51 protein-coding genes and 1 riboswitch (2 of these 52 running past the window's edge) are annotated in these 57,671 nt (G+C 44.4%); of the genes, 38 read left to right on the top strand and 13 right to left on the bottom strand.

Translation table 11 applies throughout. The features are described from left to right. The 4 genes from ABDB98_RS18960 to ABDB98_RS18945 form a co-directional block, all read left to right on the top strand. Nucleotides 1–56 carry the 3' portion of an MBL fold metallo-hydrolase gene (locus tag ABDB98_RS18960; protein ID WP_016937374.1) on the top strand. Its footprint begins 739 nt before the window's first position, so only the last 56 of its 795 coding nucleotides appear in the window; its start codon lies off the left edge, out of view; it ends in the stop codon at nucleotides 54–56. A gap of 86 nt (nucleotides 57–142) precedes the next feature. Continuing rightward, nucleotides 143–1,339, top strand: coding sequence for a S1C family serine protease (locus tag ABDB98_RS18955; RefSeq protein WP_438420999.1), 1,197 nt, complete (start codon nucleotides 143–145; stop codon nucleotides 1,337–1,339). 450 nt (nucleotides 1,340–1,789) lie between these two features. Then, nucleotides 1,790–1,972 carry a hypothetical protein gene (locus tag ABDB98_RS18950; RefSeq protein ID WP_438420998.1) on the top strand — a complete coding sequence of 61 codons (183 nt, stop codon included), beginning with the start codon at nucleotides 1,790–1,792 and terminating at the stop codon, nucleotides 1,970–1,972. After that, nucleotides 1,969–3,393: a sensor histidine kinase gene (locus ABDB98_RS18945; protein ID WP_438420997.1), complete on the top strand. Its 1,425-nt coding sequence runs from the start codon at nucleotides 1,969–1,971 to the stop codon at nucleotides 3,391–3,393. The genes ABDB98_RS18950 and ABDB98_RS18945 overlap by 4 nt, the downstream gene beginning before the upstream one ends. A gap of 159 nt (nucleotides 3,394–3,552) precedes the next feature. On the opposite strand, the gene ABDB98_RS18940 is transcribed toward ABDB98_RS18945, so the two are convergent. Beyond that, complete coding sequence (locus ABDB98_RS18940) at nucleotides 3,553–4,968, bottom strand: sigma-54 interaction domain-containing protein (RefSeq protein WP_438420996.1); 1,416 nt, start codon at nucleotides 4,966–4,968, stop codon at nucleotides 3,553–3,555. Nucleotides 4,969–5,143: 175 nt separating this feature from the next. On the opposite strand from ABDB98_RS18940, the gene ABDB98_RS18935 reads away from it, so the two are divergent. From ABDB98_RS18935 to ABDB98_RS18865, 15 genes are all read left to right on the top strand, one after another. Next, entirely contained in the window at nucleotides 5,144–5,431 is a 288-nt protein-coding gene (locus tag ABDB98_RS18935; protein ID WP_047477365.1) for an autorepressor SdpR family transcription factor, read from the top strand. Continuing rightward, the gene (locus ABDB98_RS18930; protein ID WP_438420995.1) at nucleotides 5,428–6,063 is read left to right on the top strand and encodes an SdpI family protein; all 636 of its coding nucleotides are present in this window, start codon (nucleotides 5,428–5,430) and stop codon (nucleotides 6,061–6,063) included. The genes ABDB98_RS18935 and ABDB98_RS18930 overlap by 4 nt, the downstream gene beginning before the upstream one ends. A 229-nt stretch (nucleotides 6,064–6,292) precedes the next feature. Beyond that, nucleotides 6,293–7,498, top strand: a complete 1,206-nt coding sequence (locus ABDB98_RS18925) for an ornithine--oxo-acid transaminase (RefSeq protein ID WP_438420994.1) — start codon at nucleotides 6,293–6,295, stop codon at nucleotides 7,496–7,498. Nucleotides 7,499–7,721: 223 nt separating this feature from the next. Further along, nucleotides 7,722–9,122, top strand: a complete 1,401-nt coding sequence (locus ABDB98_RS18920; RefSeq protein WP_438420993.1) for an amino acid permease — start codon at nucleotides 7,722–7,724, stop codon at nucleotides 9,120–9,122. 73 nt (nucleotides 9,123–9,195) lie between these two features. Further along, entirely contained in the window at nucleotides 9,196–10,086 is an 891-nt protein-coding gene (rocF, locus tag ABDB98_RS18915; protein WP_438420992.1) for an arginase, read from the top strand. 130 nt (nucleotides 10,087–10,216) lie between these two features. Continuing rightward, a complete protein-coding gene (locus ABDB98_RS18910) occupies nucleotides 10,217–11,332 on the top strand; it encodes an aspartate phosphatase (protein WP_269774011.1) in 1,116 nt (371 codons plus the stop codon). Beyond that, nucleotides 11,319–11,453, top strand: coding sequence for a hypothetical protein (locus ABDB98_RS18905; protein WP_438420991.1), 135 nt, complete (start codon nucleotides 11,319–11,321; stop codon nucleotides 11,451–11,453). The genes ABDB98_RS18910 and ABDB98_RS18905 overlap by 14 nt, the downstream gene beginning before the upstream one ends. Before the next feature lie 46 nt (nucleotides 11,454–11,499). After that, the gene (locus tag ABDB98_RS18900; RefSeq protein ID WP_438420990.1) at nucleotides 11,500–11,973 is read left to right on the top strand and encodes a GNAT family N-acetyltransferase; all 474 of its coding nucleotides are present in this window, start codon (nucleotides 11,500–11,502) and stop codon (nucleotides 11,971–11,973) included. Between the two features lie 545 nt (nucleotides 11,974–12,518). Next, nucleotides 12,519–13,268 carry a hypothetical protein gene (locus ABDB98_RS18895; protein WP_438420989.1) on the top strand — a complete coding sequence of 250 codons (750 nt, stop codon included), beginning with the start codon at nucleotides 12,519–12,521 and terminating at the stop codon, nucleotides 13,266–13,268. Nucleotides 13,269–13,278: 10 nt separating this feature from the next. Then, nucleotides 13,279–14,442, top strand: coding sequence for a hypothetical protein (locus ABDB98_RS18890; RefSeq protein WP_438420988.1), 1,164 nt, complete (start codon nucleotides 13,279–13,281; stop codon nucleotides 14,440–14,442). Between the two features lie 320 nt (nucleotides 14,443–14,762). Continuing rightward, nucleotides 14,763–14,933, top strand: coding sequence for a hypothetical protein (locus tag ABDB98_RS18885; RefSeq protein WP_438420987.1), 171 nt, complete (start codon nucleotides 14,763–14,765; stop codon nucleotides 14,931–14,933). 153 nt (nucleotides 14,934–15,086) lie between these two features. After that, entirely contained in the window at nucleotides 15,087–15,257 is a 171-nt protein-coding gene (locus ABDB98_RS18880) for a CxxH/CxxC protein (protein WP_004393147.1), read from the top strand. 80 nt (nucleotides 15,258–15,337) lie between these two features. Further along, nucleotides 15,338–15,817, top strand: coding sequence for a 23S rRNA (pseudouridine(1915)-N(3))-methyltransferase RlmH (gene rlmH / locus ABDB98_RS18875; protein WP_088037193.1), 480 nt, complete (start codon nucleotides 15,338–15,340; stop codon nucleotides 15,815–15,817). 389 nt (nucleotides 15,818–16,206) lie between these two features. Further along, nucleotides 16,207–18,870, top strand: a complete 2,664-nt coding sequence (locus ABDB98_RS18870) for a Z1 domain-containing protein (protein ID WP_438420986.1) — start codon at nucleotides 16,207–16,209, stop codon at nucleotides 18,868–18,870. Continuing rightward, a complete protein-coding gene (locus ABDB98_RS18865; RefSeq protein ID WP_438420985.1) occupies nucleotides 18,870–19,844 on the top strand; it encodes a PD-(D/E)XK motif protein in 975 nt (324 codons plus the stop codon). Before ABDB98_RS18870 ends, ABDB98_RS18865 begins: the two co-directional genes overlap by 1 nt. 35 nt (nucleotides 19,845–19,879) lie before the next feature. On the opposite strand, the gene ABDB98_RS18860 is transcribed toward ABDB98_RS18865, so the two are convergent. After that, complete coding sequence (locus tag ABDB98_RS18860; RefSeq protein WP_438420984.1) at nucleotides 19,880–20,371, bottom strand: hypothetical protein; 492 nt, start codon at nucleotides 20,369–20,371, stop codon at nucleotides 19,880–19,882. A 267-nt stretch (nucleotides 20,372–20,638) separates the two neighbouring features. Here ABDB98_RS18860 and ABDB98_RS18855 point away from each other — a divergent pair, with 267 nt between their 5' ends. The 9 genes from ABDB98_RS18855 (at nucleotide 20,639) to ABDB98_RS18815 (ending at nucleotide 32,011) form a co-directional block, all read left to right on the top strand. Next, nucleotides 20,639–21,940, top strand: coding sequence for an HNH endonuclease (locus ABDB98_RS18855; protein WP_438420983.1), 1,302 nt, complete (start codon nucleotides 20,639–20,641; stop codon nucleotides 21,938–21,940). Between the two features lie 456 nt (nucleotides 21,941–22,396). Beyond that, entirely contained in the window at nucleotides 22,397–23,530 is a 1,134-nt protein-coding gene (locus tag ABDB98_RS18850) for a DNA cytosine methyltransferase (protein WP_438420982.1), read from the top strand. 10 nt (nucleotides 23,531–23,540) lie between these two features. Further along, nucleotides 23,541–24,785: a DNA cytosine methyltransferase gene (locus tag ABDB98_RS18845; protein ID WP_438420981.1), complete on the top strand. Its 1,245-nt coding sequence runs from the start codon at nucleotides 23,541–23,543 to the stop codon at nucleotides 24,783–24,785. 898 nt (nucleotides 24,786–25,683) lie between these two features. Next, on the top strand, nucleotides 25,684–26,697 hold the full coding sequence (locus tag ABDB98_RS18840; protein ID WP_438420980.1) for an FUSC family protein: 1,014 nt from the start codon (nucleotides 25,684–25,686) through the stop codon (nucleotides 26,695–26,697). 61 nt (nucleotides 26,698–26,758) lie between these two features. Further along, nucleotides 26,759–27,772, top strand: coding sequence for an XdhC family protein (locus ABDB98_RS18835; protein WP_438420979.1), 1,014 nt, complete (start codon nucleotides 26,759–26,761; stop codon nucleotides 27,770–27,772). Then, nucleotides 27,769–28,389, top strand: a complete 621-nt coding sequence (locus tag ABDB98_RS18830) for an NTP transferase domain-containing protein (protein WP_438420978.1) — start codon at nucleotides 27,769–27,771, stop codon at nucleotides 28,387–28,389. The genes ABDB98_RS18835 and ABDB98_RS18830 overlap by 4 nt, the downstream gene beginning before the upstream one ends. 5 nt (nucleotides 28,390–28,394) lie before the next feature. After that, nucleotides 28,395–30,725 carry a xanthine dehydrogenase family protein molybdopterin-binding subunit gene (locus ABDB98_RS18825; protein WP_438420977.1) on the top strand — a complete coding sequence of 777 codons (2,331 nt, stop codon included), beginning with the start codon at nucleotides 28,395–28,397 and terminating at the stop codon, nucleotides 30,723–30,725. Beyond that, a complete protein-coding gene (locus ABDB98_RS18820) occupies nucleotides 30,712–31,554 on the top strand; it encodes an FAD binding domain-containing protein (protein ID WP_438420976.1) in 843 nt (280 codons plus the stop codon). The genes ABDB98_RS18825 and ABDB98_RS18820 overlap by 14 nt, the downstream gene beginning before the upstream one ends. Further along, the gene (locus ABDB98_RS18815; RefSeq protein WP_016937398.1) at nucleotides 31,547–32,011 is read left to right on the top strand and encodes a (2Fe-2S)-binding protein; all 465 of its coding nucleotides are present in this window, start codon (nucleotides 31,547–31,549) and stop codon (nucleotides 32,009–32,011) included. Before ABDB98_RS18820 ends, ABDB98_RS18815 begins: the two co-directional genes overlap by 8 nt. Nucleotides 32,012–32,071: 60 nt before the next feature. On the opposite strand, the gene fbp is transcribed toward ABDB98_RS18815, so the two are convergent. Next, complete coding sequence (gene fbp, locus ABDB98_RS18810) at nucleotides 32,072–33,997, bottom strand: fructose-1,6-bisphosphatase (RefSeq protein WP_438420975.1); 1,926 nt, start codon at nucleotides 33,995–33,997, stop codon at nucleotides 32,072–32,074. Nucleotides 33,998–34,289: 292 nt separating this feature from the next. Next, a riboswitch (glycine riboswitch) is annotated at nucleotides 34,290–34,370 on the top strand. Between the two features lie 144 nt (nucleotides 34,371–34,514). Between fbp and ABDB98_RS18805 the strand changes: the two genes are divergently transcribed. After that, nucleotides 34,515–35,858, top strand: coding sequence for an amino acid permease (locus ABDB98_RS18805; protein WP_438420974.1), 1,344 nt, complete (start codon nucleotides 34,515–34,517; stop codon nucleotides 35,856–35,858). A gap of 481 nt (nucleotides 35,859–36,339) precedes the next feature. On the opposite strand, the gene ahpF is transcribed toward ABDB98_RS18805, so the two are convergent. Together ahpF and ahpC are read right to left on the bottom strand one after the other, a co-directional pair. Continuing rightward, entirely contained in the window at nucleotides 36,340–37,869 is a 1,530-nt protein-coding gene (gene ahpF, locus ABDB98_RS18800) for an alkyl hydroperoxide reductase subunit F (protein ID WP_007614902.1), read from the bottom strand. A gap of 13 nt (nucleotides 37,870–37,882) precedes the next feature. Then, nucleotides 37,883–38,446, bottom strand: coding sequence for an alkyl hydroperoxide reductase subunit C (gene ahpC / locus ABDB98_RS18795; RefSeq protein WP_004393188.1), 564 nt, complete (start codon nucleotides 38,444–38,446; stop codon nucleotides 37,883–37,885). Nucleotides 38,447–38,746: 300 nt separating this feature from the next. On the opposite strand from ahpC, the gene ABDB98_RS18790 reads away from it, so the two are divergent. Beyond that, the gene (locus ABDB98_RS18790; protein WP_438420973.1) at nucleotides 38,747–39,433 is read left to right on the top strand and encodes a VOC family protein; all 687 of its coding nucleotides are present in this window, start codon (nucleotides 38,747–38,749) and stop codon (nucleotides 39,431–39,433) included. A 35-nt stretch (nucleotides 39,434–39,468) separates the two neighbouring features. Here the strand turns inward: ABDB98_RS18790 and ABDB98_RS18785 are convergent, their stop codons facing one another. The 3 genes from ABDB98_RS18785 to ABDB98_RS18775 form a co-directional block, all read right to left on the bottom strand. Next, entirely contained in the window at nucleotides 39,469–39,924 is a 456-nt protein-coding gene (locus ABDB98_RS18785) for an RDD family protein (protein WP_060963863.1), read from the bottom strand. A gap of 69 nt (nucleotides 39,925–39,993) precedes the next feature. Then, entirely contained in the window at nucleotides 39,994–41,160 is a 1,167-nt protein-coding gene (locus ABDB98_RS18780) for an MFS transporter (protein ID WP_438420972.1), read from the bottom strand. A 79-nt stretch (nucleotides 41,161–41,239) separates the two neighbouring features. Continuing rightward, the gene (locus ABDB98_RS18775) at nucleotides 41,240–41,551 is read right to left on the bottom strand and encodes an ArsR/SmtB family transcription factor (protein ID WP_015240918.1); all 312 of its coding nucleotides are present in this window, start codon (nucleotides 41,549–41,551) and stop codon (nucleotides 41,240–41,242) included. 144 nt (nucleotides 41,552–41,695) lie between these two features. Between ABDB98_RS18775 and ABDB98_RS18770 the strand changes: the two genes are divergently transcribed. Beyond that, nucleotides 41,696–42,118 (top strand): DUF5391 family protein, encoded by a 423-nt coding sequence (locus tag ABDB98_RS18770; RefSeq protein WP_438420971.1) that lies wholly within the window; start codon nucleotides 41,696–41,698, stop codon nucleotides 42,116–42,118. Nucleotides 42,119–42,248: 130 nt separating this feature from the next. Next, nucleotides 42,249–43,469, top strand: a complete 1,221-nt coding sequence (locus tag ABDB98_RS18765) for an outer membrane protein assembly factor BamB family protein (RefSeq protein ID WP_116746233.1) — start codon at nucleotides 42,249–42,251, stop codon at nucleotides 43,467–43,469. A 37-nt stretch (nucleotides 43,470–43,506) separates the two neighbouring features. Here ABDB98_RS18765 and ABDB98_RS18760 read toward each other — a convergent pair whose 3' ends face one another. Then, nucleotides 43,507–44,844 (bottom strand): aldehyde dehydrogenase family protein, encoded by a 1,338-nt coding sequence (locus ABDB98_RS18760; protein WP_438420970.1) that lies wholly within the window; start codon nucleotides 44,842–44,844, stop codon nucleotides 43,507–43,509. Nucleotides 44,845–44,985: 141 nt separating this feature from the next. Here ABDB98_RS18760 and ABDB98_RS18755 point away from each other — a divergent pair, with 141 nt between their 5' ends. The 4 genes from ABDB98_RS18755 (at nucleotide 44,986) to ABDB98_RS18740 (ending at nucleotide 49,236) form a co-directional block, all read left to right on the top strand. Next, the gene (locus ABDB98_RS18755; RefSeq protein WP_438420969.1) at nucleotides 44,986–46,143 is read left to right on the top strand and encodes a TetR/AcrR family transcriptional regulator; all 1,158 of its coding nucleotides are present in this window, start codon (nucleotides 44,986–44,988) and stop codon (nucleotides 46,141–46,143) included. 192 nt (nucleotides 46,144–46,335) lie between these two features. Continuing rightward, nucleotides 46,336–47,385 (top strand): fatty acid desaturase, encoded by a 1,050-nt coding sequence (locus ABDB98_RS18750; protein ID WP_438420968.1) that lies wholly within the window; start codon nucleotides 46,336–46,338, stop codon nucleotides 47,383–47,385. Nucleotides 47,386–47,503: 118 nt separating this feature from the next. After that, on the top strand, nucleotides 47,504–48,640 hold the full coding sequence (locus ABDB98_RS18745; protein WP_438420967.1) for a sensor histidine kinase: 1,137 nt from the start codon (nucleotides 47,504–47,506) through the stop codon (nucleotides 48,638–48,640). After that, entirely contained in the window at nucleotides 48,637–49,236 is a 600-nt protein-coding gene (locus ABDB98_RS18740) for a response regulator (protein ID WP_438420966.1), read from the top strand. The genes ABDB98_RS18745 and ABDB98_RS18740 overlap by 4 nt, the downstream gene beginning before the upstream one ends. Nucleotides 49,237–49,290: 54 nt before the next feature. On the opposite strand, the gene ABDB98_RS18735 is transcribed toward ABDB98_RS18740, so the two are convergent. Further along, nucleotides 49,291–50,112, bottom strand: a complete 822-nt coding sequence (locus ABDB98_RS18735; RefSeq protein WP_094247349.1) for an SDR family oxidoreductase — start codon at nucleotides 50,110–50,112, stop codon at nucleotides 49,291–49,293. A gap of 541 nt (nucleotides 50,113–50,653) precedes the next feature. Here ABDB98_RS18735 and htpG point away from each other — a divergent pair. Continuing rightward, complete coding sequence (gene htpG / locus ABDB98_RS18730; RefSeq protein WP_327814917.1) at nucleotides 50,654–52,534, top strand: molecular chaperone HtpG; 1,881 nt, start codon at nucleotides 50,654–50,656, stop codon at nucleotides 52,532–52,534. Between the two features lie 43 nt (nucleotides 52,535–52,577). Here the strand turns inward: htpG and ABDB98_RS18725 are convergent, their stop codons facing one another. The 3 genes from ABDB98_RS18725 to ABDB98_RS18715 all read right to left on the bottom strand — a co-directional run bounded on the left by ABDB98_RS18725 (nucleotide 52,578) and on the right by ABDB98_RS18715 (nucleotide 55,862). Continuing rightward, a complete protein-coding gene (locus ABDB98_RS18725; protein ID WP_438420965.1) occupies nucleotides 52,578–53,966 on the bottom strand; it encodes a sugar porter family MFS transporter in 1,389 nt (462 codons plus the stop codon). A 125-nt stretch (nucleotides 53,967–54,091) separates the two neighbouring features. Further along, a complete protein-coding gene (locus tag ABDB98_RS18720; protein ID WP_060963876.1) occupies nucleotides 54,092–55,024 on the bottom strand; it encodes an aldo/keto reductase in 933 nt (310 codons plus the stop codon). A gap of 82 nt (nucleotides 55,025–55,106) precedes the next feature. Then, nucleotides 55,107–55,862 carry a DeoR/GlpR family DNA-binding transcription regulator gene (locus ABDB98_RS18715; RefSeq protein WP_438420964.1) on the bottom strand — a complete coding sequence of 252 codons (756 nt, stop codon included), beginning with the start codon at nucleotides 55,860–55,862 and terminating at the stop codon, nucleotides 55,107–55,109. Nucleotides 55,863–56,303: 441 nt separating this feature from the next. Here ABDB98_RS18715 and iolA point away from each other — a divergent pair, with 441 nt between their 5' ends. Then, nucleotides 56,304–57,671, top strand: partial view of a methylmalonate-semialdehyde dehydrogenase gene (gene iolA, locus ABDB98_RS18710; protein ID WP_438420963.1) — the 5' portion only. It continues 96 nt past the right edge of the window; 1,368 of the gene's 1,464 nt are visible here — the first part of the coding sequence; it begins with the start codon at nucleotides 56,304–56,306; its stop codon lies off the right edge, out of view.

Here is a 57,671-nt window from a genome sequence, read left to right as displayed (position 1 = left end):
CGTTTCAATTATTTGATACCGATCCGAAAATCCCGACGCCGCTGTGCGCCGTGTAATTTTTCCAAATGAATCATGATTATTAATCCGCGATATAACCCACACTATAAGCAAATTGAGTTCTCTTGAAAGGATTTGAGATAGGGTGGATTATAATCGCGATGATGAACAGTACGCCTCCGAACAGCCCCGCCGCAGCAAGAGAGGATACTTTCTTTCTAGTCTGATCGGCGTCATCGTCGGGGCCGCGCTCATGGCTTTACTGCTGCCGTACTGGACAGGCGGAGACCATGGTGAAAGCAGCAAAGGCGCCAATCAGCGCATCGGCAGCGAACAAGTGAAAACAGTCAACGTAAATGTCAACGATGCTGTCACGAATATGGTCAGCCGTGTATCGGATTCGGTAGTCGGCGTTCTCAATATCCAAAAGACCGATATTTGGGGAGAGGGCGGCGAAGCGGGAAGCGGGTCCGGTGTCATTTACAAAAAGAACGGAAACACTTCTTATATCGTAACCAATCACCATGTCATTGAAGGTGCGACTGAGATTGAGATCAGTCTTAAAGATGACTCGCGCGTGCCTGCCGAACTGATCGGGAGCGACCGTCTGATGGATCTGGCCGTGCTGAAGGTGAAGTCTGATAAAATCAAATCGGCCGCCCAGTTCGGCAATTCCGATCAAGTCAAAGTCGGAGAACCGGTCGTGGCGATCGGAAATCCGCTCGGGCTTGAATTTGCAGGCTCAGTGACGCAGGGAATCATTTCCGGCAAGGAAAGGGCGGTGCCCGTTGACTCAAACGGCGACGGACAGCCAGACTGGAATGCGGAGGTGCTGCAGACCGACGCCGCGATTAATCCCGGCAACAGCGGCGGCGCTTTGATGGATATATCGGGTAAGGTGGTCGGCATCAATTCAATGAAGATCGCCGAATCCGCCGTTGAAGGGATCGGCCTGTCCATCCCTTCAAAGCTTGTCATTCCCGTTATTCAGGATTTAGAAAAATACGGAGAAGTCAGACGGCCTTTCCTCGGTATCGAGATGAAATCTTTAACGGATATTGCGAGCTACCATTGGAGCCAGACGCTGAAACTCCCGAAAGGTGTTAAAACCGGGGCGGTCATTATGGGTGTCGACGCGTTTTCACCGGCCGGCAAAGCAGGGCTGAAAAAGCTTGACGTGATCACCGATTTCGACGGTCATAAGGTCAATGACATTGTGGACCTTCGTGAACGTCTGTACCGCAAAAAGATCGGCGACCGTGTGAACATCACGTTCTACCGTTCAGGAAAGAAAAAAACAGCGGAAGTCAAACTGACAGAAGCGGATCGATTACAGAAATAAAAAAGCAGTCCGGAAAAAAACCGGGCTGTTTTTTATTGGTTTATTTGTTAATATGATGAAGAAAAGGGGGTGAAACACATGAGAACGGCTGATGTGATCATCGTATTGAACGAAATCGAGGGTGAATGCGAAGGAAGAATTATTTTAGAATGCAGAATATAAGAAAATGAAACATGTCATATCAAACGTCCTTTTTCAGGGCGCTTTTTTTATGCCGTTTTTTACTGAAGGCGGGCCGCAACACGCTCAGTTGAAAATAGGCAGAAACAGACTGATGCTGCAAAATTGAAGCGGCAGGTGAAATTATTGTTATGTGCAGACTGCACCGTTTTCGGCATTGACTTTAACCAATTCAGCTTAGATTCCGTTTTGTTTCACATAAAAGCGAATAATAGAAGAGGAAGCGAAAAAAATAAACACAGGCTGATACATCTAAGGAGAGACTGCATCATGAATAAGTTGAAAGGCATCCGGCTGCTGAGTGCAGACGGCGGGTCTGCACTCATTGATTTGATAACGATGGGACTTCACCACGGAACGGTTCTCGGAGCATATATCCGCTCTTTACGCGAAAAGCTGAGGGACAAAGAGCACAAGGTGCGGGGCGCCGGATGCAGGGCGGACCTGAGATGAAGCGGAGAAAGCTGTACAGAACCCTGCGATTCCAGCTCCTGTTCAGGTCACTGGCGATTTTGGCCCTGCTGTTATGCTTCATCGGCGGCACTCAGTACATATTTATGGCACGGACGATGTATGAAAATCAGGCGATCAGCATCCAGAGCTATATCCATTCAATGAATCAAAGTGTATGGAGGTCAATCAAAACCCCTGCCCGTTCCGAAACACCGGCTCACTCGAATTTGATTTACCCCGGGATGACGGCTGCTTTTATCAATCCATCATACAAGATGGCTGTTTTATCAGAAGACCCGCAAGCGGGAGCCGCCCCATCTTTTCCGAAAAACGTGTATCGGGATGCGCTCACAGACCCCATGGCGCTTCACTATCAGGTGGCTCACAATAAAGCGGGTAAGGAAATCATCGCCGTGTTTCAGGCGATTTCCGTTGACGGAAGACAGGGGGGAGTTGTGCAAATGAGTACGCTGACACAGCCTCTGAATGATTCGCTTTTCCGCCAGATCGGCATTTTTGCGGTGCTTTCCTTTGCGGCTCTCGTCATCGGACTGTTTGTTTTCTTACCGATGATCCGGCTCACACTCAAGCCATTATCGCGCATTAGGTGTATGCTGGGTGACATCAATGCCGCCAGTCTCGATAAACGGCTGCCGATTGATAAAAGGCAGGCAGAAATGGAGTCGCTGGGCATATCCATCAATCAGATGCTGGGACGGATTGAAACCGCGTTTCAGGCGGAAAAAGAAGCGAAGGAGCGCATTCGGCAGTTTGTATCAGACGCGACACATGAGCTGAGAGCACCGCTTACCTCCATTCACGGCTTTATTGAAAATTTAATGCGCGGAGCGGCGGAGAAGCCGGAGCAGAAAGAAAAAGCGCTTCAAAGCCTGTACGCGGAATCCGCCAGAGCGAATAAGCTGATAGAGGACCTTCTGTTTCTAGCGAAAATGGACCGGGAGCCGAGCTTTGAAATGAAAAAAGGCGCGCTGGGAGACGTCATTTTGGAAATGGAGGCTCAGCTGAGGCTGCTGGCGGGAAACCGGAAGCTCGAGTTTTTTGTCGATCAAAAGATTGAAGCCGTTTTTGACAAAGACAAAATGAAGCAGGTCATTCTTAATCTTTTTTACAATGCGGTGCAGCATACGGATGAAGAAACGGGCGTCATCACCGTCTCCCTGCAGAAAGACGGCGGAATCATGCTCATGATGGCGGACAACGGAGCGGGCGTCGCCCCGGAGCATGTGCCTCATTTGTTTGACCGGTTTTACAGGGCAGAAACCTCCCGAGCCCGTAAATACGGCGGCACCGGGCTGGGTCTTGCCATTACAAAAACCATTATCGACAGCCATAACGGAACAATTGAAGTGAAAAGCGAGCAGGGAAAAGGCTCCGTGTTCGTAATCCGGCTGCCGGGGTAAGCCTGCTGATTCAAAAAGATGCCGCTTATACAAGAATATTAGTAAAATTCACCCGGCATTGGAGTGAGCAAGAACTTTTGGTTTACCGGGGAGCGGCTCGCCAATCAGACATAACCTGATGAAAGGCTGAGGAGCATCTCAGGCTTTTTTCAGTTGAATTCATTTCATCCGGTCCAGACCGAATTTTTTCAGGCGGTATTGCAAGCTTTGTCTGCTGATTCCGAGCTCGTTTGCCGTTTTGGATATGTTATTGCCGTGTTTTCTCAGGATCTTTTCAATCATATATTTTTCGAAGTTCTCCATTTTATCTTTTAAATCGGTGCCGGGCTGGGTGCTTGCGGCGGCTTTGGCGTCCGTGTCAGCCGGTTTGATTTTCATGCGGTACTGATAAGGAAGGTGGGCCGCCGTAATCGTCGTTTCATCCGTCATAAAGTTCATGGCGCCTTCAATCATATGTTCAAGCTCGCGAATGTTGCCCGGCCAGTCATATTCCAGGAAGAATCGCTGCACATCGTCACTGATCGAATCGACATGCATTTGGAACAGGTGATTGTTTTTCTGGATAAAGACTTCGGCCAGAGGCAGAATGTCCTCTTTGCGCTCCCGGAGCGGCGGAATGATCAGCGTGACAACGCTTAATCGGTAGTATAAATCTTTGCGCAGCCGCTCTTCTGAAATGGCGGTGATCGGGTCTTCATTCATCGTGGCGATGATGCGGACGTCAATCGGTTTGTCCTGCGCTGATCCGATGCGCCTGATTTTCTTTTCCTGAAGGGCGCGGAGCAGTTTGGCCTGCAGGCTGAGATTGAGAGAATTGATCTCATCAAGGAGAAGGGTGCCTCCCTGCGCCTGCTCAAATAAGCCCGGCTGGTCGATGGCTCCGGTAAAGGCGCCTTTTTTCGTGCCGAATAAAATGCTTTCGACGAGACTGTCCGGCAGGGCGGCGCAGTTTTGTGATATAAACGGGGCCCCTGAGCGCTGGCTGCCGTTGTGAATGCTTTGGGCGAACAGTTCCTTGCCGGTTCCCGTCTCACCGGCCAAAAGCACGGACGATGACGTGCGGGTTGCCCGTTTCGCGTTTTCGATGACTTCCCGGATAACCGGGCTGTTGCCGAGAATGCTGTCAAACGTGTAGCTGTTTTGTTCTTTTCTGTGCATATTCTCCCTGATCAGCCGTTCGAGCTTGGTGACGTCTTTGGCGATTTCCACGGCGCCTTTGATCTCGCCGTTTTGCACAATCGGGAAGGTGTGGTTGATCGTCGTGATTTCCTGGCCTTTGTTATTGAAATAGCTTTGCTTTACATTTTTAATCGTTTTGCCTTCCTGAAGGGCCTGAACGAGTGTGCTGTCCTGCTGATTGGAAAACATAAATACATCAGTCAGGTTTTTATGCAGGACGTCCCGTTCATCCATATCTTCAATCTGCATCATTTTCTTATTGTAAATGACGGTGCTGCCCTTTTCGTCTACCACATGCAGCCCGACATCAATCTCTTCCAGAATGCTTTGTAACACGAGTGTGAAAAATTCGCTGGTTGTGTGCAGGTCAATTCCCCCTCCCAATCGTCTTAACATTCATTATTTTAAAATAAATTGATCAGGAAACGCAAAAAAATGTTGCACTTGGCTGATATTTTAATAATAAATGGTAATTAAGGTAATAAAACCATTGACTTTTTTAGGGAAATGTTTGATATTTAGATATATACTTAAATATCTAAATCATGCATGTATGAGAGGGGGAACGTTCTTGAATAAAGCATTTAAAGCACTAGCCGATCCTACAAGGAGAAGAATTTTGGATTTATTAAAAAAACAAGATATGACAGCTGGAGAAATTGCGGAACACTTCGAAATGTCAAAACCCAGTATTTCTCATCACCTTAACATATTGAAAAATACTGATCTGGTTCACGATGAGAGGAAAGGCCAATTTATTATGTATTCATTAAATACCACTGTATTACAGGATCTTATAGGCTGGTTCTTTTCTTTGGCTGATTCAGAACATGATAATAAGAAAGGCGGGGAATCATGAAAAAATATCTTTTTTCGGCAGGAATCATTGTTTTAACTGTTTTAACATGGGTTTTCACATATTCATCTTTACCGGACATTTTGGCGACACACTGGGGATTAAACGGAAGTGCAAATGGTTACCAAACGAAAGCTAATGCGATGATGATGCTTATTGGCATAATGATGATTCTATATATTTTAATGGTTATCATCCCTAAGATTGATCCTAAAAATAACTACAAAACATTTATTCGGCCATATATGGCTATATTTAATACAATGTTTGCGGTTCTGTTTGTCATTAATCTGATGACCATCTTGACCGGCCTGGGATATGATCTCCCTATATCTTATTTAGGAAACTTTATAGTGGGGGTCATTTTCATTGTGTTTGGAAACTTTATTCAGATCGTTAAGCCTAATTTCTTTTTGGGGATAAGAACGCCTTGGACGCTGAGCAGTGAAAGAGTTTGGAAGGATACACACAGGGTTAGTTCGAAAATTTTTGTCTTAGCGGGCATTATCATGATGCTTGCAGCTTTTTTGCCGCCAGTGTATAGAGTGTCAGTCATTTTCATTGCCGCAATCGGCTGTATCATATTATCTTTACTATATTCTTACATTGTCTATCAGAGACAATTGAGTAAATAACTGCTGAATGGGAGCAATCTAATTGGATTGCTCCTATTTTGTCAGCGGAAACGCAAAAAAATTTTGCGCTTGGCTGAAGTTTGCACGCAAACTGCCGGAAAATTTTGCAGGAAGAGAAAGAATGCTGGCGAAATATCCCGTTTTTTCGGATTGGCACGGAACTTGCTTTATAAAAAGGGAAAGCAAGATCTTATGTTGAATGATATACAAAACAAGGGGGAATCAGATTATGTCAGCTTTCACAAAATCTCAAGAGATTATCAGCCAAACTTCACATTACGGCGCGAACAACTACCATCCTCTTCCGATCGTTATTTCTGAAGCGCAGGGTGTTTGGGTAAAAGACCCTGAAGGCAATCAATATATGGATATGCTCAGTGCTTATTCTGCCGTGAATCAGGGACACAGACATCCGAAGATCATTCAGGCGCTGAAGGATCAGGCGGATAAAATCACTTTGACGTCACGCGCGTTCCATAACGATCAGCTCGGCCCGTTTTATGAGAAAACAGCCAAGCTGACGGGAAAAGATATGATTCTGCCGATGAATACGGGGGCGGAAGCTGTTGAATCCGCTGTCAAAGCGGCGAGACGCTGGGCCTATGAGGTCAAAGGAGTAGAAGATAATCAGGCGGAAATCATTGCGTGTATCGGCAACTTCCATGGCAGAACGATGCTTGCGGTATCCCTTTCTTCAGAAGATGAGTATAAACGCGGTTTCGGACCTATGCTTCCGGGTATAAAATTAATTCCATACGGAGACGCGGAAGCGCTGCGCCGGGCGATTACGCCGAACACAGCCGCTTTCTTATTCGAACCGATTCAGGGAGAAGCGGGCATCGTTATTCCGCCGGAAGGATTTTTACAAGAAGCGGCCGCTATTTGTAAGGAAGAAAATGTGCTCCTGATTGCTGATGAAATTCAAACGGGACTCGGCCGGACAGGGAAAACATTCGCGGTTGACTGGGAAAATATCGTACCGGATATGTTTATCTTGGGCAAAGCGCTCGGAGGCGGTGTCTTCCCGATTTCGTGCATCGCGGCGAACCGTGATATTCTCGGCGTGTTTAATCCGGGTTCCCACGGCTCGACATTCGGCGGAAACCCGCTCGCTTGCGCGGTATCGCTCGCATCTCTTGAAGTCCTTGAGGAAGAAGGACTGGCAGAGCGTTCCCTTCAGCTTGGCCGGTATTTTAAAGAAGAGCTTGAGAAAATCGATAACCCTATCATAAAAGACGTGCGCGGACGCGGCCTGTTTATCGGCGTGGAACTGACTGAAGCGGCCCGCCCGTACTGTGAAAAGCTGAAAGGCGAAGGGCTTTTATGCAAAGAAACACATGATACCGTGATCCGTTTTGCACCGCCGTTAATGATTTCCAAGGAAGACTTGGACTGGGCAATCCAAAAGATCACAAACGTGCTTCAAAACGCGTAAAAACTTGATATGGCGACGCTTTCCCTCAGCTTGTATGGAATTAACAAATAAAAAATTCAGCACACTCTATTTGCGCGGCGACAGTATTTTAGTATAATGTATCTTTATGTACGAAAATGAATTTCATATAACTTTCATATACAAATAGAGGCTCTTTGGACAGCAAATCGGTTTCAAAGCACCGGCTTGGTTCCAATACAAGTTGCTGAAGGGGTGCAGAATAGTGAATACAAATCAAAAAGAGAATCAGCTTCAGCGCACAATGAAATCGCGCCATTTGTTTATGATTTCATTGGGCGGAGTGATCGGCACCGGGTTTTTCCTGAGTACCGGATTTACAATCAACCAGGCGGGACCGCTGGGCGCGGTTCTGTCTTATCTGGTCGGCGGTTTTATTATGTTTTTGACAATGCTCTGCTTAGGCGAGCTTGCGGTTGCCCTTCCTGTATCAGGGTCGTTTCAGACGTACGCCACCAAATTCATCAGCCCCGCTTTCGGTTTCGCATTCGGCTGGCTGTACTGGCTCGGCTGGGCGGTGACATGCGCCATTGAGTTTTTATCTGCGGGACAATTGATGCTCCGCTGGTTTCCGCATGTTCCCGTATGGGTGTGGTGCCTCGTGTTTGTCGGGCTGATGTTTCTTTTGAACGCCATTACCACAAAAGCGTTCGCTGAGTCGGAATTTTGGTTTTCCAGCATTAAAATTTTAGTCATTCTGCTGTTTATTGTTTTGGGAGGCGCCGCCATGTTCGGCCTGATCGATCTGAAACACGGCGAGCAGGCACCTTTCTTCTCTCATTTTTATGAGGATGGATTGTTTCCGAACGGCATGAAGGCGATGCTTGTTACGATGATTACCGTAAACTTCGCGTTCCAGGGAACGGAGCTGATCGGGGTTGCCGCGGGAGAAAGTGAAAACCCCGAGAAAACGATTCCGCGCTCTATCCGGCAGACGGTATGGAGAACGCTTGTCTTCTTCGTTCTTTCCATCATCGTCATTGCCGGCATGATTCCGTGGAAGCAGGCGGGAGTGGTCGAAAGCCCGTTTGTCGTGGTGTTTGAACAAATCGGAATCCCGTATGCCGCCGATATCATGAACTTTGTTATCTTAATTGCGCTGCTGTCAGTGGCCAACTCAGGCCTGTTTGCATCGACGCGTATCCTATATGCCATGGCGAACGAAGGACAGGCTTTTAAAGCGCTCGGCAAAACAAATAAACGCGGCGTGCCGATGAACGCGCTGATCGTGACGCTGGCCGTCGCCTGTCTGTCGCTGCTGTCTAAAGTGGCAGCGCCGGAAACCGTTTATATGTTTCTCTTATCATTAGCCGGACTAAGCGCGCAGGTCGGCTGGATTACGATTTCTTTGTCGCAGCTGATGTTCAGACGGAAATACATCCGAGAAGGCGGCAAAGTGAAAGACCTTAAGTTTAAAACACCGCTGTACCCGGTGCTGCCTATTGTGGGGCTGACGTTAAATACGGTCGTTTTGATCAGTCTCGCATTTGATTCAGAACAGCGGCTCGCCCTTTATTGCGGCATCCCGTTCATGGTGGTGTGCGTTATCGTCTATCATCTGTATGTAAAAAAGCATAAACAGTCAGAAAAACAGATAGAGCTTTAAATCTTTTCGTGTCCAAGTCATCTTTGAGAAACCCGCACAGGACAACATACAACATGTTGAGGTGGAAAAACGGATGAACAAGAATATCTCAGTTATTGGAATGCCGATGGATTTAGGACAAGCACGACGCGGAGTGGACATGGGCCCGAGCGCCATCCGCTACGCGCATCTCATTGAACGGTTATCTGACATGGGGTATGCGGTGGAAGACTTAGGCGACATCCCCGTCAATCGTGAAAAACTCAAAAATGATGAAGAGCTGAAAAATCTGAACTCTGTGCTTTCGGGGAACGAGCAGCTCGCCCACAAGGTGGACAGCGTCATTGAGAATGAGCGGTTCCCTCTCGTCTTGGGCGGCGATCACAGCATCGCGATCGGAACGCTGACAGGAACGGCCAAGCATTATAAACAGCTCGGCGTCATCTGGTACGATGCGCACGGCGATCTAAATACGCTGGAAACATCGCCGTCAGGCAATATTCACGGAATGCCGCTGGCCGTCAGCCTCGGCGTCGGGCACGACACATTGGTGAATCTGGGCGGCTATGCTCCGAAAATCAAGCCGGAAAACGTCGTCATCATCGGCGCGAGATCGCTCGACGAAGGCGAGCGTGAATACATTAAGGAAACAGGCATGAAGGTTTATACGATGCATGAGATTGACCGCCTCGGCATGACGAAGGTCATTGAAGAAACCATTGACTACCTGTCAGACTGTGACGGCGTTCACCTCAGCCTTGATCTCGACGGCCTCGATCCGAGCGACGCGCCCGGCGTAGGGACGCCTGTCGTCGGCGGCATCAGCTACCGTGAAAGCCATTTGGCAATGGAAATGCTGCATGATGCCGACCTTATCACCTCAGCTGAATTTGTCGAAGTCAACCCGATCCTCGATCACAAAAACAAAACCGGCAAAACAGCGGTTGAGCTGGTGGAATCTTTGTTGGGAAAAAAACTATTATAAAATATGCGCCTCCGCACCTGCGGAGGTTTTTTTATTGCCACGAGGAAACTAGCGGGCTGTCACCCTCTTTTTGACCCTGTAAATATGATATATTTATTACACAAAATGGGAAAGGGAGGTGTCCTGACAGATGGCTGAGGTGATGGCCCACGAAACTGTTGCGAAAAAAATCAGTGACTGGTATGAAGAAATCAAAAAGCACAACACCGAATCGGCTGAGGCGTTAAGAGAACAACTGCTTACAGATCTGCAAAATATGACACAAAATCAAACGGTGCTCCTTTATTTTAATTTAATTGATTCCCGCTATAAGCTTTTGATGGAAGAGTATGAGAAAACAGACGGCATTTTAAAAACGATCCAGCTGACCGCCGATAAAGAAAAAACAGACCAGATGATTCAATACTATTATTACTTTTTTTCCGGAATGCACGAGTTTTACCGAAAACGGTTCATGAACGCCATTAATTTTTACAGGATTGCTGAAAGCAGGCTCCGGCACATACCGAATGAGATTGAAAGAGCCGAATTTAATTATCAAGTGGCGATTGCCTATTATGAAATCCGCCAAAACTACTTTGCGATGAACCATGCGGAAAAAGCGTTAGAGATCTACAAAGCCAACGAAATGTACGCGGTCAGAGAAGCACAGTGTTTAATGGTGATCGGCTGTAACAGAATGGACCTGTTTCACTACCAGAAAGCTGAAGAGCTCCTGCAGACGGCAGTCCATCAAGCCGCCAAAGCGGGCGATCCGCACATTGAAGCGCTCGCCCACTTTAACGCAGGCATTTGCTATGAAAGACAGGAGAAATTGGAGGAGGCGCGAGTCGAATTTGAAATGGCTCTCGATCAAAAGGAGCATTTGCGATCAGCGTATTCGGTGCGGAGTCTGTACATGCTGGCCAGAGTATTATTGAAGCAGGAACAGACGGATGAGGGCCGGTTTTGGCTGCATAAAGCGCTGAATGCCGCAGAAGACAAAAACGAGCCCGTATATACCCAAAAGCTGCGCATCTTACAGCATGTATTTATTGACCACAGTGAAGAAGCACTTGAATCAGCTTTCGCCGAGTTAAGAAGGAAAGAGCTGTGGAGTGACGTTTCCGATTTATCGTATCAGGCCGCAGCGCATTTTAAAAAACAGGAGAATTACAAACTGGCGGCGAAGTATTTTCAGGAATCAATTGATGCCAATGACCAAATTTTGAGATTGACGGAGGGGATTCGTAATGAAAACATGTAAATTCATTGTACTCTCAGCAGTTTTGGCAAGTCTCATTTCGATTGGATTATTTGCGCAAACTGGTTCAACGGCACAAGCCGAACAAATCATAAAACCGGCAGAAAACGGAGCCTTCGGATAATACTTCATGAACCGCTTTCAGTCTGTGTTTTGTAAGGAGTGATTCAATGGCTATCACGCTGCAGCCGATGACAGGACAAGAATTTCAGTCCTATCTCGCTCATTCAACAAAGCATTACGCTGAAGAAAAGATAAAAGCAGGAACGTGGCTGCCTGATGAAGCGCCGGAATTAGCGGAGCTGGCGTTTGAAGACCTGCTTCCTGACGGCCTGGAAACGGCCGATCACTATTTATGGACGCTGACATTGGACGGTAAGGAAAATGCCGGCTGGCTTTGGCTGCACGCAGATCCGGACCACCCGCAGCACGACGCATTTATTTATGATTTCGGCCTTCATCCGCCTTTCCGCGGCAAAGGCTATGCAAAAGAGGCACTCGCAAGGCTGGAGGACAAAGCCAAAGATCTGGGTGTCCGCAAGATTTCTCTCCATGTGTTCGCTCATAACGAAACGGCGCGGAAGCTGTATGAGAAGACGGGATTCCTGGAGACCGATGTGATTATGAGCAAAAAGCTGTCATGAAAAGAGGCCCGCACGATGGGCCTCTTTTGTTATTCATTTCCCGGGCAATGGCGGTAAGTTTTTGGACGGGCTCCGTATTGATAGCTAAATAAAATCGCGGCGTTTCATCGGCATTAAGCTGATCCGCCTTTAGGCAGAAAACCTCTGCCGAGCTCACGGCAGGGAGACGCCTCTGATCAGCCGTCCTCCTTCATGGCGCCGACGGTCTCTTCAATCGGCACCCGCCGATCAGCCAATGCAGATCATAAAGGTGCTTTTCCGACAAGCTCTTCATTCAATTCAATCCACATAGATCACCCCGAGATGAACGGCATGACTCACTCTGGCTGCCGTAGCCCTTCCTGCATGCCCATGCACTGCACCCTAACCCCAATGAGGAAACCGCAACGACCCGATGGTTATGTATTTGATAAGGCGATTATGCATATATTTTACTATTGTTATAAAATTTTTAAAAATCTGTAAATTGACTATTTTTTTATCACAATTCCGTCATATAATGCAAATGTGGAAAAATTATACTTTGAGAAAAGAGGCGAAGTAATATGTGTAAAAAGCTCTTCAAAGCCGTCCTCCCGTTTGCCCTGTCGTTCACCATGGTTCTGTCGTTCTCCGGTACGAATGTGAAAGCGAAAGAAACAGAAGCAGCCCGCTACGCAAAAGAAATCGCAGAGCTTCAGCAGGGCACGACCCCGCAAGACATTCTCCGATCCGCCAAAGAGCTTGCCCAGCAGAAGCACGTTTCAACAGAAGCGATTCTCAAGCAGTTTCATCAAGAAATCACAGCAGATAAGGTGCAAGGAAATGTAATCGCTTCCAAAGACGGGCTCTCTGCAATGGGCGGATCATCAGGCACAAAAAAACTTCCGAAAAGCACAAAAGGCAATATTTATTACACGAACTCATACACGGCTTATTACAACCACGGGCATGTCGGCATGTATTCATCCGCTGATAAAATTGTCGAATCCGTGCCGGGAGACGGCGTCCGCCAGATTGCTTATAACGGAAGAGAAGTCGAAGACAATTCAATCGTCCAGACCGTGAAAGTCACTGATGCCCAAAAACAAGCCGCCGCTGACTGGGCTGTATCAAGAGTGGGTGATGAGTACTCCTTCAACTTCGTCAATAACAGAAATACGGGCCATGAAGGCGCCAAAAACTGCTCAAAACTGCTGTGGTCGGCATTTCTTTTAAAAGCCGGGATTGATATCGACTCTAACGGCGGCTTAGGCGTATATCCGCGCGACATCACAAGCTCGTCTTACACGACCACGATTCTGACCATTCACTAAGGGGAACAACGTGAAAAAAATCATCTGGATACCCTTAGTGATCATCCTTGCCGCAGCGGTCTTATGCTTCTTCTATTTCCGCACGGTAGAGCCTGCGGAGGTTGATAGGGAAACATTAAATGACCCTGATTTTCTGAAAGATAAAGAAGCGCTGCTGTATTTCTCCACTGCGGCTGACCAAGACATGTTCGGCGGCGGAAAAAGCTATGCCCTCTTCGCCGATCAAAAGGGGCGGCTCTCTTCTTATCAAATGAAGGGGCTTGAGCTCGGATCGGCCAAAGTGCATGACGGCAGCGTGCTGCTGGAGGACAAAAAAGGAATCTACACCGTTCAAAATGGTCTTCACACATATAAAAGAACGTATCAGCATACGGGAGACAGCGCGGGGTATATCGAACGGACGAAAGGCTTTTACACGCTGTACAATTCGGGCTACGACAAGAGCGGCGGCAGCTACCGCTCAGAGCTGTACCGCCAGATTGACGGCAGGTGGAAGCAAGACGTCATCCCGCACTATATCCGCGCCTCAGGCTTTTTTAAAGATCATCTTTTCGCACTCACGCCGACAGATGACGAAAAAGGCTATCACATACAAGACATTCAGGCTGATAAAGAAAAGCTCCATACAAAATCAATTGCGACATGGACGTATAAAGAAGGCACGTCTGTCGAATCCCAGCTCGCCGCGGACGACATCGCCGTCTGCTTTGTCACCAGAGGGGAAAAAGCAGACCGCATCTATCAAATGGTGAAAGTTATGAGAAAGAGCGGCGCGATCAAAACATATGACATCGCCGCTTATAAAAATGACGAACAGACTATCTATGACTCCATGCCGTTCAGCTTCAAAAAAAGCTTTTTCATGGAGCAGCGCAGCTTCTATTTCGTTGACGGCTTCGGTACCGTCTACCGCATCAACCCTGAGACCGGAAAAAGCAAAAAGGCCTTCACCCTCCCTGCATCACGAATGAAAGCCGACTTCAAAGACCTGACGCATCAAAACGGAAAGCTGTATCTGTTCACATACAGCTACAAAAAGCCCGCCAAAATTGAATCCTTCGACCTGAAAACGGGCAAAAAACTGAACGACCGGACCATCCCCAGCCTGAAAGACATCATCACGCCGAAAAGCCATCTCAAGCTGTATGATGTGCAGGTGATGGGTGGGTTTTGAAGAGTATAAATATTTCGGAAGAGCTTGCCGCTTTTGGTAAGCTTTTTATAATGAAATGTTACTGCAAGAAAGAAGGTGTTTATCTGAAATCATTCAGTATTTTCTTATTGTTGTCCATAATATGTATAACCATTGTTTTTGTGATGATGAATATGTTAATTGGATACCCTGATGTGAGCAGCGGAACATTGATGATGATTGTATATATCGTTGTGACCCTCATAATTAGGCTATATAGCAAGAAGAAAGCCGACCGAACATAGAAATAGAGGAATTTGCACCGTAAGAGCAGAAGACAGTCAGGTGAAGGAGGGAAGCCGATGAAGAAAAAGCTTACCGCGGTAACCGTCACCATTCTCCTGGTTTCCGTGATAACCAACTCTTTTTTAAACGGCGGAAAGCCGGACTGGATTGACGTATGCTGTACGCTGCTGGCGTGTCTATTAGGAATTCTGTTCGTCCTTCGCTTAGAAAAAAGAGAAAACACGTAAAGAGCCGGATGCTGCAAACGCCGGCTCTTTTTGCGCGTGATTTGCCGAATTGTGGATAAAACTCAGCCCGAAGCACTACTAACATGTGTATAAATAGGTTATATTGAGAAGAGAACAATTGCCGCGCGCAAAAGAAAACCGGAGGATGTAACAATGAAAACTGCTTATTATTCTTGTGAAGAACATATTGAAACCGTGCTGGACATGTACATAGATGATCATGAGCTTCCGCCCGAAATCAGAAAAATCGAACATACTAACAGTTTATCCACAGCCTGTGAATTATGTGGGGACACTGCTACATATCTAGTAGGGAACGAATGATCCTACACAAAATACAGAAAAGATATCCACAATTGTGGACAACATATATGAATAACTTGTTTCTAAAGTGGGGATGACCTGTGAATATCAATATTGTGACCATTGGAAAGCTAAAAGAAAAATACCTCAAGCAAGGCATTGAAGAATACAAAAAACGACTCTCAGCCTACGCAAAAATCGACATCATCGAACTCCCGGACGAAAAAGCTCCGGAAAACCTGAGCGACCAAGACATGAAAATCGTCAAAGACAAAGAAGGCGAACGCATCCTGGCCAAAATCAGCCCGGACACCCACGTCATCGCCCTCGCCATCGAAGGAAAAATGAAAACATCCGAAGAACTGGCCGATACAATAGATAAGCTGGCGACTTATGGAAAAAGCAAAATCACCTTCGTCATCGGCGGCTCACTCGGCCTAAGCGACACTGTCATGAAGCGCGCAGACGACAAACTGTCATTCTCTAAGATGACATTTCCTCATCAGCTCATGCGGCTGATTTTAGTGGAGCAGATTTATCGGGCGTTTCGGATTAATCGTGGGGAGCCTTATCATAAGTGAGTGGGACTTTACAATTTAATAATAATGAATAAAGAACTTCCATTCACGAGTTTGTAAGGGATATTTTTGATCAAGAGATACTTATTTGATTTTACAATTATTCCAGAAGAAAAACTAGTTGGTAGATTCTTATTTATGTTAAAAGTTATTTATAATCTTCTTTTTCTATTTTGTGATCAAATTTCTCTTATACATAAAACCTAAAATGTTTTTTTCGTGTGCATAACTCTAGTTATTAAATAATATTAGCTTGTATTACCAACAGTTCTTTTAAAAAAGCTCTAGCTAGCTACACCCTGCATATATCAATTCCTATATTTGGGAGGTATTACTAACCCTTGTGTAGAAATAGTTATAAAGACTTATTTACTATATAGGGGTGAATGTCATTGTTGTTATTTTCCTATGTCAGAATAGCGAAAAGCATTAAAGATGCACTTAATTGTTCAAATGAAGAAGCAGTGAGCAGCTCTTCAATTCCAGAGGAATATAAGCTGCGGGTTTTGACGGAGTTACAATCAGAGGATGTAATGGATGTTCGGGATGTACAAATGGTTGAGGATAGGCAAAGAGATCATGTGGAATGGTTGTCTAGGGTTGATAGAGCAGAGTGGTATTACTGGCCGAGACTTAGGAATTATTTAATAGATCAAAAAAATTGGCCACTAGCTACTGTAAGATCAATAGATAGATCTACTGATAGGATCCTGGGGGCCATGGAAAATCCAATTGAAAGAGACGAATTTAACACAAGGGCTTTAGGTGTAGGTTTTGTACAAAGTGGAAAAACAGCAAATTATTCGTCTTTAATAGCAAAAGCAGCTGATACTGGTTATAGACTTATTATTGTTCTGGCAGGTATACACAACTCTCTTCGATATCAAACACAAGTTAGACTTGATAAAGAACTAGTTGGATTAATCAGCGGTCAAACGGTTGGTGTAGGTTATCCGAGGCCAGATAAACTTTGGCATACTTTCACAAAAGCAGATCTAATAAACGGTGAATTTAACCCAGGAAATGCCAGTTATACTGCATTAAATGGGAGTAACCCTGTCTTAGTAGTAATAAAAAAGAATGGACCTGTATTAAGAAGGTTAATCGAGTGGTTAGAAGGTTCTCAAGATTCTACAAAACGCAATTTACCTTGTTTAATTATTGACGATGAAGCAGATCAAGCATCAGTTAATACAGGAGGTAATAGACCACACGACTGGGATCCTGAGGAACAAATTGATGTAGATGAGAACCCAAGTACAATAAACGAACTTATTCGACAACTGTTAAATTTATTCAGTAAAAAAGCATATATTGCATATACAGCAACTCCTTTTGCAAATGTACTAATTGATCACGAGGCTCAGGATGCGATAGCAGGTAGAGATTTATACCCTCATTCTTTTATAATGGCACTTCCTCGCCCACATGGGTATTATGGTGCTGAAGAGATTTTTGGCTCTTTAGAAAACAATACCGACGGAATAAATATTATTCGTAATGTACCTAGAAGGGATGTTTCTCAGCTAGTGCCTGCAAGCAGAAGAGAAGTCGAAACATTTCAACCTAATTTAGCAGAGACATTAAAACAGGCAATAATTGATTTTATTCTTACCGGTGCAGCTAGATTGAAAAGAGGCCAAGGGGATCAACCTACCTCAATGCTAATTCATACTAGTTATAGGACACAAATACAGGAAAGATTAGCTGAATTAGTGCGGGCTTATCTTGATAATATGAGAGATGAATGGAGATATAACAGGGATGAAAACCCTTTCGCTCAAGAATTATCTGGAAGATGGGATAGTGAATTCAGACCGCTTACAAGATCAATTAATATTGATTACGATTTTTCATTTGACGAAATATTTGATGAGATTTCTACATTCTTAGAACAAGTCACTGTAAAAGAACTTCACGGTAATTCTAATGATGAGGTTAATTACGAAGTCGAGCCTAGCCTTAAAGCAATTGTTATAGGAGGAAACCGCTTGTCAAGGGGGCTTACGTTAGAAGGGCTTCTAATAAGTTACTTTGTACGAAATAGCCAACAGTACTCTTTCGATACATTAATGCAAATGGGTAGATGGTTCGGGTTTAGAGAAGGCTATTTTGATTTAACTAGAATTTATACTACTCGTCAATTAGCTAGGTGGTTCCGTGACTTATCAATAATAGAAGCTGACTTACACCGAGATATTTCCCGTTATGAAAATGAAGGTTTAACACCCTTACAAGTTGGGGTTAGAATACGTCAGCATCCAGCAATGTTAGTTACTAGTCGCTTGAAAAGTAGATCTTCACAAGTGGTTAATGCTTCTTTTAAAAATAAATTGGTTCAAACAATAACATTCCCGTTTGCTGATTCTGAATGGTTGTTCGAAAATATTGAAATTACAAGAGGGTTTTTATCTTCATTAGGAACGCCTCATGTTATGGATAATTCCAATAAACCGTTATGGTCTAACGTTGATTCAAGCTCTATCATTGAATTCCTAGAAAATTATAAGACTGATCCTAAAGCTACTATTGTCAGAGCAGATATGTTAAAAGAGTATATTATTAGACAAAATGAATGCGGAGAATTAACTAATTGGACAGTAGGGGTCCTTGGAAGAAACACTTTAGATCCAGAAATGGATAGAGTTGATTTAAATATAAGTGGAATGGATGCCATCAATTTAATTAAAAGATCAAAGTTAATCGGTTTCGATTCTCTTGGTGCAATTGTCTCAAATCAAGACCATGAAATTGGATTGACACAAGATGAAATAGCACAAGCTGATATCATTAAAAGAGAATTGAATGTTACTAAGAATGAAGCACTTAGACACATTCGTTCAAACCAAGAAGGTGTGCTACTAATATATCCAATTAGCAAGTATTCATTAGTAGACGAACATGATGATCTGAAAGGAAGTAATCTAAATAGAGAGGCAATTTTCAGTAATGCGGAAGAAGGCGAACATATTATTGGTGTTGCATTAATTTTCCCTAACTCTACTACAGCGGCAACTGTAGAATATGTAGTGGGTACTGTGGGAGCTGAAATATAATGAGAGTAGATGTCACAGAGGTTAGTTGGAAAAATATTGTAAATACAACCCCGCAATTCCAAAGACTAAGTACTGAAATTGATGTATTAATTGGGGTAGATCATAATATGTTGCGACATATACTAGTGCCAATAACCTATCAAAACGAATCTTTTACTGACCAAAGAAGCCGAGGTATATCAGTACACAATCGTCGCTTAGTTGTTGAAGATTTTCCTGAGTCTCTCTATCTAGATGTAACTTGCAATTATAAAGATGCAAACAAAACATTTAATTTAGTTATATCAGATATAATAGAGTTACTCCATACAGGGTTGTCTCCTAACGAGTCTGTAGTTAGAACTCTGAGTAAATGGAGACAATTCTGGTCTGGTGGACAAAGAAGAATACTCACTGAAGAACAAATTAAAGGTTTGTTTGGAGAGATGTGGTTCCTACTATTCTGGTTATTACCAAAAGGGGTTAATATGATTGACCTATGGTCTGGCCCTTCTGGATCAATACATGATTTTGAAAATGAATCTTATTCGGTTGAAGTTAAGACAACTCCTTCAATTAGAGGTCATATTCATAAAATAAATGGATTAGATCAGTTAGACCCACCAGGGAGTGATCAATTATTTTTTTACAGCCTTCGTCTAAGAAGGGAACAAACGGCGTCTAATTCATTACCTACTCTTGTAGAAAGAATAAATGAAATTTTAAGGAATGATCCAGTGTTGATTAACCAGTTTGAAAGTAAGTTAATTCAAGCAGGGTATTTCCATGAATTAAGAGAAGAGTACGCCCAGTATCGATATAGGGTTGTTGATGAACGAATGTATAATGTAAATGAAAATTTTCCTAAGCTAACCTCGAGCATTTTTCAAGAGGGTGTCCTAAATGGTATAGAGAGAATTGAATATGACATTAATCTTGAGGTTTGTCCAGATTTAGTAGTGAGTACCTCACCTCAAAGTTGGACTCTTAAATAATTTTTAAAAAAGGGGGGTACTCAGTTTCTCCCTTTTTATGGTCTTAAATAAATTATTTTTGCATCATTTATTAGCTTCTGGGTTATAGACAGGTTCCAGGCTCTAACTCTACTATGCCACTTTCTGTATTTTAAAAACTGACCCCAATTCAATTCAATGATTTTATCCAACAGATAGTTTTCATTGATTATTACAATTATTACATACTCAAACCTTGGTGGCTCAGGCATAATTGAATTCGGTTCATTTAAGCCATAAAAAACACCAGTTGTCTTGCCAGTTGTTGACTTAATACTATACCTCTCCCCATTAATACTAATAGCATCAATGTTTTGAGTACCAACAGGAGCAAATTGTAACTTAGGTAGTCCTACAGTCCTGCTGTAGTAATTAATAGCATAATATTCACCAAGGTCACCTAAGAAGTTTTTGCTTCTAATTATTTTTCTTTTTTTTAATTGGTTTATTACGAATCCATACGCCTCTATTAATTTTTCATCTGTTAGTTTTTCTATTTCCATCATCATAAGTTATTACCCCATCCCTAATTCCGTTTTGAAAAGATTTTAGTCTAAAGGATTTTTTTTCATTTTAACATCAATTGAATAAATATTGGTGTTTTTTTAAAAAAGCCTCTTAGTTGTATAGTTAAACAAATAAAACTGGATTGAGCAACAAAAAACATAATAATTTATAAAAAATATTGAAATAAAACAGCTTTAATGTGTATAATCTTAATTAACAGCTGTTTTAATTTTTTTTAATATGTTTAATGATATGAGGAGGCGCTTTATATGGTATCTGTCAAAGAAAGCTTGCTATTAATAACTGAAATTACAGGTTTTTATAATATTTCAGAGAACCAACTATCAAAGGTTCTTGAGATTGATCTTGAAAAAGAAGAGGACCTTACTGATAGTCATTTGATGTTGAAGGAAATTATGAATCCAAGCAAATTAATTGGACTTTTAGAAAAAAAGGGTCACCTTCTAACACCAAGTGCTAGACAAAAGGTGTATCAAAATGTGAAAGATAAATATGAAAAGCTAAAAATGAAAGAGAGCGGGTTAGTTTTTGGAAAAGTACTACAATCTAATGAATTGGGTATTCGTCCCAATGGTGAAAGGGCAGGTTCTTTTGCATTAATAGCTCAACAAGTTGCCAAAGATTTTTTCGGAGAATTAACCACATCTGAACTAAATCCGAAAAAGAAATTTACTGTTAAAGAAAGTAATAGCGAGGAGGTTCATAATTTTAATTATGATTACCATAACAGTAAAATTGTTGAATCAAAACCTAATGGCCGAAATGAATATCGCATGTATTCTGGTTACATCAAGAATTTAGATCCTGATGATATTATTCTAATGATTGAATCCCCTGATTCAAGTGAGGACTATATAGTTGGGTGTATTCAACCTGAAAGTCCAAATTATAATGAAATCATGGATTTGATCAAAAAATATAAAGTAGGAAGAAGTTTATCTGCTTTGATTCCATCATTAGAGCTTATTTCCAAAGGCGTTACATTCACGGAAATGTTTGAGGGGACTGAGTTGCCAAGTTTAGAATCCAGCCCATTAGATGATGGAGAGGTGATAGATGAGAGACTGGGTGTGGAGCTCCCAACAATATTGTCTCCGGAAGCATTAGCTGAACTATTAAAGAAAAGTTTGGAGACGGATGGTATAGATCGCACTGTAACCCTTCTTAAGAAAATAAAAAGGGATCGTCGTTTCCGTAAAGCAGTGTTGGAAGCGTACAATTTCAAATGTGCTGTTACGGGGCAATCTATTGTATACGGAGATGCAGTAAATGTTCAAGCTGCTCACATTAAAGGGAAAGAATATGGAGGATCAGATAATCCTACTAACGGACTCTCACTTTCCTTAGATCTTCATTGGGCGTTTGATCGTGGTTTTTTTGCAATAAATGATGATTTCACTATTCAGGTGCATGAAAAGATGCAAGAGAATAAGATTTTACAGGAAATTGATCGAAAAAAATTACTTTTGCCACAAGATAAGACTCTATGGCCCAATTTAGAAATGATTAAATACCACAGAGAGCACATTTATGGGAAATTTATAGATTAGAGGGAAATTCCGTAAGTTGGTATACAACTTACGGTCTTTTTGATGCGCGTTCAACTCTCATTTTAAATATATATATAAATGTGGTTCTTATGTTCCAACTCTATCCCATTGTTATAGTTGGATTGAAAAGATAGTATAAGAGAGGTGATAGGATGCAGAAGTTCAACCTAAAGTTAGATGAATCAATATTGCAATGAGATCTTTGGAGTGAAGAGCCGGGATAGAATGAAGTTAAATTCGAAAATCCTGAAGAATTTTATGAAGTTGCTGTAAATCTGTTTGATGGAATAAAAGTATTACTCAAATTCCAGGTGGAAAAGATTAACAACCTCTTTTTCATTTATTAGTGTCAAAATGATGTCGAAAAGTGTTATTATAAGCTTTGGCTATTGCATATATAATAAAAAAAATTTAAAATAAAAGGGAATATACGTTCGTAGAATGGAGGATAGATCTATGAGTGAAAAACAATTAAATGTACTAGATCTATTTTGTGGTTGTGGAGGTTTATCACAGGGGTTTCTAGATGCTGGTTATAATGTCATGCTTGGTGTTGATTTTGAAGAAGCGGCGTTAAAAACCTTTAAATATAATCATGAATCGTCAGATGTTTTATTGGCGGATCTTTCCAAAGATGAGGCTATACAAGAAATTGCTGATAAAATTGGGGACCAAAAAGTTGACATTGTTATCGGAGGGCCACCCTGTCAAGGATTTTCATTAACAGGATCACGAGATATAAACGATACACGAAACACCCTTTACTTAGCAGTCGTTAAAGCTGTAAGGAGATTTAAACCTAAAGCATTTTTGATTGAAAATGTACCAGGGATTGCAACATTATATAATGGTACTGTTAAGCAGCAAATAATAAATACCTTTGAAGATATGGGATATAATGTGTCAGTTTCACCTAAACCTTTATTAGCAGCTGATTACGGCGTACCACAGATGAGAAAAAGAATGTTTTTTGTGGGAATAGAAAAGGGATATGGATCTTTTGAATTTCCAGAACCAACTCATACACCAGAAAGATATGTAACCTGTAGTGAAGCGATCAGTGATTTACCAAGTAGAGATGAAGAATTTGGAGAAGAGGTTGATAACTATGAAAAGAAACCTCAATCGCTATATCAAGAATTCATGAGACAAAACAGTAAAAAGCTTCATAATCATGTTGCTACAAATCATACGGAACATGTTAAATGGGTTATAAGTCACGTTCCTGAGGGTGGCAATCATAAGGATTTACCTCCTGGTATTGGTGATAGCAGAAAGTTCAATGAAGCTTGGACTCGATATCACAGTAAAAAGCCTTCACGAACAATTGATACTGGCCACAGAAATCACTTTCACTACAAGTATAATAGAGTGCCAACAGTTAGAGAAAATGCAAGGTTACAATCCTTTAGGGATGATTTTGTCTTTATAGGCACTAGAACTCAACAAAATAGACAGGTAGGAAATGCAGTACCACCTCTTTTATCCCTCAATTTGGCCAAAGCCATACTTCGACATTTTGATGATGTGAAAAGCGGGCGTAGAAAAGTTAAAGACTTAGAACAATTGAACTTGGAATTGAATATATAAAGGTGATATTATGACTAAACTAAATACGTTAGAGTTATTTGTTGGTTGTGGAGGACTCTTAGACGGCTTTGAAAAAACGAAGCATTACTACACAGTTGCTAGTGTTGAATGGCAAAAATATGCCTGTGATACTCTAATAAATAGATTAAAAAAGACATATAATTATGAGGATGCTGAAAAAAGAGTTCTTCATTTTGACATTCAACGAACAGAAGAATTAATAAAGGGATGGAAAGATGATGAGGTTTATGGATCGCATGTTGGTCTAGACTCTATAGTGAATAATAGGAAAATAGATTTAATTGTTGGTGGCCCTCCTTGTCAAGCATATTCAGTTGCAGGTAGGATCCAAGATAAAGATGGTATGACAAATGATTACAGGAACTATCTTTTCGAAAGTTACTTAAAAGTTGTTAAAGTCTACAACCCTAAATTGATTGTCTTTGAAAATGTTGAAGGTATGTTGTCGGCAGCTCCAGATGGTGAAAATATAGTTGATAAAATAAAGCGAGGATTCAATGAATATGGCTTTGACATTATTGACGATATTAAAGGTCAAGCTTTACTCGATTTAACTCAATTTGGTGTTCCACAAAAAAGGAAAAGGGTAATACTAATTGGTTTAAATAGAAGATATTTTGGTGGGAATAAGACAGAAAATCAAAAAACACTTCAGTTCTTTTACAACGAAATTCTAACTAGATATAAATCTGGAAAAATTTATACAGTTCGTGATGCAATAGGAAAGCTTCCTAAGTTAGTACCTTCACCAGAAGACTATAAATTAGGACGTCGGAAATATTCACATGTCCCACCTGAATCGAATTATAATGGGCATTATCCAAGATACCATAATAGAAGAGATATGGATATATTCAGGATATTGGCAGAAGATATTAATAAAGGAAATAATAAATACCTATCGACTGAAAATCTAAAAAAGCTTTATACTGAAAAAACAGGTAAAACTTCAAATATTCATAAATATTACGTGCTAAGGTGGGATCAGCCTAGTAATACAATACCAGCTCATTTGAAAAAAGATGGACTTAGACATATTCACCCAGACCCTATTCAGTCCAGGTCAATTACCGTTAGGGAAGCAGCTAGACTACAAACCTTTGATGACGATTTTGAATTTATTGGTAGTATGGTTCAAAATTATGAAATGATTGGGAATGCAGTTCCGCCCGAATTCAGTAAGAGATTAGCTAGTGCTATATACGATCTATTTGAAGAAAAAGGAATGAGTTGAATTAATCATTCCTTTTTCAAATATTATTCTATTTTCTTTGAAATATTTAAGCTGTTATCACCATTAAATGGCTGTGAATAATGAAATTTTCCATATTTAACACATACAACATCACACAAACGGGAATATGAGAGCTTCTCGTTAGTTGGTAAGTTACATGGGACTCTTTATCGATCCGAGTTATTTAAAAAGCGCCTTTACAAGAACAAATCATAAAATTACATCTCTAGAAGATAATTTATCAATATTTTTATTGATAGTTGTAGGGTAAATCAAATGTATATAAGATGAATAGGCCACTGATTTAGCAAGTCTGTATCGTTAAGTAAAATAAACACATATTATATATTTGATTAAGTAGCAGGGCGTTTCAAAGACAAAGGGTCTTTGAAACGTCCTGTTTTTATTATTACAAAAAGAGAGATGTTAAATGAAAACAACATCAGCAAAACATGTCAACATAGTTTTGGTAAAGTTAACTAGAGAGAGTAGCATTTTTTATAATAAGAGAAGTAATCGCTAGCCGCAGCATGGGGTAAAACCGGGAGGGCAAAGGCACCTACTAGGAATACCAAGGCTGCCAGCTTCACTACGGTTAGCTTCATTCTGTATTGCATAATTGATCCTCCTCCTTTGGTTGCCATACTAACAAAGGCATTCTGCTTCTTAAACCCTTACCATATAAAATGATAAAAAATTCACCCAATTTCATCACATTAACCAACGAGGTTTGTATGTTTCCCTTCGAAAGTCATAGGAGAGTAGAGTTCATATCTGATGCGAAGTTATCAAGGAGGGTAGAAAGCAAACTCTTTTCGCATTTCCCATATATCAGTATAAATCCCTTTGCGCAACGGAAACCTAGTGGAAAAGGTTTCGGAAAAGGAGGGGGCGTGTGATGAAGAAAAGTAAAAAAAATCAAAATAAAACATCCTTGGTTTGGAAGATGGCGATTGCCTCCGCGGTTTCTTGGGAAGCGGCAAAGCTGGCGGGTTCTAAACACCCGTATTTAGCGCCTTTGTCCGTTATATTATGTTTGCAATCCACCATAGATCAGTCGGTTCGATTTTCTTTTCATCGGATTGCGGGAACGGTCATCGGAATCATGTTAACCTCTTATCTTGTCAGTTACTTACAAATGAATGGCTGGATGCTGGGGCTGTTACTATTAGGCGGGACGTACGTTGCAAAGTGGTTACGAATAGATGAAACGGTTCTGCATCAGGTAGCCCTCACCATTTTATTGGTATTTACGTTTGAACGACACTCTAAAGATTATGCAATGGATCGGATCATCGATACGGTGATCGGCGTCGTCATTGCGATTCTGGTTCATATGTTCCTTTTCCCGCCGGACTATACAAAAAGGGCAGCGGACTCTTTTCAAACATTGGCTCATCAGCTTTCTGACACACTTTCAGACCTTTCCCAATGGGTTCAATCAGAGTGGGGACAAGGAAAAGGGAAGCTCATGGAAGATAAAGTGAATAACCTTCTGCAGGAGCTGCATACGGCAAAAGAGATGCTGCAAACAGCCTCTGAGAGCTTGAAATTCAACCCCATCAGAAAAAAACATAAAATCACTCTTGCAAGATATCAAACAGAGATGCAAAAGATGAATGCTGGATATGAGTATATATCCAATGTCGTGAAAACGTTAAAAGAATGGGAAAAAGAAGGAGACTTATCTTCGAGTGACAAAAGGGAGCTGGGCAAAGATTTACAAGTGTTAAGTGAATTTTTTGCGGATTTTAAAGGAATACAGCAGGGTGAAACAGACAATTGGAAACAGAAGGAACAGAACATGTTATTGGAATCTCTCCGTTCCGATATGCAGTCGCACCCGCAGCCGAGTCAGGTCTATAAAGACTCTTTTTTTTTAGAAACGAAGAAATTGCTGAAGAGTTTGTAATGTTCTCCGGAAAAAAAGAATATGGATATACAGATGATCAGGTAAAAGCGGGGGAAATCAAATGGATGATATACACCGGATTTTGGATGTCATCGGGGCTTCTGCAAAAGCTAAGGTACTGGCTACCATCATTAAAACAGAGGGGTCCGCTTATAAGAAGGAAGGGGCCTCCATGTTAATTTTAGGGGACAAAACAAGAGTCGGAATGTTATCCGCCGGCTGTCTGGAAGAAGATCTTGCTGAAAGGGCAGAGCAGGTCTGGGTTGCGGGAGAGCCGTTGATTGTCCGCTTTGATATGAGTGCGGAGGACGATTTATCCTGGGGGCAGGGCGTTGGCTGTAATGGTGTTTTGACGGTGTTGCTTGAGCCTGTAAAAGGAGAATTGGAACGAAATCTGATAACAGTCAAGACATGCTTAGATGAAAAAAAGTCTGTGACCCGAGTGAAACGATTCACTGAAATGTTAGAGCCGAAGGAAGATCTGTATATAGCTGAAGACGGCAGAGTGTTTGGAAACGGGGATATGGAACAAGGCTGTATTCAAAAACTGAGACAGACGGAAAAGGGAATCAAAAGGGATGAACATACATCTGATTTATTTTTTATCCATCAGATGGTTCCAAAACCTTGTCTATATGTCTTCGGCGCAGGAGAAGATGCAAGGCCGCTCGTTTCGTTGGCGGCTCGTGCGGGCTTTCATGTGACGGTGGTTGACTGGCGTCCCGCTTTATGTCATCACGGCCATTTTCCTGAAGCCGGCCGGTTGATTACAGGAGCACCGGAAGAAGTCATAGAAGGCCTGAGCATGACCCAAAGGGATTTTGTTGTCATTATGACGCACAGCTTTCAAAAAGATCAGATCATTTTACATACGTTAAAAAACAAGAATGTGTTTTATAAAGGTGTATTAGGCCCCAGAAGGCGCACCGAGCGGCTATTAGGCGGAGCAGAGATTCCAGAGGATATTCATTCCCCCATTGGGCTTTCCATCGGGGCACAAGGGCCTGAGGAGATTGCTGTGAGCATTGTTGGCGAGATGATTAAAGAAATGCGAAAACAAAGGCCTCGCTTATGAAAACAGCAGGCATTTACCTGGCAGCCGGTACAAGCAGACGCATGGGGACGGATAAGCGCAGTTTATTTCTCAATGGCGTCTCCCTCGGAAGTATGGCGCTTAAACATGCCCTGTTATCTGAATTAGATCATATCTTCGTTGTAACGAGAAAGGGAGATTCACTGCATTGGCTTTCGGATTTTTTCTTTTTAGATCCCATCTCAAATAAGTGGAGCCAGGCGGAATGTGAACAAGCGGGTAAGGGCCAAGGCCATTCTATACAATGCGGTTTACAAAAAGCGGCAGCGTATGAGGCTGACGCTGTTATCATTCTCCTTGCAGATCAGCCGTTCGTCACCGCAGATATTATCAATACGTTAATTGATTCCTATCAAAAGGAGCGCCACTATTCATTTATCGCCGCTGAAAATCAGCATCTTCCTATGCCCCCCATTTTATTCTCAAATCAATGTTTTCCAGTCTTGCATCAGTTAAAGGGAGATCAGGGCGCCCGGCACGTGATCCGTGAAAGTATGATCAAGACGGGGAAAATGATCAGCTTTCAAGACCCTTTGCTTTTTTATGACGTAGACACGGTTGAAGATTATACTTTCCTGCTGAATAAATTCGGGGAGTGAATGAGTTGGAGTATATCGGGAAAAGTGTCATTCGGAAAGAGGCCCTTGAAAAAGTGACGGGTAAGGCGAAATATACGGATGATTTACATGAAACAGGCACATTACACGCAAAAATGCTGATCAGCCCATATGCTCATGCCGATATTGTGTCTATGGACTTTTCAGAGGCTTGGAAGATTCCCGGCGTGAGAGCGATATTGGGTGATGAACCTTTTCCGCTTGCAGGTGAAGAAATTAAAGACAGGCCGCCGATTGCTTATAAAAGGGTCAGGTACCACGGTGAGCCGGTTGCTGTAGTTGTGGCGGAAAATCCAATCATAGCTAAAAAGGCCGCGGATGCCATTAAAGTGTCCTATAAACCTCTTCCCGTCGTCAATTCCCCCCGTGAGGCTTTTCAAAAGGATGCTCCCCTCGTCCATGAACATGTTGACCGCTATGAGAAGAAGGCAGGTGTATTCCCGGTTCCGAAGACAAATATCGCGAACCTGGATAAAATCAGAAAAGGAAATATTGAAGACGGGTTTAAGGAAAGTGATGTGACAGCAGAGTTCCACATTTCCTTTAACCCTTCTGATCACGCGGCTATGGAGACAAGATGCTCGATTGTTGAAATTCGGGCTGATGAGGAGATTATCATGACAACATCCTCTCAAGCTCCTTTTGCCATTAAAAAATTAATGGAGTGGTACTTTGGAATTGAACCCGGAAAGGTTATCGTCAAAACCCCTTTAGTAGGAGGGGCGTACGGGGGAAAAGCAGCCGTTCAGTTAGAGGTTATTGCCTATTTGGCATCAAAAGCAGTCGGAGGCCGGCCCGTCAAGTTATTTAATACGAGAGAAGAGGATATGATTACATCTCCTGGTCATATAGGATTGGATGCCATTGTTAAATTAGGTGCCACAAAGGATGGAATTTTAAAGGCGGCAGACATTCAGCTTTTATTTGATGGCGGAGCATACTCTGATAAAGGAGTGGACATCAGCCGGGCTGCGGTGGTTGATTGTACGGGTCCGTACGCTATCGATCATATATCGTGTGATTCATATTGTATGTATACGAATCATCCATATCCAAGTGCATATAGAGGCTACAGTCATGCTGAAGTGTTATTTGCCTTTGAGCGGACGATGGATGTATTGTCGGAAAAGCTGAACATGGACCCGTTAGAACTCCGCTATAAAAATGCCATTCGTCCCGGTGATACGACACCGACTCAAGTTCTTCTCAATTCAAGCACGGTCGGAAATGTGCCGAAATGCATTGAGAGATTGAAGGAATTAATGAATTGGTCCGAGGGACAGAGAATTGAAATCGACGGCCGGAAGATAAGGGCGAAGGGGATCAGCTGTATTTGGAAAACCTCAACATTTGATACAAATGCAACATCCGGGGTGATTTTAACCTTTAATCCCGATGGAAGCATTAATTTGATGTCAGGGGTAGTGGAAATAGGAACAGGGACAAAAACAGTGTTAGCCCAAATCTTAGCGGAACGAATGAAAATGGATATCAGTCAAATTCACGTGAAAATGCTTGTAGACACGCAAACAACGCCCGAGCATTGGAAAACCGTGGGGAGCAGAGGGACGTTAATGGCCGGAAGAGCCGTACTGAATGCAGCGGAAGAAGCCATTCGAAAGCTTAAGGAAGTGGCATCGTGTGTGTTGCGGGTTCCTGTCGAGGAATTGGAAGTGGCAGACGGAAAGGTTTATTTTATAGATTATCCTGCTGTACATGTTGAAATAAAAGACATTGCTTACGGATACACGTTTCCAAATGGAAATACGATTGGCGGCCAAATCATTGCGAGCGGCAATTATACATTAACCCGGATGACGAATTTAGACCGGGAAACGGGAAGAGGAAAGCCGGGACCCGAGTGGGCTGTAGGTGCTCAGGGAATTGAAGTTGAGTTGGATAAGCGGGATTATACGTATCGGATCACAAAAGCCTATTCTGTTGTAGATATAGGAACTGTACTGAATGAAAAAGCTGCAAGGGGTCAAGTGATGGGAGGGATGAGTATGGGAATCGCATTTGGAGGAAGAGAAACCTTTGTATTTGATCCGTATGGAAGAGTATTAAATCCTCAACTCAGAACATACAGACCCCTTCACTATGGAGAGCAGCCTGAATATATCATTGAATTTGTTGAAACCCCGCATGTGATTGCGCCTTATGGAGCGCGCGGCGGCGGGGAACACGGACTGCTGGGGATGCCTGCAGCATTGGGAAATTGTCTTTCCGCCGCTTTAGGTGTCCAATTGAATCAACTTCCTCTCATTCCCGAACAATTATGGAGGACGCAAATGGGGTGGAAAGATGATACCGTTTGATTTCGACTATTTTAAACCGAAGGCCATTCAAGAAACAACCCGTCTGTTTCACTCGCTTGCGGCTGAAAAGAAAACACCATTGTATTTTTCCGGCGGCACGGAAATTATCACGTTAGGAAGGCTGAATATCGTCTATACGGATGCAGTAATAGATATGAACGCGCTTCCGGAATTTCACGCCATCCGTTTTGATGAACGTTATCTGGTGATCGGAGCGGGCGTGTCATTAACGAAACTGGAGGAAGAAAATCCATTTCCGCTATTAAGTAAAACAGTAAGTGAAATAGCGGATCGGACGTCCCGAAATAAAATCAGCCTGGGCGGAAACATTTGCGGGGGCATCTATTACCGTGAGGCCGTGCTGCCGTTGCTGATTTCTGATAGTTTGCTAGGGATTGCAGGGAGAGCGGGGATTCATTACCGTCCCATAAATAAAGTATTTAACAAGGAACTACAGTTGCGAAAAGGAGATTTTTTATTTCATATCGTTGTCGATCGAGCGTATGTTGACTTGCCGTTTGTCAGTATCAAAAGAAGACAGCAGTGGAATGTCGGATATCCATTGGTGACAGTCTGTGCGCTGAAAAAAGATGATGAGATCAGAATGGCCTTCAGCGGCGTATGTCCATTTCCTTTTCGTTCTGCTGAAATGGAGGCTGTGCTTAACGATAAAAGCGGCACAGCAGAAGATAGAGTGCGCAGGTCTTTACAGTATGTACCCAAACCCATTCTTGATGATGCAGAAGGCTCAAGTGAATATCGGATATTTGTCTTGCAAAATACAATTTTAGATGCCTTACAAGAATTAGAAGGAGGTTCCAATGTCTGATCCTATTACGTTGAAAGTAAATGGTGAGGAAAGACAGATTACTGTCAGACCGGCCGACACTTTGTTATTTGCTCTCCGTCTTCGTCTCGGATTAACTGGTTCAAAGCCGGGCTGCTTAAATGGGGATTGCGGCGCCTGTACGGTATTAACGGACGGGATACCGATGAAATCTTGCTTAATGCTTGCGGCAGAAGGGGAAGGAAAGGACATTACGACAATTGAAGGACTTATCAATACGCCGATTCAAAAGGCTTTTATTGAAAAATTTGCGTTTCAATGCGGATATTGCACACCTGGTTTTCTCATGAATTGTCATGCTTTAGTGAATACTGAGCCGAATGCAAGTGATGAAACGATTAAAAATTGGCTGGAGTCCAATATTTGCAGATGTACGGGTTATAAGGAGATTGAAGAAGCGGTTAAATCGGTTTTACATACAGGGAAAGGGGATCATTAGCCGTTGTTACGGAGAATCATAAAAAAGAGCCCAGAGAATCATCCCTGAACTCCATATTCCTCAATTCATATACCGATACTCCCGCAGTTTCTCCAAAATCGCGACTTCTTTCATCAGTTCTTCACCGACATTCGTTTCTTTCACTTTCTTCCGCTCCAGCTCTTTGTCAACTAATCGTTTCACCGTTAAGACGTCGGTTCCGGTGCTCAGCACTTCGGCCTTGGAGTTAAAGTGTTTATGGGCGACGAGCTGCATGCCGTAGGAGTTGTATAAGAGCGTGTAGCCGGCGATGCCTGTTGTGGATTGGTAGGCTTTGGAGAAGCCGCCGTCGATGACGATCATTTTTCCGTTTGCCTTGATCGGATCTTCGCCTTCGATTTCTTTTACCGGTGTATGGCCGTTGATGATATGGCCATAATCCGGGTTGAGCCCGAATTCCTTCAGGATGTTTCGGCAGGCTGCCTCGTCTTCACGCAAATAGTAATACGGGTTTTTCTTTTCTTTATGCGTTTCCTTCTCTTTGATGAAATACCGCTCAAAGGTGGTCATGGCGCGTTTTCCGAAGAGGGAGGAATACTCGCCTGTCCATAAGTACCAGACCATATCTGTCGCCAGGTCATCGGTTTCTTCCGGATGAGCAAACGCTTCCCGTAAGAACCGTTCAAATACATCGAGAAGCTCACGGCCCGCATAAGCTTTATCCTCAATCATCATCGTTTCCATATTGCCGTTTTCGTCAACAGGAATACAGCCGTGAATCAACAGGTTGCCGTTATATTTTAAATACAGGCTGCCTTTTTTCATCATAAAATTCATATGGCGGCCCAGCTTTTCGGAGTGCTGGACAGAAAACAGCAGCTTGTCCATGACTTCTGCTTCTTCTTCTAATAGCTGATCGGGCTGTTTGGGATTCACCGTCGCAAAGCAGGTGTTTTCCAGTTGATACGTTTTTCCGTTCAGCGTGATTTCATTGCGGTCATAATCAATCTTTTCCAGTAACAGCCGTTCTTCCATATTAAAGTTCGGCCGTCTCTTAATAATCGGGCTCTCAAGTTTGAATTGGATCATCGCGATCGCCTGATGGATTTTTGTGATTTGCTTAATCTCATCTTCCGGTCTGTTTTCGGTTGCTTTCGGGCGGAAAGCCGGGTTATCATCATAATATTTTTCGGCAAGGTTCAATAGCGGTCTCAGATTGATGCCGTAGACATCTTCAATAATGTCCAGGTTGTCATAGCGGGCACAGATACGGATAATATTGGCCAGACATACTTTCGAACCGGCATAGGCGCCTATCCAGAGAACATCGTGATTCCCCCATTGAATATCCACTGAATGATAGTTGATCAGTTCTTCCATAATCCTGTCCGGCTGCGGTCCCCGGTCATAAATATCGCCGACAACATGCAGATGGTCGACCACCAATCGCTGCACGCTGTAAGCAAGCCCGGTGATCAGCTTATCAGCTTGGCCGAGCGCGATGATCTGTTCTATGATTTCGGAGTAATATTGTTCTTTGTTGGCGGCTTGTTCTGTTTTATACAGCAGCTCTTCGGAAATATAAGCAAATTGGGCAGGCAGCGCTTTGCGCAATTTGGAGCGGGTGTACTTGGAAGAACAATATGAAACGAGCTTAATCATCCGATGAATCGTTTCTTTATACCACTCGTTTAATGCCTCTTTCGTATCAAAGTCATGTTTAATCAGCTTCAGTTTGTCCTCCGGATAATAGACCAAAGCCGCCAGTTCATCAATTTCTCTATCATAAATGACGCCGCTGAAAATATCGCGGATCTTCTCTTTTACTCTTCCTGAACCGTTCCGCAGCACGTGCTGGAATGCCTGATACTCTCCGTGCAGATCACTGACGAAATGCTCGGTTCCTTTCGGCAGGTTCAGTATCGCTTTCAGATTAATGATCTCTGTGACCACTTTTTCTTCACAATCGTATTTTTGTGCGAGCAGATCTAAATATTTGGTTTCCAATCTCGTCCATCCCCTTTTTATTTACGAGCCATTGCATGATAAGGTGAATTTAAAGTATGACATGATATTTAAATCATTAGACCTTATATGATAGTACCTCATAAGTCCTTTTTGAGACAAACAAAACAGAAAATACGGCGCTTAAGGCCTCAACATATACCTTCCGCAGACAGCTCATCACCCCGTTGACAAATGATCAAACTTCTATTAAAATAAAAAGTTAGCTGATAGTTGTTTCTATCGGAAACTTAATACGTAGCAGGCTATGATTGCTGTGGGTTGCACTACAGCAGGAGCGGCTTCTGGAGAGACCGCGGATTTTCCGCGGCGCCGAAGGGTTCACAATCTCAGGCAAAAGGACAGAAGAGTACCGAATATGTATTTGGCATGCTGTTGATTGTCAGCAGCGCAAATATAATTTGATATTCTTATGACCATGAGATTGGAGGGCATCCAATCTCTTTTTTTATTGGCTTTATTTTCTCGTCGTTCATCAAAAAGTAAGGAGGAGTCAGGTGTGGAACAGCGAGAGCTAAAGAGGGACTTGTCGAATCGGCACGTGCAGCTGATCGCCATTGGCGGTACGATCGGCACCGGATTGTTTTTAGGGTCCGGTAAGGCGATTCAGCTTGCGGGTCCTTCTATCATCTTTGCGTATTTTATTGTAGGTATTGCGCTTTTTTTCGTCATGCGGGCGCTGGGAGAACTGCTGTTATCTAAAGCGGGGTACCAATCATTAACGGATATTGCCGAGGCGTATTTAGGGCCGCGTGCGGCGTTTGTCACCGGCTGGACTTATTGGTTTTGCTGGATTATGACGGCTATGGCGGATGTGATCGCCGTCGGTGTATATGTGAAATATTGGTTTGACATTCCGCAATGGGTTCCTGCACTTATCTGTTTGCTCATTTTATTAGGACTTAATCTGTTAACGGTCAAGATTTTTGGAGAATTGGAGTTTTGGTTCGCCTTAATTAAGGTGATCACGATTCTCGCGTTAATTGTCATCGGTGTGGTTTTGCTGGTGATTGGGTTCAAAACGCATACCGGAACGGTTTCAGCGGCGAATCTGTGGGAGCACGGCGGCTTGTTTCCAAACGGATTTTCAGGCTTTTTGCTGTCGTTCCAGATGGTGATCTTCGCCTATGTCGGTGTGGAATTAGTGGGTGTGTCGGCAGCGGAGACATCAAATCCGAAAAAAAACATTCCGTCCGCTATCAATAAAATTCCATTGCGTATTTTATTTTTCTACGTCGGGGCATTGATCATTCTTTTATGTATTAACCCTTGGACGCAGCTGAATGCGGCGGAAAGTCCTTTTGTGAAAACCTTCAGCTTAGTCGGCATTCCGGTGGCCGCGGGAATCATTAATTTTGTCGTATTAACGTCAGCCGCTTCTGCTTGTAACAGCGGGATGTTTTCTACAAGCCGGATTTTGTATAACTTAAGCAAAACGAAACAGGCGCCGGCCAGTTTCGCGAAGCTGAATAAAAATCATGTGCCGAGCAGCGCGTTATGGGTATCGGTCATTGTGCTGTCAGCGGGCGCTCTTTTAAGCAAATTGATACCGGAAGCAGCGTTTGGCATCGTGACCACTATCAGCGCGATTTGTTTCATTTGGGTGTGGGGCGTGATTCTTGTCTGTCATATCAGATACAGGAAAACCCGTCCGGACCTACACGCAAGCTCGTCTTTCAAGGCGCCGTTCGCGCCGTTTATCAATTACGCCGTGCTGGCGCTGTTTGCCGCCATTCTGGTGATTATGCTGTTTGCGGATGCGACGCGCCCGGCTTTGCTGCTGACGCCGCTGTGGTTTATTGGACTGTTTCTTATCTATCGGGCGAGAGGGAGCAAGACATAAAGGTTATGAATGAAATAGTAATCAGAGTTTCAAGAAAAAGACAGCGTGCCGCTTGCAGTATGCTGTCTTTTTCTTTCGTTAACCAGGCATATAGGAAACAAGCTATTTGTGCCTTAAAGGGAACGGTGGATAGCGACAAGCCTTATGTATAAATAGATTAGAGAGTCAACAACTAAAAAAGACTCGAATCATTTTGTTAAAAGAAAAAGTATGCCTCCCAAAATACAAATTAAAAAAAAGAAAATTGATGAGTCAGTAAAAGACTTTCTTTGCAATTCAAATAACCCCTTTCTAATTTGAGGAAAAAAGCAATAGATATAAATGGGAATATATTGATATTTTAACAAGGGTAATGTTAACATTATTTACCCTTAAAATTCAAATGGAGCATCTGCAAAACTATGAGGAAAAGCATGTGTTGGCGGAGCAAGCCCTAACTGATAACATAAAAAGCCGCCATTCATATGGCGGCTTTTTTACATTAATTCCGGATCAAATAATCAAATGCGCCTAAAGCGGCAGTTGCACCTGATCCCATTGAGATAATGATTTGGTTGTACGGGCCGTCTGTGCAGTCCCCTGCGGCGAATAGGCCGGGAACGCTTGTCGCGCCGCTCTTATCGACGATGATTTCGCCGATGCGGTTGCGTTCGACGGTTTCGTCTAACCATTCTGTATTAGGCACGAGACCGATTTGGACGAATACACCTTGAAGTTCAACGTGTTTTTCTTCGCCTGTTTCACGGTCAACGAACGTAATGCCGTTTACGTTTTGGTCGCCTGTGATTTCTTTCGTTTGTGCATTTTTGTGCACAGTGACGTTTGGCAGGCTGTAAAGACGTTTTTGCAAGACTTCGTCTGCTTTCAGTTCAGGCGCGAACTCCAGCACAGTCACGTGATTGACGATACCTGCAAGGTCAATCGCCGCTTCGATTCCGGAGTTTCCGCCGCCGATAACGGCTACGTCTTTGCCTTCAAACAATGGTCCGTCACAGTGCGGGCAGTATGCAACACCTTTGTTCTTGAACTCTTGCTCACCAGGTACGTTGACATTGCGCCAGCGGGCACCTGTTGACAGGATCACTGTTTTACTTTTTAGTACAGCGCCGTTTTCAAGTTCAAGTTCGAAGAGGTCTTTTTTCTCAAGGCGTTTCGCGCGCTGAAGGTTCATGACGTCAATATCATAATCTTTCACGTGCTCTTCAAGGCTTGCAGCGAGCTTCGGTCCTTCAGTCGCTTTGACGCTGATGAAGTTTTCGATGCTCATGGTGTCGAGTACCTGGCCGCCGAAGCGTTCAGCGACGACACCGGTGCGGATGCCTTTACGCGCCGTGTAAATCGCCGCGCTTGCGCCGGCAGGTCCGCCGCCGACAACAAGAACGTCAAACGGCTCTTTGTCGGCAAACTCAGACGCATCTGCGCCGCTGCCCATTTTCGCGAGAATCTCTTCGATGGTCATACGGCCGCTTCCGAAAGATTCACCGTTTAAGAAAACAGTCGGAACAGCCATAATGTTTTTGCTTTCTACTTCTTCTTTGAATGCCGCGCCGTCAATCATTGTATGAGTGATATTCGGGTTGAGCACGCTCATCATGTTTAATGCTTGTACGACATCAGGGCAGTTGTGGCACGTCAGGCTGATATAAGACTCAAAGCGGTATTCTCCGCTGATGTTCTTAATCTGGTCAATGACCTTTTGATCAGCCTTAGGCGCTCTGCCGCTGACTTGAAGCAATGCCAGCACTAATGATGTAAATTCGTGGCCGAGAGGAACACCGGCGAATGTAACGCCTGTGTCTTCTCCGGTACGATTAACGCTGAAGCTCGGTGTTCTGTTTAATTCAGTTTTTTCAACTGAAATTTTAGATGACATGGAAGCCAGTTCGTCAACGAGAGCCAGCATGTCCTTAGAAGTGTCATCATCACCGGCGCTTACTTTGAGAACAATGTCGTTCTCAATTAGCTGCATGTATTGATTTAATTGTGCTTTGATATTTGCATCAAGTACCAATTGAATGCACTCCTTAGATTTTACCTACCAAATCAAGGCTAGGTGTAAGTGTTTCGCCGCCTTCTTCCCATTTAGCCGGGCAGACTTCACCTGGGTTTTGACGAACGTATTGAGCTGCTTTTACTTTGTTTACAAGGTTGCTTGCGTCACGGCCGATACCGCCTGCATTGATTTCAACTGTTTGGATGACGCCATCAGGATCGATGATGAATGTTCCGCGGTCAGCAAGACCAGTTTCTTCGTCAAGAACGTCGAAGTTGCGGGAGATCGTTTGAGATGGATCACCGATCATTGCGTAAGTGATTTTGCCGATTTTTTCAGAGCTGTCATGCCAGCCTTTGTGTACGAAATGAGTATCTGTAGAAACAGAGTATACTTCAACACCTAATTCTTTCAGTGCAGCGTATTGTCCTTGAAGATCTTCAAGCTCAGTCGGGCAAACGAAAGAGAAATCTGCTGGGTAGAAGCAGAAAACGCTCCATTGACCTTTCAAATCTTCGTTTGTTACATCGATGAATTCACCGTTTTTGAAAGCTTTTGCTTCGAATGGCAGTACTTCTTTTCCGATTAAAGACATAATATCTTCCTCCTGAAATGTGATTTTAAAATATATTAAAAAGACAAAGCATTCACTTTATCTTTCAATAATAATTCTAATTATATATAGATTATTAAATAACATTTATTTTTTGTCAAGCAATATGAGGTATTATTTTCTGCTTTTTTTGCTTTATACGTTAAAAATCGCTTGGTATAAGCGGTTCGGCGCTGTTTATCATGTTTAGCGCCGGGCGAAAGGGGGATTCTCAATTGGTGAAACGAAATAGTGGGAAATCAACCCCTCTATATGGCAGTATAAACCAAAGGGGGTATGATCATGCAAATAAATAACATTACTTTGTACAGTTGTGCTTTAGAGGAGACGAAAGACTTCTATGTAAGGGTGTTGGGTTTTTCTTTAGCGGATCAGTCCGATGATTCGTTTACAATCAGGGCGGGAGAAAGTGAATTGGAATTCAGGCGCGCCGATTCTCAATCTCATCCGACGTATCATTTCGCGTTTAACATTCCGAACAATCGTTTTGATGAGGCGAAGGCATGGATGAAGGATAAAGTCGTTTTTCAAACGGAAGATGGCGAGGATGAGGTGTATTTCTCTCATATACATGCGCGTTCCTTTTATTTCAAAGATCCGTCCGACAATCTGGCGGAATTCATCGCGAGAGAAATGTCACCGGCAAGCGCGGAACGTTTTTCGATTGAGTCCGTCCTGAATATCGGTGAGGTGAATCTGACGGCTGCCGAGGTGGTATTGACCGGGAAGGAGCTGCAGCGTTTCGGTATACCGGTGAGAGACGGCGCGCCTCTTAAGGAGAACGGGTTTCATTTTATGGGTGATTACAATGATGGGGCGTTTTTGCTTTTAGGGCCGAACGGGCGCCGCTGGATTTTTTCTGATCAGCATGCGGAGTTTCATCCGCTGTCTGTCATTGTGAACGGGACGATCCGCATTGAGGCTGACGGAAAAGGCGGCATTGACATCAAGCGGGCGCAGCCGTCATAAAAAGCCCGGGCTCAAAAGGCCCGGACTTAAGGATATTATTTATAAACAACCCGGGTGCTGCACATGATGTCGTGCAGCGCTTTTTTCTCTCCGAAGGCACCCATAATGAAACCGATATAAAGAATGACCTTAGATATGATATAAGCGAAAGCGCGTCCGAAGGCCTGGCCGATGGAAATGCGGCCGCCATCTTCATTGACGACCTTAAGGCCGAGCAATGCTTTTCCCAGTGTCCCCTGCATCTTTGAGGCTGTGAGCAGGCTGAAATATAAGATGCTGATCACAAAAGAGCTCACAAGAATCGGGATGACGCCGAACACCAGAAAAGAGATGTTAAACTGATTTTCGGTCATGAAGGGGTCAGCCGCCGCAACGCCTGCCGCAAATAAAAAAGTGACTGCAAATTGAATGATAAAAATCGGAATTCCTATGATGATTTGATCAATGACGTAAGCCAGAAACCGAATCCAAAATCCTGCCGGTCTTTCCATGTATCTTTTTCTCTCCCTTGCTTTAATCTGGCATACTATACGAAAACATGCCGGATTTTGCAACGGAGCTTAAGCTTCTGCGAGCGGCCTCTTTCCCCATGCTAAGCGTCCCATGATCAGTCCGAAAGCCAGAAGGGCAAACATGATGCCGCACCACATCAGCTGATGGATTCCCAAATGTGAAATAAACCAGCCGCCCGCCGCCGTTCCGATGGTGATGCCGAGGTTGGAAAAGGAGACAAACAGGCTGTTGCCGAATTCGGGGGCCTCCTTTGCTTCCGCAGTAAGCCAAGTCTGACTCACAATGAGCCCGCCGGAATGAACGGCGCCCCATACGAAGACGAGGACGGCCATCGGTGCGAAAGACGTCCCAAACCCGTATATGAGCAAGTAGGCGGCTGTATAAAGAAGCGGAAACAGGATGACGGTCTTTTTCATATTTTTGAATAACAAAGCGCCGAAGACGAAATTCCCGGCTATCATAATCACCCCGAAGCTCATCAGCATGAAGCTGACCCATGTGCCGTTCATATGCGACACCCGTCCGAGATACTCCGCAAAATAGCTGTAGACAGAAAACATGGCCGCAAAGAGACAGGTGACGGCAGCGATATTAAGCCACAAGGCCGGTTTGCGAAGGATGCCGAGCTGGCTTCGGAAAGACATTTTATCTGTGACCGGCATGGATGGCAAAAAGAGAAGAATGCCCATGAACGCGATGAGACTGACGATCGCGCCGAATAGGAAGGCTGATTCAAGGGAGAGTCGCTCAGCCAGATAGGACGTGAAAGGGACGCCGAACGCAAAGCCGGCGGTGATGCCTGAAAAGACTTTCGTTACGGCTTTTCCGGATTGGCCGGCGGGAACAAGGCGGGCCGCGGCCGCAAGCGCTACAGAAAAGAACACGGGGTGGCATAAGGCCGGAATGATCCGAAACGCAAGCATGACACTGAAATGTGCCGTATACGCGTAGACCGCATTAGAAACGGCAAACATCAGCACCGCCAAAAGCAGAATGTATTTCCGGTTTATACCTGAAGCAAGCAAGGTCAAAAACGGCCCCGACACAGCGACGATGAATGCGAAAATACTGACAAGCCACCCCGCTTTTGAAGCGGTCATTTGAAATCTGTCCGCCACCTGCGGAAGAACCCCGATGATGCCCATCTCGGTCGTAATAATCCCGAAAACCCCTAGGGCCAAAAATAGAATGAAGATGGAACTGCTTTTTTTCATTGTTATGTATGCCTCCTTTTTATAACTACATATACAGAAAAATAGATATGTCAGAACGAAAAAAGCCCTCCTTTCATGGTTATAGCTGGTGCTGAACATAGTCAGCAAAGGCTTTAATTTGTTTTTCGTTCCTTCTGTAATAGGTCCACTTTCCGATTCGTTCAGATTCCAGCAGGCCGGCTTTTTGCATGGTCAGCAGGTAGCTGGAGATGACGGACTGCGCAAGCCCCGACTTTGCCTGAATATCACCGACGCAAATTCCGGTGCGGAAACTGAGGCCCTGCTCAAGATAAGGCCTTTCATCAAAATGGTCCTCCGGGTGTTTAAGCCATGTCATAATATCACTTCGTGTTTTGTTAGATAGCGCTTTATGAATCAATATCGGTTCCATAACGTTTATTATATCTATGTTTCTGGATTTGTAAATTCGTTTTTTGACGAAACGCTTCTCAAAATAAGTAGAAAGCATGTTAAAATATAACATATTATCAGATTACCGGTAAAAAATCCGGGTATTTGTCAGGAGGATATTCACATGAATCAAAAGAAAAAAGGTACGGTCGCGGTGACCTTGCTTTCCGCTCTGATGTTTTGTCTATTGCCGGTCATCGTCTCGCTTTCTCCGCTTGCGGAAACGGGGCCGAACGCGAATCGTTTTAACTCCGCGGGCATGTGGGCCGCCGTCGGTCAGATCCTTGTTATATATGCGGTCCCGTTCATTATGTATGTTCTAGGTGTTCGTGTCATGAAAATCATCATGGCCGTTTTTTGCGGAATCGGGCTTATCATTTGCGCGGCTGTCTTGTTGGTGGCGCTATTGGCCGCCATTTCCTTAGGGCAGGAGCTGTCTCTTTATTACGGTCCTCTCGCATGGTCAGGCGCGGCTTTTATCGTCAATGTGATATGGTACATTGCCGCGTTTCGTTCCTCTCCGAAACATCAGCAGCAGTCTATGTGACATTTGTTCTATAAATCTGCCGAAAATACAAATATTTCATAGGATGATTATGGTATGATTATAGCGGTATAGCAGTTTTTAATAGAAACGGGAGGAACTTACATTGAAAAAAAAGACAGCTTCATTGCGAATGAAAACATTGGCAGCCGGCGCTGCGGTTGCTGCGGCTTTATCTGTGGGAGCGGTTTCTGATCTGCCGGGGGCAAAATGGCTGCATCCGGCGGCTGCTCAAGCTGCGGAAACGGTATTTAAACAAAATCATGCGGCATCTGGTTTCTTGACGGGACGGTATGACGCGCAGGCCATGTCTCCGACGATGTTCAACTGGTCAAGGGAAAGCCGGTTCACAAGCACTGCCGACGGATCGTTAAAATGGGAAAAGAATGTTCCGGCCAATCCTCAAAACGGTGCGGGAGCCGCGGTTGACGGAGACGGCACCGTATTTATTCAATCAAAAGACGGGAAGCTGACGGCATATCATCCGGACGGTTCTGTGAAATGGGTGACGGAAAACCTCGGGACAACCTATACGCTGACTCCGGTGCTCGGAACAAACGGTGTCATTTATCTTCCTTCTCACGATAAAAAACTGTATTTCATCGACAAAGAAACCGGAAACATTTTAACTTCAGTTCCGCTGAGCGGAGCGCCGAGTTCCGATGCGGCTATCGGTTCTGACGGCACGCTGTATGTGTCGACGCTGGATAACTATATCTATGCGATTAAACCGACGTCGCCTTCGACATGGACGCAAAAGTGGAAGTTTAAAACAAACGGCGTGGTCGGCTCCGCTCCCGTGTTAGCATCAAATGGCACGCTGTATACGGCAACGTACAATAATATCTTTTATGCGATCAATTCCGGAACGGGCCAAGTGAAATGGTCAAAAACGACGTCCAACGGGTTTAAAGGCTATCCGGTTATTGACAGAGACGGCACCGTTTACGCCGGAAACCAAGACGGCAGCTTATACGCCTATACATCAACGGGTGCTGTAAAATGGACGTTCCCGTTAAACGGTTTCTCCAGCTCTTCATTAGCGATTGATCATAACGGCAATGTGTATATCGGTTCCGGAAGCGGCGAGCTGTTTTCCATCAGCAAAACCGGTAATATGAACTGGTCTTTCTATACGGACGGGCCTGTGAGAACGGCGCCGCTGATTGATGCAGACGGCAATGTGTACTTCGGCTCTGACGATAAAAACGTCTATGCGGTTGACGCTGACGGTAATGAAAAATGGCGCTATCAAACAGACAGCAATGTCATTTCCTCCCCGGTTCTGGCTGAAGACGGCACGCTTTACGTCGGCACTTATACGAAACTGCTCGCATTCGGGGCAAAAAAATAATAAAAAAGAATCCGCGTTATCTGCGCGGATTCTTTTTTTATTTAGAGGCTTGAATAAATACGCCTTTTTCATGAGAAAATTCTTTAAAGCCGTACACACCGTGGTATGAACCGATTCCGCTCGTATTAACGCCGCCGAACGGAAGGTTAACGTCAGTGAAATGAACGACGACATCATTGATAGAAGCGTTGCCGGACGTCGTGTGCTGCAGAACATAATCGATCAGCTCCTGATTATGGCTGAATACATACAAGGCAAGCGGCTTGTCCCGGTCAGTGATGTAATCAACGGCTTCACTGATATCTTCGTAATTCATAATCGGCAGAATCGGTGCGAAAATTTCCTCCTGCATGATCTTCATATCGGGTGTGACGTTTGTCAGCACGGTCGGAGAAATCGTGCGGTCATGTGCATCGAATACGCCGCCGAAGGCCGTTTTCGCCCCTTTTTCAATGGCATCATCATATAGAGCTTTGACACGGTTAAAGTTGCGCTCATTGACAATCTGCGTGAATTTATTGCGGTCAACCGTATGATCATCTTCCATAAAACCTGCATTGACAATGGTTTGCAGGAGATCTGTAAAGGTGTCCTGTACATCTTCCTTCATAAGGAGATAGTCAGGAGCGATACATGTTTGTCCCGCATTGACAAATTTGCCGACGGCGATTTTTTTCGCCGCGTCCATTAAATCATAGCCGCTGTCAATGATCGTCGGGCTTTTTCCGCCAAGCTCAAGCGTGACGGACGACAAGTGCTTCGCCGCTGCCGTCATGACGATTTTGCCGACATTCGTGCTGCCGGTGAAGAAAATGTGGTCAAACGGCTGGTCGAGCAGTTCTGTCGCGACATCAACCTCACCTTCAAAAATGGCGACTTCTTCTTCATGAAATGCCTCGCGAATGACTGTTGCGGCAATATGGCTCGTCTCCATCGTAAAATCAGACAGCTTCACAATCGCGCTGTTGCCGGCTGCAATGGCGGCGGCAAGCGGAGCCATCGTCAGCATAAACGGATAATTCCATGGTCCGAGAATTAAGGTGACGCCTTTTGGCTCGTACATTAATACGCCGTCAGCGTCCGGGCTGACGGATGAGCCGACGCGTTTCGGCGCAATCCAGGTGTCGAGATTGTTCATATTATCTTTAATCGCCTTGATTGTTCCCTGCGTTTCCGCTCTTTTCACCTCATGATAAGGCTTGCGGACGTCCCGTCTGATCGCCTCGATGATTTCTTCTTCATGAGCGGTGACGGCATCTAAAAAGCGCTGAAGCTTTTCTTTGCGCTGCTCGGCTGTTGAAGCACGCAGTGTTTTTTGATTTTTTTTCTGAAGCTCAAAGACGCGTTTGATGTCTGCTTTTATATGCTGATCCATCGGTCTTCCTCCTCTGGTTGCTTTTTTGTTTCTTCAGGGCCTATTATAGTGTGATGTGATTTTGCGGCAAAGACAGCGTAAACGCATCTATACGTTACCGTACAAATTGCGGTGATCTGTCTAATGAAAGGAGTGTCTCTTATGCCGGATTCTGTGACAACTGACATCAAACAAGCGCTCTTGGTTATGCTTAGGGAGCGTGATATCCGCCGTGTGACCATGAAGGATATCGCCGAACGGGCGCACGTGAGCCGGGGGACACTGTACCTTTATTACGAGGATAAATATGCAATTTTAGAAGATATAGCGGAAGAAATGAAGGACGGGCTGAGTGAAGCGCTGTATGATTCGCTGAAGCATAAAGATGTGCTTCATTTAAATGGCGGCTGGCAAAAAGTGCATCCGACCCTGTCGTTTGTTGACCGGCATCGGGCGTTTTTCCAAACGATGATGGATCGTCATAAAATGCCGTATTTTCACTTTCATGCTTTTTTTAAAGATGTATTCCGGCATGATGTGCTTTTGTCCCCGGTGAATGCAAATTTCTCACCGACCGAACAGGATATGTACATTCATTACCGCTCTTTATACACGTATGCCATTGTGTTGTACTGGGTGAATGAGGAGCCCGGGGCATCACCGGAAGCGATCAGCGGGCAGGTGTGGGATTTGATTTCTCAAAAACGGTTTTACTGGCTGTTCGGGCGCCGGGTGCCGGAACAAGAAGAAAAAAAGCCCGCCGACCGGCGGGTGACACGGACGAGGCAGGCCTTGCAAGAGGCTATGATCGGCTTAGCAGCGGAAAAAAGGGATTACGCGGCGATAACGATTTCCGATATTGCCCGTAAAAGCAACCTGCGCCGTGCCACTTTCTATGACCATTACGCCAACAAAGAAGCGTTGCTGAAAACGATCATCCACCAATCATGCCGGGAGCTGATCGGATTATTGACGGTAAAGGGAGATCCTGCTGACTGCTCCATGGAAGAAGCGGAAGCCGCGCTCGTTCGTCTCTTTTCCGCACTGTCCGACGGCATGCCGCTCGTCCATTTTCTGAGAGAGGGTTCCGGAGTGCCTGACGTCATCCCGGAAATGTTCAGAGCGCTGCAATTGTTTTATCTTCATCAGCCTCTGCACATTCAGGCGGGCAAAAAGCTCTATGCATACTATGTCGCGTCCATGCTTGTCGGCTTGATTCAATATCGCCTTCATGAAGGAAAAGACCACGCGCCGGACATGCTGGCCCGGGAATTTCTGCAGTTTTTGGATGTGAAGAAGTATCGGGTGATTTTGCTGTGAAGATAATGAAAAAGAACTCCAAAACAGGCGGAGTTCTTTTTTGCTGTTTTCTTCGAGAATTTATCCCAAAAAAGAAATTCTGCTGCCAAACATGACAAATGTCATATTCGGGGCATGATGGCTGCTACTACAAAAGCGTTCGGCGCCCCGTTATACTTGGGATCATAATGAAAAAGAAGGGACGTGACATTCATGATCAATCACGCCGCAACTCAAAAACAAGCGTCTTTAAAAAAGCAGGTTGCCGCATTTTCCGGTGCCGATACAAAGCATAGTGTCATTCAGCTTCTCAACACGTTTGTGCCGTTCTTTGCCCTTTGGTTTCTTGCTTACTTCAGCCTCGATGTCTCCTATCTTCTAACCCTCGCCTTTACTGTAATAGCAGCGGGATTTTTGACAAGAATCTTTATTATTTTCCACGACTGCTGCCATCAATCCTTTTTCAAACAAAAGAAGCTGAACCGGCTGTTTGGGTTTATTTCAGGTGTGCTGACACTGTTTCCGTTCTCTCAATGGCAGCGCAGCCACTCCATTCATCATGCGACAAGCAGCAACTTAGATAAACGGGGAACAGGCGATATTTGGATGATGACCGTTAAGGAATACAACGAAGCGTCAGCCTGGACAAAAGTACGCTACAGACTTTATCGCAATCCGTTTATTATGTTTATTCTCGGCCCGATTTACGTATTTCTGATTAAAAACCGTTTCAATGTAAAAGGCGCCCGCCGCAAGGAACGCTGGAACACCTATTTCACGAACGCGGCGATTGTCTTATTGGCTGCTGCAACATGCCTGCTTGTCGGCTGGGAAAACTTTTTGCTTGTTCAGGGTCCGATTTTCCTTATTTCGGGGTCAATCGGCGTCTGGCTCTTTTATGTCCAGCACACGTTCGAGGATTCTTATTTTGAAGCCGATGAGCATTGGGACTATGTGCAGGCCGCGGTAGAAGGAAGCTCCTTTTACAAGCTTCCGAAGCTTTTGCAATGGCTGACAGGCAATATCGGCTACCATCACGTCCACCACTTAAGCCCGAAAGTGCCGAATTACAAGCTGGAAGCGGCTCACGAGGGGCATGAACCTTTAAAAAACGTACCGACCATTACGCTTAAAACAAGTCTTGAATCCATGAAATTCCGTCTGTGGGATGAGGATGAAAAGCAATTTGTCACCTTTCGGGAGGCGCGGAAAACACCGCTGCCCCAACAGGTGCCGAAAGAACGTTTAAAGAAAAATGCCTGATATGGCGCGCGGCTCTTTCTCTTATCAGAAAGGGCCTGCTCTTTATGTGTGAGGATGCAATAAAGGCGGCGTTTTGGTAAAGTGATGGTAGACACAAGCGGCAGAAGGTGGAATAAGGATGAAGAAATATTTTAAATTTCAAAAACTGAATGGGATTTCTCCTTATATATGGACGATTTTTTTCATCTTGCCCTTTTATTTTATTTTCAAGAGCTCTTCCACCTTTGTAATGGTGTCCGGCGTCATTTTCACACTTGTTTTCTTTGGCGCGTATCGCTTTGCATTTGTTGCAAAAGGCTGGCCGGTTTACTTATGGGCGCTTCTTCTGATCGGCATATCGACCGGATCAGTCATGCTGTTCAGCTATATTTATTTCGCTTTCTTTATCGCCTACTTCATCGGCCATATCCGGGACAAAGTTCCATTTTACATCTTATATTACATTCATATCATCAGTGCGGCGGTTGCCGTCAACTTCAGCCTTGTTCTGAAAAAAGACTGGTTTTTGACGCAAATCCCGTTTATCGTCATCACTCTGATCAGTGCCATCCTTCTCCCGCTCAGCATTCGAAGCAGAAAGGCACGAGAGCGCCTTGAGGAGAAATTAGAATATGCAAATGAACGAATCGCGGATCTTGTGAAGCTGGAAGAAAGGCAGCGCATTGCCCGGGACCTTCACGATACACTTGGACAAAAGCTCTCCTTAATCGGACTGAAAAGCGACCTTGCCCGAAAGCTGATTTACAAGGACCCTGAACAGGCCCGCACTGAACTGAAAAGCGTTCAAGAGACGGCCCGCTCCTCCTTAAATGAGGTCAGACAAATTGTCTCGTCGATGAAAGGCATCCGATTGAAGGATGAGCTCGGCAATGTTCGGCAAATTCTTGAAGCGGCAGGAATTGAATTTGTGTATGAAGAAAAAGAAGCGCCAAAACATATCTCTTTGCTGAACGAAAACATTGTCAGCATGTGCATTAAAGAAGCCGTCACCAATGTCGTGAAACACAGTGGCGCCAAAGTATGCCGCATCACCATTCAGCAGCTTTGGAAAGAGGCTGTCATTACGGTAGAAGACGACGGCAGCTTTCAATGCAGAGAAGACCGCTTTTTTTCAAAGGGGCACGGCCTGCTTGGAATGAGAGAACGGCTTGAATTCGCGAATGGCAGTTTAGCCATCGATACAGCTGCCGGAACAAAGCTGACCATGAGAATCCCGAATGATTCAAAATCAAAAGAAAAGGATGGTAGCAGATGATCAACATCTTCATTGCCGAGGATCAGCAAATGCTGCTTGGCGCACTCGGTTCGCTGTTGAATTTAGAAGAGGATATGACGGTTGTCGGCAAAGGCACAAGCGGCCAGGATGCGATCGATTTCGTGGAAAAAAATGCGCCTGACATCTGTCTGATGGATATTGAAATGCCCGGGGTATCAGGTCTTGAAGCGGCAGAAAAACTCAAGGACAGTGATGTGAAAATCATCATTTTGACGACTTTTGCCCGCTCCGGCTATTTTCAGCGGGCGCTAAAAGCGGGCGTCAGCGGTTACATGCTCAAGGACAGCCCGAGTGATGAGCTCGTCAGCGCCATCCGCAGCGTTATGAAAGGAAGGCGCGTCTACGCCCCTGAATTAATGGAGGATATCTATGGTGAAGAAAACCCGCTGACTGAACGGGAAAAAGCGGTGCTCGAACTCGTCGCAGACGGAAAAAACACGAAAGAAATTGCAAATGCCCTCAGCATCAAAAGCGGTACAGTCCGCAATTACGTTTCGATGATTCTGGATAAATTAGAAGTGAAAAATCGAATTGAGGCCATTACCCGATCAAAGGAAAAGGGCTGGTTTAAGTAACCAGCCCTCTTTGTTCAGCCAGTGTTTTTGCACTGGCTTATTTTCTTTTCGCCGTCACTCTGTCTCTTCCTTCCACTTCTTATCAATCAGCATTTTCCCCGGCCATGTGTATGCCATGATGCCGCCGTCTGCCGTGATGTCTTCTCCTGTGACGTATGAGCTGTCGTCTGAAGCGAGGAAGAGCGCGACAGCCGCCATTTCTTCCGGTTTTCCGAGCCGGCCGAGCGGCGTGATCCATTTATTGGCTTCACGGAACGCCTCGCCCATTTCGTCTTCTTTCGTGCCTGCTAATTTATCAATGAGCGGCGTTTCAATCGTCCCCGGCGATAAGGAATTGACGCGGATTCCGCTTCTGGCGTAATCAATGGCCATCGCTCTCGTCAGGTTTGTAATTCCGCCTTTTGCGGCGTTATAGCCGGAGCGGTCAAGGTCTGCGGCCCGGCCTGACATGGAGGAGGTGTTAATGATGGAGCCTCCTTTTTCGAGCATAAGCGGAATGAGATATTTGCTGCACAGAAATGTGCCGCGCAGATCGACGGCGATGATCCGGTCAAACAGCTCGACCGGGTATTCATGGACTTTCCCGCCCTCTTGGTCAACACCGGCATTGTTAAAAAGAATATCAATTGTTCCGTACTTTTGCTGAATGCCGTCTGCAAATGACTTTACGTTTTCTTCGTCTGATACATCAAGATGAAAGGCCTCTGCTTCTCCGCCGTTTTTTCTGATGGCGCTGACGGTTTCATTCAGTTCGCTTTCATTGATGTCACCGCAGATCACGCGGGCGCCTTCATCGGCGAAAACCCGTGCCGTCGCTTGTCCGATGCCTGTCGCGGCCCCTGTGATAATTGCGGTTTTGTCTGTTAATCTTCCCATATTGCGATTCCTCCTTTTTCTATATCTGTTCCCGCTGAATAGGGGGATAAACATATAGACCCCCATTTCTAAATACCTATTAAATATGTTAATATTATGTATATACATCATTGGGAGGCTTACATATTTTGAAGATACAAAGGAGATAGCCCTTTATTGTTATACCGTTGTTCCTATATGGTTTGGTATTTCCATCGTTATCTCTATTTTTTCTCATGACATCACATTTCCTCTTACTTTAAGAAATGTTCTGCATGAGTCTTTGCGAAACATGGGATCTCTTCTCTTATTTAGTTTGTTTTTCTACCCGTCATACATATGGATGAAGAAGGAATTCGGCCGCTGGAAAGAAGAAGAAAGGAGAGGATGATCAGGATTCTCTCTTTTTTATTGATAAAATGGGTGAAATGAATCCATTAACATGTTAAATTTACAATATATGCATCTGCTGATCCAGTTGACAATTGTCACCGCATATGATAAATAGATGCTGAAAAAGATTTTACATACCATCAAAGCATAATTAAAGGAGAGATCTGAAGTGCGGAAAAAAAAGTTTAAAGCAGAATCCAAGCGTTTGCTGGATATGATGATTAACTCCATTTATACGCAGAAGGAAATTTTTCTCAGAGAGTTAATTTCCAATGCGAGTGATGCGATTGACAAAATCTATTACAAGGCGCTAACCGATGATTCTTTAACGTTTGATCAAGACAATTACTACATAAAAGTGACGGCGGACAAAGAGGCAAGAACGCTCACTGTCACAGATACCGGTATCGGAATGACAAAAGACGAGCTTGAACAGCATCTCGGAACGATTGCGAAAAGCGGTTCACTCGCTTTCAAGCAAGAAAATGACACGAAAGACGGCCATGACATTATCGGCCAGTTCGGCGTCGGATTTTATGCGGCGTTTATGGTGGCTGATAAGGTCACGGTGAAAAGTAAAGCGCTCGGCAGTGACGAGGCGTATGTATGGGAGTCGGAAGGGGCTGCCGGCTACACGATCGAGCCGTGTGACAAGGAAACCGTCGGTACGGAAATCACCCTGAAAATAAAAGAAAACACAGAAGATGAAAGCTATGATGAGTTTTTAGAAAACTACCGCATCAAAGCGATCGTGAAAAAGTACTCAGACTTTATCCGCTACCCGATCAAAATGGAAGAGACGGTCAACAAGCCGAAAGAGGGCAGCGAGAACGAGTTTGAAGAGGTTCAGGAAGAACAGACGGTCAACAGCATGGTGCCGATCTGGAGAAAAAACAAAAGCGAGCTGACGGATGAGGATTACGAGGCTTTTTACGCTGAAAAGCATTACGGCTTCGATAAACCGCTGACCCACGTGCACATCAGCGTCGATGGAGCGGTGCGCTACAATTCGATTTTGTTTATTCCGGAAAACATGCCGTTTGACTATTATACGAAGGAATTCGAAAAAGGGTTGGAGCTGTATTCCAACGGCGTGCTGATCATGAACAAATGCGCCGACCTGCTTCCGGATCATTTCAGCTTTGTAAAAGGCATGGTGGATTCTGAAGATTTGTCGCTGAACATTTCCAGAGAAATGCTGCAGCATGACCGCCAGCTGAAGCTGATTGCGAAAAACATCAATAAAAAAATCAAAGCCGAGCTGAAGAGCCTGCTGAAGAACAAAAGGGAAAAATACGAATCTTTCTATGAATCTTTCGGCAGACAGCTGAAATTCGGCGTCTACAATGATTTCGGCGCAAACAAAGACGTATTAAAAGACCTGCTTCTTTTCTATTCATCTAAGGAGAAAAAGCTCGTCACACTGGATGAATATGTGTCCAGAATGCCTGAGGATCAAAAATATATCTATTACGCGTCCGGCGATTCATATGAGCGGATTGAAAAGCTGCCGCAAACTGAAATGGTGGCGGACAAAGGCTACGAGATTCTATATTTCACGGAAGATATTGATGAATTCGCGATCAAAATGCTGACAAGCTATGAGGAAAAAGAGTTCAAATCCGTATCCAGCGCCGACTTAGGCATCGACAGTGACGAAGATGAAAAGCAGACTGAAGCCGAAGAAAACGAATATAAAGACCTGTTTGAAAGCATGAAAGACATTCTTGCGGATAAAGTCAAGAACGTCAGAGCATCAAAACGCTTAAAATCTCATCCGGTCTGCTTTGCGACAGACGGCGAAGTGACGATCGAAATGGAGAAAGTATTAAACGCCATGCCTGACAGCCAGCAGGTCAAAGCAGAAAAAGTGCTGGAAATCAACCCGAATCACGAAGTGTTTGAGACGTTAAAGAACGCGCACGGTCAAGATCGGGAAAAGCTTGCTTTATACACAAATCTTCTCTACAATCAGGCGCTGCTGATTGAAGGGCTGCCGATCCATGATCCGGTCGAATTTACGAATGATATTTGCAAAGTCATGGTATGACGCCAAAAAAGGAATCGCCCATCGGGGGCGATTCCTTTTCTTATTACAGCGTGCGCTGTTTAAGAATTTGATTTTGTTTATTGCGCTTCTTTAAGGAGAACCGTTTTTTCAAGTGCGTTTCGATTTCTTCTAAACTTCTGCCCTTCGTTTCAGGAACGATGTAAGCGGCGAAGAAGAAGGATGTGAGGCAGATGACTGAGAAAATTCCGAATACCCAGCCGATGCCCATGGCGCTCAGCATAAGCGGGAATACCAGTGAAACGACAAGGTTTGTTGCCGACAGAATCAATGTCGTAAATCCGGTTGCGGCTCCGCGTGCGTTTGACGGGAACAGCTCCGGCATCAGGACCCATACGACGGGACCCCATGTCGCCTGGTAAAAGACGATATAGATTCCGAGAAACAGCACGGTCAGCCAAGCCGTAGAAGCTGACAGGCCTGCCAGAAGGAGAATGGCTGATAATGACGCCAGGCTCAAGGTGATGCCGATGCTTCCCCACATCAGCAGTTTTTTCCGGCCGATCCGGTCAATTAAGATCATGGCGGTGATACACATGATGACGTTTAAGACACCGATTCCCATTGTGCCGAGAACGGACGCCGAGGTGCCGAGTCCGGCCTTTGTAAAGATGGTCGGCGCATAGTAAATCACCGTGTTGATACCGACCGCCTGCTGGAAGATGGCGAGTCCGATCCCGATCAGCAGCATAGGGCGGATCCATTTTGCTTTCAGCAAGCCGAGTGTAGATTCTTTTTTCTCAGCTTCACCTTGTTTCATTTCCGCCAATTCAACGGCGATATCCTCTTTGTCGTGCGTCATTTCCATGACTTGTCTGGCTTCCTGTTCACGGCCGCGTTTGACGAGCCATCTCGGTGATTCCGGCATAAACGCGATTCCGATTAATAACAGCGCCGCCGGTACTGCGGCGAGACCGACCATCCAGCGCCAAGCTTCAAATGGGGTGAATATGTAATTCACAATATATGCGAGTAAAATTCCGGTTACAATCATTAAGTTATTCAATGTGCCAAGCGTTCCGCGTATTTTCGTCGGAGCCATCTCAGAAAGATAAACGGGAACAAGCGCCGTTGAACCGCCGACGGCTAATCCGAGAATGACACGTGAGATGATCAGCATGGTGACGGTTTGCGAAGCCGCGCAGGCAAGCGCGCCGATAATGAAAATGAGTGAAAGGACGAAAACCACTTTTCTCCGGCCCCATCGGTCAGAGCATGTCCCGCTTAAGGCGGACCCGAAAATCGCACCGAGCAGCAGCATGCTGACGACCAATCCCTCAGTCAGCGTGTTTAAAGGAATATCATTGTTGATAAAAAGCAAAGCCCCTGAAATCACGCCGGTGTCATAACCGTAAAGCAGCCCGCCTAATGCTCCGAAAAAGTAAATCAGGAATTTTTTGGTGTTTTTCTTCACAGATGATCCTCCTCATCTTTTTGGAACGCATAAGAGTTTATTTAGATAACTATTTCATTCCCCTGTGAAAAAAATATAAACCTTTAAAAAAAACACGCCCTTTTAAAAGGCGTGTTTCTTCTTTCTTAGGAAAACAGCTTGTCGATAAACGCGATTTCTTCCGCAGAAAGCGTAATGGAGGCTGCTTTCATATTGTCTTTTAATTGATCCGCGCGTTTGGCGCCCGGAATCAGGATGTCGATTTCAGGTCTCGCCAAATACCAGGCTAGCACGATATGCGCCGTGTCGGCATTGTGCTTCTCGGCAATCGGTTTGAGCTGGTTGACCTTTTTGATGTTTTCTTTAAACTGCTCCCCTTGGAAATGCGCCTGATCATTGCGCAGATCGCCTTCAGGGAAGGTGGTGTTCTCGTCGTATTTGCCGGCTAACAGTCCGGATACAAGCGGGAAGTACGGGATGAATGAGATGCTGTGTTCTGTCGTATAAGGGAAGAAAGTCTTTTCCGCCTCACGGTTCAGCAGGTTGTATTCCCCTTGAATCACATCGACTAAGCCGTCTTTGTTGGCTTCTTTCAGCTGCTCCAGAGAGAAATTGGAGACGCCGATGGAACGGATTTTTCCTTCTTTTTTCATCTCATTCAATGCTTGGACGGCTTCGTCCTTCGGTGTGTGCTCATCCGGGAAATGGATGTAGAATAAATCAATGTAATCAGTCTGCAGACGTTTCAGGCTGTCCTCAACTGATTGTTTCAAAAAGGCCGGTGAATTGTCGAAAACAAAGTCATCGCCTTCTTTTCTGTGCGCAGCTTTTGTAGCGATGAAGACATCCTCGCGGTTAAATTCTTTCAGCACCTCGCCGATTAATTCTTCAGAACGGCCCACTCCGTAAATATAGGCGGTATCTAACATGGTAACGCCGCTTTTAATCGCTTCCCGGACCAATTCTTTTCCCGTCTCTTCATTCAGATTCGGATAGAGATTGTGTCCGCCGACCGCATTTGTTCCCAAACCGATCGGAAATACTTGTAGGTCAGTTTTGCCGATTGTTACTTTGCTCATGTTTTCGCCCCCTGAAAAAGTAAATTAGGATATCACAGCGCCTGCCGGAAAAATACGGCAGCGTTCTCTATTAATTGTAACGCTATGCCAAGTGAATGTCGATTTGGTGCTCTTGACAATACTTTGTATATTCCTCATCAAGCTGCTGAGAAGTGACGATGCTGTGAAGCCGGTCGAAAGGCGCGTATGTCAGAAGCGTGGATTTGCCGAATTTGGAATGGTCCGCGAGCAGATACACTTCGTTCGCCTTTTCGGAAATTTTCTTTTTCACCTCGTATTCCAGCAAGTCGGAATTCGTCAGGCCGTGGGTGATCGTTGTCCCGGTAGCGGACATGAACGCCTTGTTAATATTGTATTTATTGAGGGTGCTCGGATCATCAATGCCGACAAATGACCTTGTCTTCCGCTTGTAGTTGCTGCCGATGATGATCAGGTCGACATTTTTCATGGATGAAGCGGCGTTAATAATATCAAGGCTGTTCGTCAGCACCGTCACATTCTTATCCGGATCAAGCGTCTCCAGCATCGATTTGGTCGTCGTGCCGGAATCAATAAACACAAGATCGTGATCCTCGATAAACCGTGACGCATAGCGGGCGATTTTGATTTTTTCATCCTGATGTTGAATGGTGCGGTTTTCAAAAGGGACGAGCACAGATTTTTCTGCCGACGTCACGCCGCCGTACACCTTTTTGATCACCCCTTTTTCCGCAAGCTTATTAATATCGCGTCTGACCGTGTTTTTAGAGACGTTGAAAACCTCGCACAGCTCATCCAGCGAAGTGGCTCCGTGTTTGAGAATGTATTCTTCCATCTCCTGAATCCGCATCAGTTTCATAAAAAAACTCCTTCTAGAATTCTTAAAGTAATTAAAATATATAATAAACACCAAGAGTTAATCAATAGTTACTTAACAAATGATAAAAAAGATGGATCACCCGTACGATTCGACACCGTTCTTCAAGTTCCTGTTTTCCCGATCCAAAAAGGTATGATAAAAATAGTGAAAAAATTTTGATTTTTTAGATTGACTTGAAGTGGTGTGGGGATTACAATGTAACCAAGAAATGACCAAAATGTAACCCGCAAGATCAAAAATGATAGATGTAACCGTTTGCTTCGGTCGGTACATGACCAACTTTTACATGGGAAGATGGGAGACACCATCATTTTAGCATTTGTAAGCGTTTAATTCATGTCTTTTGTATGTAAAAGATGAATATATTCATCCGTTATTACCAGCTGAACAGGATGTTTACTATTTAAGGAGGCAATGAGCATGGCAGAGATCAGAAAACTTAAAAACTACATCAATGGTGAATGGGTTGAAAGTAAGACAGATCAATATGAAGACGTTGTCAATCCGGCTACAAAAGAAGTGATGTGCCAGGTTCCGATTTCTACGCGGGAGGATGTGGAATACGCCGTCCGCTCAGCGTCAGAAGCGTTTAAAACATGGTCAAAGACGGCAGTGCCGCGCCGTGCGAGAATTCTATTTAACTATCAGCAGCTTCTCCAGCAAAACAAAGAAGAGCTTGCCCGTCTGATTACTTTGGAAAACGGTAAAAACACGACAGAAGCACTCGGTGAAGTGGGACGCGGAATTGAAAACGTCGAATTCGCAGCAGGCGCGCCGTCACTCATGATGGGCGATTCACTTGCCTCTATCGCCACAGATGTAGAAGCGGCGAACTACCGCTATCCGATCGGGGTGGTCGGCGGCATCGCACCGTTCAACTTCCCGATGATGGTCCCGTGCTGGATGTTCCCGATGGCGATTTCGTTAGGAAACACGTTCATTCTGAAGCCGTCTGAGCGCACGCCGCTGTTAACGGAAAAACTGGCAGAGCTGTTTGAACAGGCCGGTCTGCCGAAGGGCGTCTTCAATGTCGTGCACGGCGCGCATGACGTCGTAAACGGCATTCTTGAGCATCCGGAGATTAAAGCCATTTCATTCGTCGGGTCAAAACCTGTCGGCGAGTATGTTTTCAAAAAAGGCAGCGAACATTTGAAACGCGTGCAGGCGTTAACAGGGGCGAAAAACCACACGATCGTGTTAAATGACGCCCACCTTGAAGATACGGTCACAAACATTATCGGCGCGGCATTCGGTTCGGCAGGAGAGCGCTGTATGGCATGCGCGGTTGTGACGGTTGAAGAGGGAATCGCCGATGAGTTTATGGCGAAATTACAGGAAAAGGCCGCGGACATCAAGCTCGGAAATGGACTGGATGACGGCGTGTTCTTAGGCCCGGTCATCCGCGAGGACAACAAGAAGCGTACGCACAGCTATATTGAAAAAGGCATCGAAGAGGGAGCGAGACTGCTTTGTGACGGCCGTGAAAATGTAACGGAAGACGGCTATTTCGTCGGACCGACGATTTTTGACAACGTGACGACGGATATGACGATCTGGAAAGATGAAATCTTTGCGCCCGTTCTGTCGGTCATGCGTGTGAAAAACTTAAAAGAAGCGGTTGATATCGCCAACCAGTCTGAATTTGCGAACGGCGCCTGCCTGTTCACTTCAAATGCGAACGCGATCCGCTACTTCCGTGAGAATATTGACGCGGGAATGCTCGGGATCAACCTTGGCGTCCCGGCGCCGATGGCATTCTTTCCATTCTCAGGCTGGAAGTCTTCTTTC

Origin of the sequence: Bacillus siamensis (assembly GCF_051628075.1) — a bacterium.
Taxonomy (GTDB): domain Bacteria; phylum Bacillota; class Bacilli; order Bacillales; family Bacillaceae; genus Bacillus; species Bacillus siamensis.
Note: the sequence above shows the minus strand (reverse complement) of the source record. Positions and strands in the feature narration are given on the sequence as shown.

Coding starts and splice junctions, on each gene's coding strand:
- ABDB98_RS18950 (WP_438420998.1), top strand. CDS start 1,790: ATGAATAAGTTGAAAGGCATCCGGCTGCTGAGTGCAGACGGCGGGTCT.
- ABDB98_RS18945 (WP_438420997.1), top strand. CDS start 1,969: ATGAAGCGGAGAAAGCTGTACAGAACCCTGCGATTCCAGCTCCTGTTC.
- ABDB98_RS18940 (WP_438420996.1), bottom strand. CDS start 4,968: ATGTTAAGACGATTGGGAGGGGGAATTGACCTGCACACAACCAGCGAA.
- ABDB98_RS18930 (WP_438420995.1), top strand. CDS start 5,428: ATGAAAAAATATCTTTTTTCGGCAGGAATCATTGTTTTAACTGTTTTA.
- ABDB98_RS18925 (WP_438420994.1), top strand. CDS start 6,293: ATGTCAGCTTTCACAAAATCTCAAGAGATTATCAGCCAAACTTCACAT.
- rocF (WP_438420992.1), top strand. CDS start 9,196: ATGAACAAGAATATCTCAGTTATTGGAATGCCGATGGATTTAGGACAA.
- ABDB98_RS18910 (WP_269774011.1), top strand. CDS start 10,217: ATGGCTGAGGTGATGGCCCACGAAACTGTTGCGAAAAAAATCAGTGAC.
- ABDB98_RS18905 (WP_438420991.1), top strand. CDS start 11,319: ATGAAAACATGTAAATTCATTGTACTCTCAGCAGTTTTGGCAAGTCTC.
- ABDB98_RS18900 (WP_438420990.1), top strand. CDS start 11,500: ATGGCTATCACGCTGCAGCCGATGACAGGACAAGAATTTCAGTCCTAT.
- ABDB98_RS18895 (WP_438420989.1), top strand. CDS start 12,519: ATGTGTAAAAAGCTCTTCAAAGCCGTCCTCCCGTTTGCCCTGTCGTTC.
- ABDB98_RS18885 (WP_438420987.1), top strand. CDS start 14,763: ATGAAGAAAAAGCTTACCGCGGTAACCGTCACCATTCTCCTGGTTTCC.
- ABDB98_RS18880 (WP_004393147.1), top strand. CDS start 15,087: ATGAAAACTGCTTATTATTCTTGTGAAGAACATATTGAAACCGTGCTG.
- ABDB98_RS18865 (WP_438420985.1), top strand. CDS start 18,870: ATGAGAGTAGATGTCACAGAGGTTAGTTGGAAAAATATTGTAAATACA.
- ABDB98_RS18860 (WP_438420984.1), bottom strand. CDS start 20,371: ATGATGATGGAAATAGAAAAACTAACAGATGAAAAATTAATAGAGGCG.
- ABDB98_RS18855 (WP_438420983.1), top strand. CDS start 20,639: ATGGTATCTGTCAAAGAAAGCTTGCTATTAATAACTGAAATTACAGGT.
- ABDB98_RS18850 (WP_438420982.1), top strand. CDS start 22,397: ATGAGTGAAAAACAATTAAATGTACTAGATCTATTTTGTGGTTGTGGA.
- ABDB98_RS18845 (WP_438420981.1), top strand. CDS start 23,541: ATGACTAAACTAAATACGTTAGAGTTATTTGTTGGTTGTGGAGGACTC.
- ABDB98_RS18840 (WP_438420980.1), top strand. CDS start 25,684: ATGAAGAAAAGTAAAAAAAATCAAAATAAAACATCCTTGGTTTGGAAG.
- ABDB98_RS18835 (WP_438420979.1), top strand. CDS start 26,759: ATGGATGATATACACCGGATTTTGGATGTCATCGGGGCTTCTGCAAAA.
- ABDB98_RS18830 (WP_438420978.1), top strand. CDS start 27,769: ATGAAAACAGCAGGCATTTACCTGGCAGCCGGTACAAGCAGACGCATG.
- ABDB98_RS18820 (WP_438420976.1), top strand. CDS start 30,712: ATGATACCGTTTGATTTCGACTATTTTAAACCGAAGGCCATTCAAGAA.
- ABDB98_RS18815 (WP_016937398.1), top strand. CDS start 31,547: ATGTCTGATCCTATTACGTTGAAAGTAAATGGTGAGGAAAGACAGATT.
- ahpC (WP_004393188.1), bottom strand. CDS start 38,446: ATGTCTTTAATCGGAAAAGAAGTACTGCCATTCGAAGCAAAAGCTTTC.
- ABDB98_RS18790 (WP_438420973.1), top strand. CDS start 38,747: ATGCAAATAAATAACATTACTTTGTACAGTTGTGCTTTAGAGGAGACG.
- ABDB98_RS18785 (WP_060963863.1), bottom strand. CDS start 39,924: ATGGAAAGACCGGCAGGATTTTGGATTCGGTTTCTGGCTTACGTCATT.
- ABDB98_RS18780 (WP_438420972.1), bottom strand. CDS start 41,160: ATGAAAAAAAGCAGTTCCATCTTCATTCTATTTTTGGCCCTAGGGGTT.
- ABDB98_RS18775 (WP_015240918.1), bottom strand. CDS start 41,551: ATGGAACCGATATTGATTCATAAAGCGCTATCTAACAAAACACGAAGT.
- ABDB98_RS18770 (WP_438420971.1), top strand. CDS start 41,696: ATGAATCAAAAGAAAAAAGGTACGGTCGCGGTGACCTTGCTTTCCGCT.
- ABDB98_RS18765 (WP_116746233.1), top strand. CDS start 42,249: ATGAAAACATTGGCAGCCGGCGCTGCGGTTGCTGCGGCTTTATCTGTG.
- ABDB98_RS18760 (WP_438420970.1), bottom strand. CDS start 44,844: ATGGATCAGCATATAAAAGCAGACATCAAACGCGTCTTTGAGCTTCAG.
- ABDB98_RS18755 (WP_438420969.1), top strand. CDS start 44,986: ATGCCGGATTCTGTGACAACTGACATCAAACAAGCGCTCTTGGTTATG.
- ABDB98_RS18750 (WP_438420968.1), top strand. CDS start 46,336: ATGATCAATCACGCCGCAACTCAAAAACAAGCGTCTTTAAAAAAGCAG.
- ABDB98_RS18745 (WP_438420967.1), top strand. CDS start 47,504: ATGAAGAAATATTTTAAATTTCAAAAACTGAATGGGATTTCTCCTTAT.
- ABDB98_RS18740 (WP_438420966.1), top strand. CDS start 48,637: ATGATCAACATCTTCATTGCCGAGGATCAGCAAATGCTGCTTGGCGCA.
- ABDB98_RS18735 (WP_094247349.1), bottom strand. CDS start 50,112: ATGGGAAGATTAACAGACAAAACCGCAATTATCACAGGGGCCGCGACA.
- ABDB98_RS18720 (WP_060963876.1), bottom strand. CDS start 55,024: ATGAGCAAAGTAACAATCGGCAAAACTGACCTACAAGTATTTCCGATC.
- ABDB98_RS18715 (WP_438420964.1), bottom strand. CDS start 55,862: ATGAAACTGATGCGGATTCAGGAGATGGAAGAATACATTCTCAAACAC.